The 57671-nt window shown below is 72.5% G+C and carries 51 protein-coding genes and 1 riboswitch (1 of these 52 running past the window's edge); of the genes, 50 read left to right on the top strand and 1 reads right to left on the bottom strand.

The features are described from left to right. The 13 genes from BMG523DRAFT_RS14430 to nusB all read left to right on the top strand — a co-directional run. Positions 1-832, top strand: the 3' portion of a protein-coding gene (locus BMG523DRAFT_RS14430) for a replication-associated recombination protein A (protein WP_049761107.1). Its footprint begins 590 nt before the window's first position; the window shows 832 of its 1422 coding nt (coding positions 591-1422); its start codon lies beyond the left edge, outside the window; its stop codon occupies positions 830-832. Between the two features lie 144 nt (positions 833-976). Next, positions 977-1507 (top strand): DUF948 domain-containing protein, encoded by a 531-nt coding sequence (locus tag BMG523DRAFT_RS14425; RefSeq protein ID WP_011437601.1) that lies wholly within the window; start codon positions 977-979, stop codon positions 1505-1507. Beyond that, a complete protein-coding gene (locus BMG523DRAFT_RS14420; protein WP_043591386.1) occupies positions 1508-1882 on the top strand; it encodes a hypothetical protein in 375 nt (124 codons plus the stop codon). A 123-nt stretch (positions 1883-2005) separates the two neighbouring features. Beyond that, on the top strand, positions 2006-4651 hold the full coding sequence (gene alaS, locus BMG523DRAFT_RS14415; protein WP_011437599.1) for an alanine--tRNA ligase: 2646 nt from the start codon (positions 2006-2008) through the stop codon (positions 4649-4651). Continuing rightward, positions 4648-5241, top strand: a complete 594-nt coding sequence (gene ruvX / locus BMG523DRAFT_RS14410; RefSeq protein WP_023841491.1) for a Holliday junction resolvase RuvX — start codon at positions 4648-4650, stop codon at positions 5239-5241. The genes alaS and ruvX overlap by 4 nt, the downstream gene beginning before the upstream one ends. Further along, positions 5238-6503, top strand: a complete 1266-nt coding sequence (gene mltG, locus BMG523DRAFT_RS14405; RefSeq protein ID WP_023841492.1) for an endolytic transglycosylase MltG — start codon at positions 5238-5240, stop codon at positions 6501-6503. The genes ruvX and mltG overlap by 4 nt, the downstream gene beginning before the upstream one ends. 120 nt (positions 6504-6623) lie before the next feature. After that, a complete protein-coding gene (locus tag BMG523DRAFT_RS14400) occupies positions 6624-7595 on the top strand; it encodes a shikimate dehydrogenase (RefSeq protein ID WP_108913579.1) in 972 nt (323 codons plus the stop codon). A 2-nt stretch (positions 7596-7597) separates the two neighbouring features. Beyond that, entirely contained in the window at positions 7598-8263 is a 666-nt protein-coding gene (locus BMG523DRAFT_RS14395) for an A24 family peptidase (RefSeq protein WP_023841493.1), read from the top strand. 99 nt (positions 8264-8362) lie between these two features. Further along, on the top strand, positions 8363-9547 hold the full coding sequence (gene aroC / locus BMG523DRAFT_RS14390) for a chorismate synthase (RefSeq protein WP_011437594.1): 1185 nt from the start codon (positions 8363-8365) through the stop codon (positions 9545-9547). Positions 9548-9625: 78 nt separating this feature from the next. Continuing rightward, entirely contained in the window at positions 9626-10195 is a 570-nt protein-coding gene (locus BMG523DRAFT_RS14385; protein ID WP_051623885.1) for a shikimate kinase, read from the top strand. A gap of 2 nt (positions 10196-10197) precedes the next feature. Beyond that, complete coding sequence (aroB, locus tag BMG523DRAFT_RS14380) at positions 10198-11286, top strand: 3-dehydroquinate synthase (protein WP_011437592.1); 1089 nt, start codon at positions 10198-10200, stop codon at positions 11284-11286. 232 nt (positions 11287-11518) lie between these two features. After that, positions 11519-12082, top strand: coding sequence for an elongation factor P (gene efp / locus BMG523DRAFT_RS14375; RefSeq protein ID WP_011437591.1), 564 nt, complete (start codon positions 11519-11521; stop codon positions 12080-12082). Then, positions 12079-12543 carry a transcription antitermination factor NusB gene (gene nusB, locus BMG523DRAFT_RS14370; RefSeq protein WP_082456765.1) on the top strand — a complete coding sequence of 155 codons (465 nt, stop codon included), beginning with the start codon at positions 12079-12081 and terminating at the stop codon, positions 12541-12543. Before efp ends, nusB begins: the two co-directional genes overlap by 4 nt. A gap of 179 nt (positions 12544-12722) precedes the next feature. Here the strand turns inward: nusB and BMG523DRAFT_RS14365 are convergent, their stop codons facing one another. Continuing rightward, the gene (locus BMG523DRAFT_RS14365) at positions 12723-13220 is read right to left on the bottom strand and encodes a transcriptional regulator (protein WP_011437589.1); all 498 of its coding nucleotides are present in this window, start codon (positions 13218-13220) and stop codon (positions 12723-12725) included. 427 nt (positions 13221-13647) lie between these two features. Here BMG523DRAFT_RS14365 and pyrR point away from each other — a divergent pair, with 427 nt between their 5' ends. From pyrR to BMG523DRAFT_RS14175, 37 genes are all read left to right on the top strand, one after another. Further along, positions 13648-14268, top strand: a complete 621-nt coding sequence (pyrR, locus tag BMG523DRAFT_RS14360) for a bifunctional pyr operon transcriptional regulator/uracil phosphoribosyltransferase PyrR (RefSeq protein WP_011437588.1) — start codon at positions 13648-13650, stop codon at positions 14266-14268. 49 nt (positions 14269-14317) lie between these two features. Next, complete coding sequence (locus tag BMG523DRAFT_RS14355; protein WP_023841496.1) at positions 14318-15241, top strand: aspartate carbamoyltransferase catalytic subunit; 924 nt, start codon at positions 14318-14320, stop codon at positions 15239-15241. Between the two features lie 35 nt (positions 15242-15276). Then, positions 15277-16614: a dihydroorotase gene (locus BMG523DRAFT_RS14350; protein ID WP_035941764.1), complete on the top strand. Its 1338-nt coding sequence runs from the start codon at positions 15277-15279 to the stop codon at positions 16612-16614. Further along, positions 16611-17666 (top strand): hypothetical protein, encoded by a 1056-nt coding sequence (locus tag BMG523DRAFT_RS24600; protein ID WP_011437585.1) that lies wholly within the window; start codon positions 16611-16613, stop codon positions 17664-17666. Before BMG523DRAFT_RS14350 ends, BMG523DRAFT_RS24600 begins: the two co-directional genes overlap by 4 nt. Positions 17667-17701: 35 nt before the next feature. Next, the gene (gene carA / locus BMG523DRAFT_RS14340; protein WP_082456767.1) at positions 17702-18928 is read left to right on the top strand and encodes a glutamine-hydrolyzing carbamoyl-phosphate synthase small subunit; all 1227 of its coding nucleotides are present in this window, start codon (positions 17702-17704) and stop codon (positions 18926-18928) included. Further along, positions 18915-22322: a carbamoyl-phosphate synthase large subunit gene (gene carB, locus BMG523DRAFT_RS14335; RefSeq protein WP_023841497.1), complete on the top strand. Its 3408-nt coding sequence runs from the start codon at positions 18915-18917 to the stop codon at positions 22320-22322. Before carA ends, carB begins: the two co-directional genes overlap by 14 nt. After that, positions 22319-23143 carry an orotidine-5'-phosphate decarboxylase gene (gene pyrF / locus BMG523DRAFT_RS14330; protein WP_011437582.1) on the top strand — a complete coding sequence of 275 codons (825 nt, stop codon included), beginning with the start codon at positions 22319-22321 and terminating at the stop codon, positions 23141-23143. The genes carB and pyrF overlap by 4 nt, the downstream gene beginning before the upstream one ends. A gap of 227 nt (positions 23144-23370) precedes the next feature. Next, positions 23371-23688 (top strand): integration host factor, actinobacterial type, encoded by a 318-nt coding sequence (gene mihF, locus BMG523DRAFT_RS14325; RefSeq protein ID WP_011437581.1) that lies wholly within the window; start codon positions 23371-23373, stop codon positions 23686-23688. 250 nt (positions 23689-23938) lie between these two features. Further along, positions 23939-24484 (top strand): guanylate kinase, encoded by a 546-nt coding sequence (gene gmk, locus BMG523DRAFT_RS14320; protein ID WP_035733409.1) that lies wholly within the window; start codon positions 23939-23941, stop codon positions 24482-24484. A gap of 171 nt (positions 24485-24655) precedes the next feature. Then, a complete protein-coding gene (gene rpoZ / locus BMG523DRAFT_RS14315; RefSeq protein ID WP_023841498.1) occupies positions 24656-24940 on the top strand; it encodes a DNA-directed RNA polymerase subunit omega in 285 nt (94 codons plus the stop codon). Between the two features lie 18 nt (positions 24941-24958). Then, positions 24959-26269, top strand: a complete 1311-nt coding sequence (gene coaBC / locus BMG523DRAFT_RS14310; RefSeq protein ID WP_011437578.1) for a bifunctional phosphopantothenoylcysteine decarboxylase/phosphopantothenate--cysteine ligase CoaBC — start codon at positions 24959-24961, stop codon at positions 26267-26269. A 41-nt stretch (positions 26270-26310) separates the two neighbouring features. Next, the gene (gene metK / locus BMG523DRAFT_RS14305; protein WP_011437577.1) at positions 26311-27507 is read left to right on the top strand and encodes a methionine adenosyltransferase; all 1197 of its coding nucleotides are present in this window, start codon (positions 26311-26313) and stop codon (positions 27505-27507) included. Between the two features lie 128 nt (positions 27508-27635). After that, on the top strand, positions 27636-29882 hold the full coding sequence (locus BMG523DRAFT_RS14300) for a primosomal protein N' (RefSeq protein WP_023841499.1): 2247 nt from the start codon (positions 27636-27638) through the stop codon (positions 29880-29882). A gap of 293 nt (positions 29883-30175) precedes the next feature. Continuing rightward, on the top strand, positions 30176-31189 hold the full coding sequence (gene fmt, locus BMG523DRAFT_RS14295; protein WP_011437575.1) for a methionyl-tRNA formyltransferase: 1014 nt from the start codon (positions 30176-30178) through the stop codon (positions 31187-31189). After that, positions 31186-32661 (top strand): RsmB/NOP family class I SAM-dependent RNA methyltransferase, encoded by a 1476-nt coding sequence (locus BMG523DRAFT_RS14290; protein WP_011437574.1) that lies wholly within the window; start codon positions 31186-31188, stop codon positions 32659-32661. Before fmt ends, BMG523DRAFT_RS14290 begins: the two co-directional genes overlap by 4 nt. Positions 32662-32694: 33 nt before the next feature. After that, positions 32695-33405, top strand: coding sequence for a ribulose-phosphate 3-epimerase (rpe, locus tag BMG523DRAFT_RS14285; RefSeq protein ID WP_011437573.1), 711 nt, complete (start codon positions 32695-32697; stop codon positions 33403-33405). A gap of 69 nt (positions 33406-33474) precedes the next feature. Further along, a riboswitch (FMN riboswitch) is annotated at positions 33475-33604 on the top strand. Positions 33605-33731: 127 nt separating this feature from the next. Then, positions 33732-34439, top strand: a complete 708-nt coding sequence (locus BMG523DRAFT_RS14280) for a riboflavin synthase (protein ID WP_023841500.1) — start codon at positions 33732-33734, stop codon at positions 34437-34439. After that, complete coding sequence (locus BMG523DRAFT_RS14275; RefSeq protein ID WP_043591383.1) at positions 34436-35938, top strand: bifunctional 3,4-dihydroxy-2-butanone-4-phosphate synthase/GTP cyclohydrolase II; 1503 nt, start codon at positions 34436-34438, stop codon at positions 35936-35938. Before BMG523DRAFT_RS14280 ends, BMG523DRAFT_RS14275 begins: the two co-directional genes overlap by 4 nt. Beyond that, positions 35935-36417, top strand: a complete 483-nt coding sequence (gene ribH, locus BMG523DRAFT_RS14270; protein WP_011437570.1) for a 6,7-dimethyl-8-ribityllumazine synthase — start codon at positions 35935-35937, stop codon at positions 36415-36417. The genes BMG523DRAFT_RS14275 and ribH overlap by 4 nt, the downstream gene beginning before the upstream one ends. Positions 36418-37127: 710 nt before the next feature. After that, a complete protein-coding gene (locus tag BMG523DRAFT_RS24595) occupies positions 37128-38702 on the top strand; it encodes an ATPase involved in chromosome partitioning (RefSeq protein ID WP_023841501.1) in 1575 nt (524 codons plus the stop codon). A 10-nt stretch (positions 38703-38712) separates the two neighbouring features. Continuing rightward, entirely contained in the window at positions 38713-39618 is a 906-nt protein-coding gene (locus BMG523DRAFT_RS14260; protein ID WP_043591382.1) for an SseB family protein, read from the top strand. Between the two features lie 343 nt (positions 39619-39961). After that, a complete protein-coding gene (gene infC / locus BMG523DRAFT_RS14250; protein ID WP_070982428.1) occupies positions 39962-40552 on the top strand; it encodes a translation initiation factor IF-3 in 591 nt (196 codons plus the stop codon). Positions 40553-40649: 97 nt separating this feature from the next. Beyond that, complete coding sequence (rpmI, locus tag BMG523DRAFT_RS14245) at positions 40650-40844, top strand: 50S ribosomal protein L35 (protein ID WP_011437566.1); 195 nt, start codon at positions 40650-40652, stop codon at positions 40842-40844. Positions 40845-40969: 125 nt separating this feature from the next. Further along, the gene (gene rplT / locus BMG523DRAFT_RS14240) at positions 40970-41350 is read left to right on the top strand and encodes a 50S ribosomal protein L20 (protein ID WP_011437565.1); all 381 of its coding nucleotides are present in this window, start codon (positions 40970-40972) and stop codon (positions 41348-41350) included. A gap of 92 nt (positions 41351-41442) precedes the next feature. Then, positions 41443-42264: an RNA methyltransferase gene (locus BMG523DRAFT_RS14235; protein ID WP_235187097.1), complete on the top strand. Its 822-nt coding sequence runs from the start codon at positions 41443-41445 to the stop codon at positions 42262-42264. Beyond that, on the top strand, positions 42264-43409 hold the full coding sequence (locus BMG523DRAFT_RS14230; protein ID WP_011437563.1) for a PAS domain-containing sensor histidine kinase: 1146 nt from the start codon (positions 42264-42266) through the stop codon (positions 43407-43409). Before BMG523DRAFT_RS14235 ends, BMG523DRAFT_RS14230 begins: the two co-directional genes overlap by 1 nt. 165 nt (positions 43410-43574) lie before the next feature. Beyond that, positions 43575-44678 (top strand): phenylalanine--tRNA ligase subunit alpha, encoded by a 1104-nt coding sequence (gene pheS, locus BMG523DRAFT_RS14225; RefSeq protein WP_011437562.1) that lies wholly within the window; start codon positions 43575-43577, stop codon positions 44676-44678. 3 nt (positions 44679-44681) lie between these two features. Continuing rightward, positions 44682-47228 carry a phenylalanine--tRNA ligase subunit beta gene (gene pheT, locus BMG523DRAFT_RS14220; protein ID WP_011437561.1) on the top strand — a complete coding sequence of 849 codons (2547 nt, stop codon included), beginning with the start codon at positions 44682-44684 and terminating at the stop codon, positions 47226-47228. A 64-nt stretch (positions 47229-47292) separates the two neighbouring features. Beyond that, positions 47293-48321, top strand: coding sequence for an N-acetyl-gamma-glutamyl-phosphate reductase (argC, locus tag BMG523DRAFT_RS14215; protein ID WP_011437560.1), 1029 nt, complete (start codon positions 47293-47295; stop codon positions 48319-48321). A gap of 128 nt (positions 48322-48449) precedes the next feature. Next, entirely contained in the window at positions 48450-49616 is a 1167-nt protein-coding gene (argJ, locus tag BMG523DRAFT_RS14210) for a bifunctional glutamate N-acetyltransferase/amino-acid acetyltransferase ArgJ (RefSeq protein WP_011437559.1), read from the top strand. Beyond that, the gene (gene argB / locus BMG523DRAFT_RS14205; RefSeq protein ID WP_011437558.1) at positions 49613-50701 is read left to right on the top strand and encodes an acetylglutamate kinase; all 1089 of its coding nucleotides are present in this window, start codon (positions 49613-49615) and stop codon (positions 50699-50701) included. Before argJ ends, argB begins: the two co-directional genes overlap by 4 nt. Further along, positions 50698-52032 carry an acetylornithine transaminase gene (locus BMG523DRAFT_RS14200; RefSeq protein WP_011437557.1) on the top strand — a complete coding sequence of 445 codons (1335 nt, stop codon included), beginning with the start codon at positions 50698-50700 and terminating at the stop codon, positions 52030-52032. The genes argB and BMG523DRAFT_RS14200 overlap by 4 nt, the downstream gene beginning before the upstream one ends. Then, on the top strand, positions 52029-53051 hold the full coding sequence (argF, locus tag BMG523DRAFT_RS14195) for an ornithine carbamoyltransferase (protein ID WP_011437556.1): 1023 nt from the start codon (positions 52029-52031) through the stop codon (positions 53049-53051). Before BMG523DRAFT_RS14200 ends, argF begins: the two co-directional genes overlap by 4 nt. Then, positions 53048-53716 (top strand): arginine repressor, encoded by a 669-nt coding sequence (gene argR / locus BMG523DRAFT_RS14190; protein WP_043591379.1) that lies wholly within the window; start codon positions 53048-53050, stop codon positions 53714-53716. Before argF ends, argR begins: the two co-directional genes overlap by 4 nt. Before the next feature lie 165 nt (positions 53717-53881). Further along, positions 53882-55084, top strand: a complete 1203-nt coding sequence (locus BMG523DRAFT_RS14185) for an argininosuccinate synthase (protein ID WP_011437554.1) — start codon at positions 53882-53884, stop codon at positions 55082-55084. Positions 55085-55161: 77 nt separating this feature from the next. Beyond that, on the top strand, positions 55162-56556 hold the full coding sequence (gene argH / locus BMG523DRAFT_RS14180; protein WP_011437553.1) for an argininosuccinate lyase: 1395 nt from the start codon (positions 55162-55164) through the stop codon (positions 56554-56556). A gap of 26 nt (positions 56557-56582) precedes the next feature. Further along, positions 56583-57221, top strand: coding sequence for a DNA-3-methyladenine glycosylase (locus tag BMG523DRAFT_RS14175; RefSeq protein ID WP_011437552.1), 639 nt, complete (start codon positions 56583-56585; stop codon positions 57219-57221). Positions 57222-57671 lie beyond the last annotated feature (450 nt).

The raw sequence follows: 57671 nt of genomic DNA, 5'->3' as shown, positions 1-57671 counted from the left end.
CGCCCGCCGGGCCCTCACCACCCTGGAGGCCGGGGCCGAGGCGCTGCTCGAAGCCCATGAGTGCGAGTCCGGACCGGGTGGGAAGGCCGGAGCGGGTGCCGATGCCGGGGCAGACGCCGAGGCGTTCGTCAACCCGCGGCCACGGCTCGATCTCGACCTGCTGGAGCGGGCCGTCAACCGAGCCGCAGTGCGCTACGACCGGTCCGGGGACCAGCACTACGACGTGATCAGTGCCTTCATCAAGTCGATGCGGGGCGGCGACGTCGACGCGGCCCTCCACTACCTCGCGCGGATGCTGGAGGCCGGCGAGGATCCCCGGTTCGTCGCCCGGAGGATGATCATCCTTGCCAGTGAGGATATTGGCATGGCCGATCCGGGCGCGCTCGGTGTCGCGGTCGCGGCCAGCCAGGCGCTGGAGTTCGTTGGCCTGCCCGAGGCCCGCCTGGCGCTCGCGCAGGCGGTCATCCACCTGGCGCTGGCGCCCAAGTCGAACGCGGTGATCCGGGCGATCGACGCCGCCACCTCGGATGTTCGTGCCGGGCGGGCCGGACCGGTGCCCGCGCATCTGCGCGACGCCCACTACCGCGGCGCGCGGCGGGTCGGCCACGGCGCGGGCTACCGGTACCCGCACGAGGCCCCCGGCAACGTCGTGCGTCAGCAGTACCCGCCGGACGGGCTGACCTCGACCGACTACTACCAGCCGAGCGGTAACGGCTTCGAGCGCCGCGCGGCCGATCGGGTCCATGAGCTGCGTGGCGTCGTGCGCGGTGACCCACCGCCGTCCCCGGGCTCGTCCCCACCGCCCTCCCCACCGCCCTCCTCGCCGTCCTGACTCCTCTCGTGGGGGCTACCCGTGGCCCCGGTAGCCGTCTCGGTAAGGTCACTCCAGGAGCGTCGGCTGGGTGGCGCCCGCGGCACGGCGGATCGAATCGGGTGGGGTGGGACCGGCCCAACGACGATGGAGGCAGGAGCACATATGTCCGGTGGTGCGGTCGCGGGCCTGATCGCGTCGGGCGCGTTCGCGGTGCTCGTCCTCTTCGGCTGTTACGTCCTGCTCAAGCTCGGTAAGATCTTCGATGAGGCCGCGGCCCGGGTACGTCAGACCGGTCTCGCCCTCGACGAGGGAACCGCCCGGGTCAGGCAGGCCGGCGCGACGGTCGACGAGGTCAATCTGGCGCTCTCGCATGTCAACAAGGAACTCGACCGGGTCGACGCGATCACGGCGAACGTGCAGTCGATCACGACCAACGTCTCCTCGCTGACGTCGTTGTTCGCGGCGACGCTCGGCGGCCCGATGGTGCGCGTCGCGGCGTTCAGCTACGGCGTGCGCAAGGCGGCGGCCAAGCGGACCCGCTCGGAGGTCGAGTCCCGGGTGACGGCCCAGATGAAGGCCGAGAAGGCGGCGCGGCGGCCGGCCGGGCGCGGCGGCCCGCAGCCCGCGGGCGAGAAGACCCCGTCGGTGTCCACGGCCGCCGGCGCGGCGGGCGGGCGTCGGGGAGGCCGGTAGATGTCGAGGATCTTCTATCTCGCTTTCGGGGCGGCGGCCGGCGTCGTGGTGGTGCGCCAGGTGGCTAAGGCCGCAGCCTCCCTGACACCGACGAGTCTGGCCGGCTCTCTCGTACAGTCGGTACAGGAGTTCCTCGCGGACGTGCGCGAGGCCGCGGCCGAGCGGGAGGAGGAGATCCGTGTCGCGCTCGGCCTCGACGGTGATCCGGACGAAGCGGATCGAGGCGACGAAGCGGATCGAGGCGACGCGGTCGGGGCTGCCCCGCCCCGGGACACCGCGGCGCGGGTCGCCGGCTCCGGCGCGCCGCGTTACCCCGCTGACCTCGACGACGCCGAACGCACGATGCGGCTCGTCCCCGGCGCCCGGCGGCCCTGAGGACTCCCTTGCCCGCGGGCCGGGGGCACCCGCCCTCACCGCAGCCCGGAAGGCGCGCCCGACCACAGCACGCCACCCCGGGATGTCGAACCTCTTCCCACGAGTCTGGACGACGTGAACCCGATGGACACGGCCGAGATCCGTAGCCGCTTTCTCAACCACTTCGCCCGGCGCGGGCACACCGTCGTCCCGAGCGCCTCACTGGTGGCCCAGGATCCGACGTTGCTGCTGGTCAACGCCGGCATGGTGCCTTTCAAGCCCTATTTTCTCGGGGATCTCCCGGCGCCGTGGCCGCGGGCGGCCAGCGTGCAGAAATGTGTCCGGACGGTCGACATCGAGAATGTCGGGCACACCGCGCGGCACGCCTCCTTCTTCCAGATGTGCGGCAACTTCTCGTTCGGCGACTATTTCAAGGCCGAGGCGATCCCGTTCGCCTTCGAGCTGCTCACCGAAGGGTTCGGCTTCAAGGCCGACGACCTGTGGGCGACGGTCTACCTCGACGACGACGAGGCCGAGGGGATCTGGCGCAAGCTGCTGCCCGCCGAGCGCATCCAGCGCCGCGGCAAGGAGGACAACTTCTGGTCGATGGGCGTGCCCGGGCCGTGCGGGCCGTGCAGCGAGATCTACTTCGACCGCGGCTGCGCCTATGGCCGTGAGGGCGGTCCGATCGCGGACGAGGAGCGCTACCTCGAGGTCTGGAACCTCGTCTTCATGCAGTACGAGCGGGGCGAGGGCGCCGGGTACGACTATCCGATCGAGCGTGAGTTGCCGGCCCGCAACATCGACACCGGGATGGGCCTGGAGCGGATGGCGACCATCCTCCAGGGTGTCGACAACCTCTACGAGATCGACATCTCCCGGCCGGTGCTCGACGCCGCCGGCCGGCTGACCGGGCGGCGCTACGGCGCGGACCCCGCCGATGACGTGCGGTTGCGAGTGATCGCCGATCACACCCGCACCGCCGCGATGCTGATCTCCGACGGCGTCGTCCCCTCCAACGAGGGGCGCGGCTACGTGCTGCGCCGCATGCTGCGCCGGGCGATCCGTAACGCCCGGTTGCTCGGTGCCCACGAGCCGGTGATGAGCGAGCTGTTCGCGGTCGTCGGGTCGGCGATGGGGACGATCTACCCCGAACTGCTCGACAATGCCGAGACGATCACCGGGGTCGCCGTCGCGGAGGAGCAGGCGTTCGCCGAGACGCTGCGCACCGGTACCACGATCTTCGACACCGCGGCGCGCCAGGCCCGATCCCTGGGCTCGACCACGCTGGGCGGCGAGGCGGCCTTCAAGCTGCACGACACCTACGGCTTCCCGATCGACCTGACACTGGAGATGGCCGCTGAGGCGGGCCTTTCCGTTGACGAGGCGGGTTTCCGCCGGCTGATGGACCGCCAGCGGCAGGCCGCGAAGGCGGACCGGGCCGCGCGGCGGATCGGCAACGTCGACCTGTCCGCGTTCCGGCCGATCCTGGCCCGTTCCGGCCCGACGACCTTCACCGGGTACGAGGAGCTCAGCCGGACCTCCGGCGTGGTGGGCCTCGTCGGCATCGCCGACGGCGCGGGGCTGGCGGCGGCGGGGGAGGACACCGAGGTCGGGGTCGTGCTCGACGCGACCCCCTTCTACGCCGAGAGCGGCGGCCAGGAGCCCGACCTCGGTCGGCTGCGTTTCGACGGCGGCGAGGTCGAGGTGCTCGACGTCCAGCGGCCCGTGCCCGACCTGGTCCTGCACCGGGTGCGGGTGCTCGGCGGCGAGCTGCGGCTCGGCGTGGAGGTGTTCGCGGAGGTGGATGCCGATCGTCGCCGCGCGGTGTCCCGGTCGCACACCGCCACCCATCTCGTGCACACCGCGTTCCGTCGCGCGCTGGGCGAGGGCGCGACCCAGGCCGGTTCGCTGAACTCCCCGGGCCGGCTGCGGTTCGACTTCCACGCCCTCGGCGCGGTGCCGCCGTCGGTGCTCGCCGACGTCGAGGACGAGATCAACGAGGTTGCCCTGCGTGACCTGCCGGTGCGGGCTTTCGTAACCACGCAGGAGGAGGCCCGCCGGCTCGGCGCGATGGCGCTGTTCGGCGAGAAGTACGGCGACGCCGTGCGGGTCGTCGACGTGGGCGACTACGCCCGCGAGCTGTGCGGTGGCACGCACGTCGCGAGCTCCGCGCAGCTCGGCGCGGTGAAGCTGCTGTCGGAGGCGTCGATCTCCGCGGGCACCCGCCGAGTCGAGGGGCTGGTCGGCCTCGACGCCTTCCGCTACCTGGCGCGCGAGCATCTCCTGGTGTCGCAGCTGTCCACCGCGCTGAAGGCCCGTCCGGATGAGCTGGTGGACCGGGTCACCGACATCGTCGGCCGGCTGCGCGACGCCGAGCGGGAGCTGGAACGACTGCGGGCCGCCGCGGTACTCGCCGGGGCCGGGGCGCTGGCCGAGGGTGCCGAGGAGGTGGCTGGCGTCGCCGTGGTCACCGCCGAGGTGCCCGCCGGCACCGCCCCCGACGACGTGCGGCTGCTGGCGCTGGACGTGCGTGGGCGGCTGGCGGGGCGGCCCGCCGTCGTCGCCGTGGCCAAGGCCGACGGGTCGTCGATCGTCGTGGTGACCGACGACGCCGCGCGCGGCCGGGGGCTGCGCGCCGGTGACCTGGTGCGGCAGTCCTGGGCGAGCCTGGGTGGCAAGGGTGGCGGCAAGCCGGACGTGGCCCAGGGCGGCGGGGGGAACCCACAGCTGGTGCCGGCGGTGTTCGCCAGGCTGCGGGGGCTGGTGGCCGAGCACGCCTCGCGGTGAGCGGCTCGGGCTCCCGGCCCGGGGATTCTCGGCCCGGGGATTCTCGGCCCGGGGTGCGGATCGGGGTCGATGTCGGCTCGGTGCGGGTCGGGGTCGCCGCGAGCGACCCGGGCGGCGTGCTCGCGGTTCCGGTGACTACCCTGGCCAGGGACAGACGGGGTAATGCGGACATAGATCAGCTCGTCCTCATCGTCCGGGAGCGGCAGGCTGTAGAGGTCGTGGTCGGCCTGCCCAGACAGATGTCCGGGCAGGAAGGCCGGGCGGTCCGGCTGGTGCGGCAGTACGCCGAGGTACTCGCCGAGCGGATCGCACCCGTCCCCGTGCGTTTTGTGGACGAGCGGCTCACCACGGTTGCGGCTCATCGCAGGATGGCCGAGCGTGGCGTTCGTTCGCGTGCCCGCCGGAGTCTCGTGGATCAGGAGGCAGCCGTGCAGATCCTGCAGCACGACCTGGACAGCCGCCGGGGGAGCGCCGCGCCCGGCGTGATCGGGTGTGCCGCCCCGGCCGCGGGTCCGGACGGCGTGGTCCGGGCTCCGAGAGACGGCCCCCGGGCTCCGGACGGTGTTGTCCCGCCGTCGGACGAGAGGTGACCGGCGGCGACCTCGACGAGATGCTCGACGAGGACCCCTACTCGCGTCGCCGTCGGGCCCGCCAGCGCGGTGATCGTTACTCGGATGAACACTACGCCGATGATCAGTACCCGGACGACCGTGCCGGGGTCGACTGGGACCACCGCGCCTGGGACGACGGCGGCGGCTGGGACGAGCCCGGTCCCGACGGCGGCCGGCGCGGTCGCGCGCTGCCGAAGCTCATCGCGGTGCTTGTCGTGGTCGCCGCCCTGCTGGGACTGGGGATCTACGGGGTGGGGAAGGTCGTCGGGCACATCTCGGCTGGCGAGCCCGCCGACTACTCCGGCTCCGGCGAGGGCATCGCGATGGTCCAGATCCCGGCCGGGGCGAGTACCCGGGAGATCGCCGGGGAGCTGCACGACGCGAACGTGACCGCGAGTGTCGCCGCGTTCGTCAAGGCCGCCACCGCGAATCCGAAGTCGCTGGGCATCCAGCCGGGCACCTACCGTCTGCACACCAGGATGAGCGCCGCCGCGGCGCTCGAGGCCCTGCTCGACCCTGCCTCGTCCGCGCCGTTCAAGTTCGTCATCAAAGAGGGCATGACCGTCCGTGAGGTCCTCACGGCACTGCATGAACGCCTCCCGGGCACGTCGATGGCGGACCTGGAGGCGATCGCGAAGAACCCCGCCCAGCTGGGCCTGCCGTCCTACGCGCCGCCGAACCTGCTGGAAGGCTATCTCTTCCCGTCTACCTACGACCTCGTGCCCGGGGCCACGCCCGAGCAGTTGCTGCGTTCCTTCGTCGACCGCTTCAAGCGGGAGACCGCGGCGATCGATCTGGAGGGCAGGGCCGCCGCGCTCGGGGTCCCGCCGAAGGACATCGTCACCATCGCCTCGATCATCGAGAAGGAGGTGGCCAACCGCGACGAGGGTCCGAAGGTGGCCCGGGTGATCTACAATCGGCTCAGGGACACATCGGGAAGATTTGGCCGGCTCGACATGGACTCGACCACCCGCTACGCCACGGACGGGTACGAGGGGCCGTTGACCAAGGAACAACTCGCCCAGAACAACCCGTACAACACGCGGGCCGTGAAAGGGTTGCCGCCGGGCGCAATCTCCAACCCCGGCGTCTGGGCGCTGCGGTCGGCACTGGAACCGGCCGACGGATCGTGGTTCTATTTCGTCTCCATGCCGCAGAGCAAGGTGACGGTCTTCGCCACCACGGAGCGGGAGTGGGAGCAGGCAGAGGCCCAGTACCGGCGTGAAGGAGGTCGTGAGTAGTGCGAGGGAAGCCGCGAGCATGAGGCCCGCAAGCATGAGGAGGGCCCGGTAGTGCCGGAGATCGTTCCCGCCGGCACTACCCCGGCCCGCCGTCGGCCCCCTGAGTGCCGTCGTCGGCCCATGGAACCGCCGGCGACCGTCGCGGCCACCGCGCCGCCGTCGGGCCCCACCCGCGCCGCCGTGCTCGGGGCACCGGTGGACCATTCGCTCTCCCCGCTGCTGCATGCCGCCGCCTACGCCAAGCTCGGTCTCGCGGTGACGTACACCGCCGTGCACTGCGACGAGACCGGGCTCGCCGCGATGCTCACCCGGGTCCGCACGGATCCGGGCTGGGTCGGGCTGTCCCTGACCATGCCGCTCAAGACCGTCGCGCTCGACCTGCTCGACGAGGTGGACGCGACGGCGGCGGTCATCGGCGCCGTCAACACGGTCGTCGTCGGGCCCGCCGGCCGGTTGCGTGGCTACAACACCGACGTGGACGGCATCGGCATGGCGCTGCGCCGGGTGATGCGCGGCGCGGTCCCAGGCCAGCCGCTCGTACTCGGTGCCGGTGGCACGGCCCGCGCCGCGGTCGCGGCGGTCGCCGCGGCGGGCTGCACCCGCCTCGGCGTCGTCGCCCGCCGGCCCGCCGCCGTGGCGGAGGTGGCGGAGATCGGGTCGCGGCTGGGCGTCGAGGTCACCGCGCTGCCCTGGGAGCTGCTGGCCGCGGGCCTGCCTGCCGGTCCGGATCTGGTCATCTCCACCACGCCCGCCGGCGCGACCGACGGGCTCGCCACCGGACCGTGGCCGCCAGCCTGCCAGCTCGTAGAACTGCTCTATCATCCCTGGCCCACGGCGCTGGCCGCCGCGGCCTACCGGGCCGGTGCCCGGGTCGCAGGTGGCCTGGAGATCCTCGCCGCCCAGGCCGTGGGGCAGGTCGAGCACTTCACCGGGCAGGTGGTTCCCACCAGCGTTCTGCTGGCCGCGGGTCAGGCCGCGCTGGACGAGCGGACGCGGGGGAACAGGCCCCCGGCGGTGGAGGTCGGCGTGCCGGGCGGCCACGGTCTCGCGGGGAGCGGTCCCCGCGGCCGCGGTGGACCTGCCGGCGGATAGCGGTGCCGGGAGTGGTGCCGGGCGGCGCGCTCAGCACGTTGATCGCCCTTCCTGCGCTCGCCGCCCTGCCGTTCGGTCGCCGGATCGTGGCCGGCGTGCCGGCGCTGCCCGGGCAGGCCCCGCACCGGGAGGCGCCCGGGGCGGCGGCGCTCGGTGCCGTGACGGTGCTGGTCGCCGCGGCCGTGACCGTCGCCCTGCACGATCATCCGAGCTGGTTGCCGGCCTATGTGTATCTGGCGGTCGTCGGGGTCTGGCTGGCCGTGATCGATCTTCGGGTGCACCGCCTGCCCGACCATCTGGTACTGCCGTCCTATCCGGTGCTCGCCGGGCTGTTCGGCCTCGCCGCGCTGCTCACCGGCGAGCCCGGCCGTCTGCTGCGCGCCGGGATGGCCGCGGCTGCCGTCTGGGTGATCTTCCTGGGGGTGCATTGCCTGCCGAGGGCGGGGCTCGGGCGCGGGGACGTCAAGGTGTCCGGCCTGCTGGGCGGTGCGCTGGGCTGGCTCGGCTGGCCGAGTGTGGTGTTCGGGCTGTTCGCCGGCATCGTCCTCGGGGGGCTCTGGGCGAGCGCGCTGCTCGTGGCGGGCCGGGTCGGCCGGCATGACCGCATCGCCTACGGTCCCTTTCTGCTCGCCGGGACGCTGCTCGCCGTCCTCGGTCGCGCCGGCTGATCTCGTTTGTCCTACTTGATACTGATAGTTCCGTTTGATTCCGGTTGTCCTGCCTGAGCGCGGTCGTGACAGGGGCGGTGAGCGTGAAAGACTGGGGTCATGGTGCGTTGGCTGACGGCGGGGGAGTCCCATGGTCCCGCCCTGGTGGCGACGGTCGAGGGGCTGCCCGCCGGGATCCGGATGACCAGTTCCGACATCTCCGCCGAGCTGGCCCGCCGCCGGCTCGGGCACGGTCGCGGCGCGCGGATGAGCTTCGAGCGTGACGAGGTCGAGCTGCTCGGTGGAGTCCGCCACGGCGTCACCCTCGGCGGCCCGGTCAGCGTGGTCGTCCGCAACACCGAGTGGCCCAAGTGGGAGCGGGTCATGTCGCCCGACCCGGTCGATCCGGCGGCGCTGGCGGGCCTGGGCCGCGCAGCCCCGCTGACCCGGCCCCGGCCCGGCCACGCCGATCTCGCCGGCATGCAGAAGTACGGGTTCGACGACGCCCGGCCCGTGCTGGAGCGCGCCAGCGCCCGGGAGACCGCCGCGCGGGTCGCGCTCGGCACCGCGGCCAAGGCACTGCTGCGGCAGGCCTACGGCATCGAGGTGATCTCGCATGTCGTCGCGATCGGCGCGGTCGAGGTGCCCCCGGGGGTGCCCGCCCCGACGTCGCTGGCGGCGGTGGACGCGGACCCGGTCCGCTGTGCCGACCAAGCGACCAGCGTGCGGATGGTCGCCGAGATCGACGTGGCCCACGCCGACGCGGACACCCTCGGCGGCATCGTCGAGGTGCTGGCGTACGGCTGCCCGCCCGGGCTCGGCAGCTACGTGCACGGCGACCGGCGCATCGACGCCCGGATCGCGGGCGAGCTGATGGGCATTCAGGCGATCAAGGGCGTCGAGTTCGGGGACGGTTTCACCACCGCGCGGCGGCGGGGTTCCGGGGCGCACGACGAGATCGAGCCGGCCGGTGCCGGCAGCCGGCGGGTGCGGCGGGCGACTGACCGGGCCGGCGGGGTCGAGGGCGGCATGACCACGGGCGAGCCGTTGCGCGTGCGGGTGGCGATGAAGCCGATCTCCTCGCTGACCAGGCCGTTGTCCACGGTGGACGTGTCCACCGGCGAGGCGGCGGTCGCGATCAACCAGCGGTCCGACGTGTGCGCGGTGCCCGCGGCCGGGGTGGTGACGGAGGCGATGGTCGCCCTCGTGCTCGCCGACGCGGCGCTGGAGAAGTTCGGGGGGGACTCGGTGGAGGAGACCCGGCGTAATTACGAGGGGTACCTGAAGTCCCTGGTCATCCGCTGATCGGCGGCGGGAATCGGCAGGCGGCGAAGACAGAGGATCATCGTGGGGGAGCCGGCGACGGACGCGTGGACGGGGCCGATGGCCTGGACGGGGCCGATGGTGGTGCTGGTCGGAGCGCCCGGAGCGGGGAAGACGACGGTGGGCACCCAGCTGGCGCGGCGGTGGGGGGTGGGTTTCCGCGACACCGACGCCGACATCGAGGCGGCGCTCGGCACCACCGTTGCGGACATCTTTCTCGATCATGGTGAGGAGTACTTCCGGCTGGCCGAGCGCCGGGCAGTGGCGGCCGCGCTCGCGGATCACCGGGGGGTCCTGGCCCTTGGCGGGGGAGCGGTGCTCGACGCCGAGACCCGGACCCTGCTGGCCGGGCACCGGGTCGTCTATCTTGAGGTGGGAGTTTCCGACGCGGTGCGGCGGGTGGGCCTCGCCCGGGACCGTCCACTGCTGGTCGAGGGGCCCCGCACGCGGCTCGCCGCCCTGCTCAGGGCGCGCCGGCCGCTCTACGCCGAGGTGGCGACGGTGGTCATCGACACCGCGGGGCACGAGCCGGACGAGGTGACCGACCTGCTGGCGGCGGCCCTGGGCCCGCTGCTCGCGGCGGGCAGCGAACCGGACGAGGCGGCGGACGCCGCGGGGGGCAAACGGTGAGTATGCAGGTGAAGGCCTCCGACATCGTGCGGATCCCGGTACGGCCGGGCGGCGGGCGTCCCTACGACGTCGTGCTCGGGGTGGGCCTGCTCGGCGAGCTCGCCGAGACCGTCGTCGGGCGGACCCGCGCCGCGGTGATCCATCCCGGGGCGTTGCGGGCCACCGCGGACGCCGTCGTCGCCGACCTGCGGGAGAACGCGGGCGTGGAGGCGCACGCCATCGAGGTGCCCGACGGCGAGGAGGCCAAGCAGCTGCGGATCGCCGGCTTCTGCTGGGACGTGCTCGGCCGGATCGGCTTCACCCGGGACGACATGGTGATCGGCCTCGGCGGCGGCACCGTGACAGACCTGGCCGGGTTCGTCGCCGCGAGCTGGCTGCGCGGGGTGGACGTCGTCCAGGTGCCGACCACCGTGCTCGGCATGGTCGACGCGGCGGTCGGCGGGAAGACCGGCATCGACATCGACGCGGGCAAGAACCTGGTCGGGGCCTTCCACCAGCCGCTCGGCGTGCTGTGCGATCTGGCGGCGCTGGAGTCTCTGCCGGCCGTCGAGGTACGCGCCGGGCTCGCCGAGGTCGTCAAGACCGGTTTCATCGCCGACGCGGCGATCCTCGATCTGCTCGACGCCGATCCGACCGGCGCCGCGCATCTGCCCGAGCTGATCGAGCGGTCCATCCGGGTCAAGGCCGAGGTGGTCTCCGGCGATCCGCGGGAGGACGGCCGGCGGGAGATCCTCAACTATGGTCACACCCTCGGTCATGCCATCGAGAAGGTCGAGCACTTCAGCTGGCGGCACGGCGCGGCGATCTCGGTGGGCATGGTGTTCGCGGCGGAGCTGTCCCGGCTCGTCGTCGGCCTCGACGACGCCACCGCCGACCGGCACCGTGAGCTGCTGACCCGCATCGGCCTGCCGGTGACCTACCGGGACGACCGGTGGGCGGCGCTGCTCGACGCGATGCGGGTCGACAAGAAGGCGCGGGGACGGCGGATGCGTTTCGTCGGCCTCGAGGCGCAGGGCCGCACCGTCATCCTGGACAATCCGGACGCTGGCCTGCTGATCGCGGCGTTCACCACTGTCGCCGAGGGTCGGTAGACTCGTCGCGGCGGTTTGTAGGATCGCCGCCACGTCCGCGCCCGGTGTCCGCGCCCGGTGCGTTCGCCCGGTGGCGGGGTCCGGAAGCGGCCTGAGGATGGAAGCGGCCTGGGGATGGCCTGGGGAGCCTGGGGATGGCCTGGGGAGAGAGCACCGCGGTCCTCGCACGAGGGTCCGGGGAACGACCACACCCGCCGTCGGCGTACGGCGATGGAAACGGAGAACGCGCGCAGTGGCGACCACCAACGACCTGAAGAACGGCATGACGCTCGACATCGACGGGGTGTTGTGGAACGTCGTCGGCTTCCAGCACGTCAAGCCGGGTAAGGGTGGGGCGTTCGTCCGCACGACCCTGAAGAACGTGCTCACCGGGAAGGTCGTCGACCGCACCTTCAACGCCGGGGTCAAGGTTGACGTCGCGACCGTCGACCGCCGCGAGATGACCTACCTCTACCGGGACGGTGCCGATTTCGTCTTCATGGACAGCGAGTCCTACGATCAGATCCCGATCCCGCCGGATGTCGTCGGTGGGACGGCCGACTACATGCTGGAAAACACCGTGGCCACCGTCGCGCTACATGACGGCGCCCCGCTCTATGTCGAACTGCCGGCCAGCGTCGAGCTGACCATTTCGCAGACCGACCCGGGGGTGCAGGGCGATCGCTCGACCGGCGGGACGAAGCCGGCCACCCTGGAGACGGGCGCCACCATCAACGTGCCGCTGTTCATCACCAGCGGGGAAAAGGTCAAGGTCGACACGCGTGACGGCCGGTACCTGGGCCGGGTGACGAGCTGAGCGCCAGGTCCAAGGCCCGTAAACGGGCGCTGGACATCCTCTACGAAGCGGACGTGCGCGCGAGCGCCGTGCCGGAGATCCTCGCCGCCCGGCTGGCCCAGTCCGATCCACCGGTGTCGGAATACGCCGTCGAGCTGGTCGAGGGGGTCGTCGAGCGCCGCGGGGAGATCGACGAGCGGATCGCCCGGTACGCCGAGGGTTGGACGTTGGAGCGGATGCCGCCGGTCGACCGCAACATTCTGCGGATTGCCGTGCTGGAACTGCTCTGGCGTCCCGACGTCCCGGATCGGGTCGCCATCGACGAAGCCGTGGAACTGGCGAAGAACCTCTCCACCCACCGGTCGCCGGCGTTTGTCAACGGGCTGCTCGCGAGTCTGGTCGAGGGAAAGGGCCTGGCCACCCCGGCCGAGTCGACCGGACGGGGATCGGCGGTGGATTCAATTCCCGGCCAGCCGTCGTAGCGGCGGTCCACCGGGGTTGCCCGGTTGCCGGGAGGGAACCGGGATCGGCGTTCCCGGTACGTCGCCCAGGCGACGTACCGGGTCCTTCCCCGGATACGTGTGCCGCGGGTGGCGCGGATGCGAGCCGGCGGATTGTGGTACCGGTATCGCGGTACCGGTACCGCGATACCGGAGCGAGGCTAGACGTCGGTCGCCGCGGCGTCCGCGCCCTGCTCCGGAGACAGCACGCCCCAAGAGACGAGCTGCTCGGTGAGCTTGCTCGGCGAGGTGTCGTAGATCACCGCGAGCGAGCGCAGGTCCTCGTACCGGATCGAGAGCACCCGGCCGTTGTAGTCGCCGCGCTGGCTCTGAATGGTCGCCGCGTACCGGGCGAGCGGACCACCCTGCTCCTTGGGAACCTGGGAGAGACGCTCGAGGTCGAGAACGATCCGAGGAGACTGCTCCAGCGGAGCGACGGTGGAACCCTCGGGAAGAAGCTCCCCCACCGGAACGCCGTAGAACTCCGCGAGCTCGGAGAGGCGCTGCACGGTGACGGCGCGGTCCCCACGTTCGTAGGAACCCACGACGACGGCTTTCCACCGACCGTGCGACTTCTCCTCGACGCCATGAAGCGAGAGCCCCTGCTGGGTGCGTATCGCGCGCAGCCGAGCACCGAGCGCCTTCGCATAGTCGGACATCGGAGTGCCCACTCCTGTCGTGGTCGATCAGTTGGAACCGGGGCTCGTGCCGCCGGCGGTTACCGATAGTAGTGCCCGCCGGGTTGACGCTCGACACCCGGGGGGTCGTGTCGCCTCTTTCTTTGTACCACTTTCTGTAGCCCTCTGGTTGCGCCCTACGCCTGAGCGGTGGGAACTTCCGGATGCCGCCACCGCTGTGGCGACGGCATCGAACCCAGTGACAAGTAGTGACAACATGATGCTGCGTGGTTGGCGCGGCAATAACGTCCCGCGCTGTCCGGACCGGTGGGCGACCCGTCGTCGCGCCGGGCGCCAGGGGCGTCGGCGTCCGGCGGCGAGATCCTCACACGTCCTGAGGGCCCTGGTAACGTCGCTGGGACCACTCCTTTAAGGACCGTCCCGTGAGGCGGGGAAGGAGGGATGCCGCGTGGCCCCGGCTGCCGCGAGCGACCCCGCATCGCGCCGTCCCGGCACCGCCCGGGCAGTACTGTCCGCAGACGACATCACCCGGATCGTCAGCCGGATGGCGCATCAGATTCTCGAGAAGACCTCCGGTGGCGCCGGGGTCGTCCTGCTCGGAGTACCCACCCGAGGGGTACCCCTTGCGCACCGGCTGGCACAGCGGGTGCAGGCCGTCGAGGGGGTGCGTCTCCCGGTTGGCTCCCTTGACCCGACCATGTACCGCGACGATCTGCGACTGCGCGGCGTGCGTCCCCTCGAGGTGACCGACATTCCCGAGGGTGGTGTCGACGGCCGCGTGGTGATCCTCGTCGACGACGTCCTCTACTCCGGGCGCACGGTGCGGGCGGCGCTGGACGCCTTGGCCGCCTACGGCCGGCCGCGTGCCGTCCAGCTCGCGGTCCTGGTCGACCGGGGCCATCGCGAGCTGCCGATCCGCGCCGACTACGTCGGGAAGAACATGCCGACCTCGCGCCGGGAGTCGGTGGCAGTCCGGCTGCGGGAGATCGACGGCGCCGACGGCGTGCTGATCCTCTCGGCCGCCGGGGGGGACGGCGCCGACGACGCGCCCCCCGGGAACCAGCCATGATCGGGGGAAGTGCCGTGTGGGGAGCACAAGCCGGGTTCGGGGGACGGGCGTGAACCGCCATCTCCTGTCGACTGAGGATCTCGACCGGGACGACGCGCTGCTGGTGCTGGACACCGCCGAACGGATGGCGCGGGTCGCCGAGGCGTCGGTGCGCAAACTGCCGACCCTGCGGGGCCGCACCGTCGTCAACCTGTTCTTCGAGGACTCCACCCGCACCCGTACGTCCTTCGAGGTAGCCGCCAAGAGACTGTCGGCCGATGTGATCAATTTTTCGGCGCGCGGGTCAAGCGTGTCGAAGGGCGAAAGTCTGAAGGACACGGCGCAGACCCTTGAGGCGATGGGTGCCGACGCCGTGGTCTGCCGGCATGCCGCGAGTGGCGCGCCGCACCGACTGGCCTCCTGGGTACGCGGCAGCGTGGTGAACGCGGGAGACGGCACTCACGAGCACCCGACCCAGGCCCTGCTCGACGCCTTCACCATGCGCCGCCGGCTCGGCCGGATCGACGGCCTCGCCGTCACCATCGTCGGCGACGTGCTGCATTCCCGGGTGGCGCGATCGAACGTGTGGCTGCTCGCCACGCTGGGCGCGACGGTGACCGTCGTGGCCCCGCCGACGTTGGTGCCCCTCGGAATCTCCTCGTGGCCGGTCGAGGTGTCGTACAACCTCGACGCCGTGCTGCCCAAGAGCGACGTGGTGATGATGCTGCGGGTCCAGCGGGAGCGGATGTCCGCGGCCTTCTTCCCGACCGAACGGGAGTACAGCCGGCGCTACGGGCTGGATGCCGACCGGGCGGAGATGTTGCCCGACCACGCCCTGGTGATGCATCCCGGCCCGATGGTACGCGGGATGGAGATCGCCTCTCGGGTCGCCGACTCCGCCCGGTCGACAGTCGTGGAACAGGTTGCGAACGGGGTGAGCGTGCGGATGGCCGTGCTGTACCTGCTGCTGGGTGGTTCCGGGGAGGTCTCATGACGACGCCCGCGGCGGAAACGTCGGAGGAAACGCCGGTGGGGAGGTCGGCGGGGACCTCCTGGGTCCTGCGGCGGGTCCGCCCGCTCGGCGGGGACCCCGTCGACGTCGTCCTCGCGGACGGGGTGGTGGCCGCCTGGCGACCGGCCGGCTCCACGCACGCCGGGGCCGGGGGACTGCCCGCCGGCACCACCGTGCTGGACACGGACGGGCTGATCCTGCTCCCCGGCCTGGTCGACCTGCACACCCACCTGCGGGAACCCGGCCGGGAGGACGCCGAGACGGTCGCCTCCGGCACCCGCGCCGCGGCCCTCGGTGGCTACACCACCGTGTTCGCGATGGCGAACACCAATCCGGTCGCCGACACCGCGGGGGTCGTCGAGCAGGTGTGGCGGCTCGGCCTGGACGCGGGTCACTGCGATGTCCGGCCGGTCGGCGCGGTCACCGTCGGACTTGCCGGCGAGCGGCTCGCCGAACTCGGCGCCATGGCCTCCTCCGCGGCGGGCGTGCGGGTCTTCTCCGACGACGGGCACTGCGTGTCGGACGCGCTGCTCATGCGCCGGGCGCTGGAGTACGTCAAGGCGTTCGATGGGGTGATCGCCCAGCATGCGCAGGAACCGCGGCTGACCGAGAACGCCCAGATGAACGAGGGCACGGTGGCTGCCAGGCTGGGGCTGCCGGGGTGGCCCGCGGTCGCCGAGGAGGCGATCATCGCCCGGGACGCGCTGCTGGCCGGGCACGTCGGCTCCCGACTGCACGTCTGTCACGTCTCCACCGCCGGATCGGTAGAGATCATCCGGTGGGCCAAGGCGAAGGGCTGGAACGTCACCGCCGAGGTGACCCCGCACCACCTGCTGCTCACCGACGACCTGGTCTGCTCGTTCGACCCGGTCTACAAGGTCAACCCGCCGCTGCGCACCGCCGAGGACGTCGCCGCGCTGCGCGCCGGGCTCGCCGACGGCACGATCGACTGCGTCGCCACCGACCACGCTCCGCACGCGCTGGAGGACAAGGAGACGGAGTGGGCCGCCGCGCGTCCCGGCATGCTCGGTCTCGAGACGGCGCTGTCGGTGGTCATCGAGACGATGGTCATCCCGGGCCGGCTGGACTGGGCCGGGGTCGCCGAGCGGATGGCACTGGCCCCGGCAAGGATCGGTGGCCTGCCGCGAACCGCGGCCGAGGTGTGGAGTTCCATAGCAGTGGGCGCGCCCGCGACCGTCACCCTGCTTGACCCGGCGCCGTGGCGGATGGTCGAGCCGGACGCGCTCGCCAGCCGCAGCCGCAACACGCCCTATGCGGGCCGGTCGCTGCCGGGAACGATCCGCGCCACGTTCCTGCGGGGACGGCCCACCGTGCTCGACGGGAAGATCGTATGACTGTTTCGCGCGCCGCCCTGTCGGCCGCCGGGCCCGCCGTCGCCCTGGACCGGGCGCCGGATCGCCTGGGGCTGCACCTGCTTCTCCTGCTTGGCCTGTTGCTGGTGTTCGTCGCGGCGGTCGGTTCGATGCGACGGGCGTGGCGCAACCGGGCCGAGCGTCAGGAGGAGGACCTTCCCGAGCTGCCCGTCCCGCCGGCGGAACCAGGCACGGTGTTCGCCGCTCCGCTGCGCGGGATGTACCTCGGCACCGTCGACGCCGGGCACTGGCTGGAATGGATCGCCGCCCGCGGGCTGGGCGGGCGGGCCGGCGGCTACGTCAGCGTGTACGAGACCGGGGTGCGGGTGGACCGCCCCGGCGAGGCGTTCTGGATCCCGCGCGAGGCCGTCCGCGGTGCCCGCCTGGAGCGGGCGCACGCCGGCAAGGTCTCCGCCCCCGGGCGTCTGATCGTCATCGCGTGGTCGTTCGGCGGGCACGAGTTGGAGACCGGTTTCCGCGGTGAGGACCGTGCCCGCCAGCCCAAGGTGGTGCGCGCCGTCCACGACCTGATCGGCCCCCCGCCCGCGCATCTGGCACCGGGCGACGTCACCTCGCCGCACGCGGTACCGCGGATCCGCCCGCGGATCCGGCCCCGGGCCGTCGCGCCCGGCCCCGGGCCGGTGGGCCGGTCCGGGCAGCGGCCGGGTTCCGGACAACCGACCGAGGAGATGCCGGCGATCCGGACCGGCCCTCGGCTGCGTTCCCGGGGGGAGCGGGCCCAGGCCCGCGGCGAGCGGGCGGTGCCCGCCGACCGGCGGCTCTACGCGGAGCGGTGGCGCTCGGACCAGCGACTCCCCGATCGGCGACACCAGGATGAGGGTCACCCCGACCCGCGCCGCTCCGACCCGCGCCACCCCGAGCGGCGTCATCCCGATCAGTGGCCGGCGGATCCGGAATCGGACCCCGGGTGGGTGGACCCGGAACAGCTTGATCAGTCTGACCCCGGCTGGTCGTCGGTCGACCCGTTGACCTCACCGCTCGGTGAGGTCAACAGGCTGAAGGAGGATCGGTGAGCACTCCCACCACGACGCCGACGCGAGCGGTCCTGATGCTGGAGGACGGTCGCAGCTTCGTCGGCGAGGCGTACGGGGCGATCGGCGAGACCTTCGGCGAGGCCGTGTTCTCCACCGGGATGACCGGCTACCAGGAGACGCTGAGCGATCCGTCGTTCCACGGCCAAGTCGTCATCATGACCGCCCCGCACATCGGCAACACCGGCGTCAACGACGAGGACTACGAGTCCGAGCGGATCCAGGTCGCCGGGTTCGTCGTGCGTGACCCCGCCCGGCGGGCCTCCAACTGGCGCGCCCGGGGCACGCTCGACGACGAGCTGGCCGCGGCCGGTGTGGTGGGGATCAGCGGGATCGACACCCGGGCGCTGACCCGTCACCTGCGTGAGCTCGGCTCGATGCGGTGCGGGATCAGCAGCGTGCTCGACGCCGACGCCGACGCCGACGCCGACGGTGGCCCGGTCGGCCCGGGCCCGGGTTCCGGCGCGGACGGCGAGCGGGCGGCGGCGCTCGACGCCCTGCTCGACCGGGTCCGCGCCTCCCCGGAGATGCTCGGCGCGGATCTCGCGCCCCGGGTCTCCACCCCTACCCCCTATGTGGTGGAGGCGGTGGCGGGCGCCGCGCTGTTCAAGGTCGCCGCGCTCGATCTCGGCATCAAGCGCGCGACGCCGGCCGCCATGGCCGCGCTGGGCTGCGAGGTGCATGTGCTGCCGGCCCGCACCACCGGCGAACAGCTGCTGGCGCTGGAACCGGACGGGGTGTTCCTGTCGAACGGTCCCGGCGATCCGGCGGCGGCGGACTATGCGGTTGACGCGCTGCGGACGGTGCTGCGGGCCGGTGTCCCGGTGTTCGGGATCTGTTTCGGGCACCAGCTGCTGGCCCGCGCTCTTGGCTTCGAGACGTACAAGCTCACCTACGGCCACCGCGGCGTGAACCAGCCGGTCGGGGATATGGCGACCGGGCGGATCGCGGTCACCAGCCAGAACCACGGCTTCGCCGTGCGGGCGCCGCTCACCGGGGTGACCGACACCCCGTTCGGCCGGGTGGTGGTCAGCCACCGCGGCCTCAACGACAACGTCGTCGAGGGATTGGAGTGTCTGGACGTGCCGGCCTTCAGCGTGCAGTTCCATCCGGAGGCCGCGCCGGGGCCGCATGATGCCTCCCCGTTGTTCGAGCGGTTCCGCGCTTTGATGGCGGACACCCGGGAGGGTGGCCGGGAGCGGAGTGAGCGATCTGTGCGGGAGGCCGGTCATGCCGAAGCATGAGGATCTGAGCAGCGTCCTGGTCCTCGGCTCCGGGCCGATCGTGATCGGCCAGGCGTGCGAGTTCGACTACTCGGGTACCCAGGCCTGCCGGGTGCTGCGCGCGGAGGGCCTGCGGGTCATCCTGGTCAACAGCAACCCGGCGACAATCATGACCGATCCGGAGATCGCGGACGCGACCTACGTCGAGCCGATCACCTCGGACATCGTCGCGAAGATCATCGAACGGGAGCGGCCCGACGCGATCCTGGCCACCATGGGTGGCCAGACCGCGCTGAACACCGCCGTCGCCCTGCACGACGCCGGTGTCCTGGACCGCTTCGAGGTCCGTCTGATCGGCGCGAATATCGACGCGATCCGCGCCGGGGAGGACCGTCAGGCGTTCAAGGACATCGTCGCCGCGGTCGGCGGCGAGACCGCGCGCAGCGCCATCTGCCACACCGTCGCCGAGTGCCTGACCGCCGGGGAGGAGTTCTCCTACCCGGTGGTCGTGCGACCCAGCTTCACCCTCGGCGGCGCCGGCAGCGGCTTCGCCCATGATTCCGGCGAGTTGCGCCGGATGGCGGCGGACGGACTGGCCGCGAGCCCGTCGACCGAGGTGCTGGTGGAGGAGTCGGTCCTCGGCTGGAAGGAGTACGAGCTCGAGCTGATGCGCGACCGCGCGGACAACGTGGTCGTGGTCTGCTCGATCGAGAACGTCGACCCGATGGGGGTGCACACCGGCGACTCGATCACGGTGGCGCCGGCGATGACCCTGACCGACCGCGAGTACCAGCGCATGCGGGACATGGCGATCGCGGTGATGCGGGCCGTCGGCGTCGACGCCGGCGGCTGCAACATCCAGTTCGCCGTCGACCCTGCGACGGGCCGGCAGGTGGTCATCGAGATGAACCCCCGGGTGTCGCGGTCCTCGGCGCTGGCGTCGAAGGCGACCGGCTTCCCGATCGCGAAGATCTCGGCGAAGCTCGCGCTCGGATACACCCTTGACGAGATCCCCAACGACATCACCCGCACCACGCCCGCGGCCTTCGAGCCGGCGCTGGACTACGTCGTGGTGAAGGTGCCGCGGTTCGCGTTCGAGAAGTTCCCCGGTGCCGACCCGACGCTCACGACGACGATGAAGTCCGTCGGCGAGGCGATGGGGGTTGGCCGCAGCTTCGCCGAGGCGCTGCAGAAGGCGCTGCGCTCGATGGAGGCCCCGGGCTCGGTGTTCTCCTTCGTCCCGCCCGAGGCGGACGCCGCCGACCTGCTGGAAGCCGCGCGGGTTCCCCACGACGGCCGGTTGCGTACCGTCCAGCAGGCGCTGCTTGCCGGCGCGGATCCCGACGAGGTCACCCGGGTCACCGGGATCGACCCGTGGTTCGTCGACCAGCTCGTCTTCCTCAACGAGACCGCGGCGATGATCAGCCGCAATCCGGCGGGCATCCGGCGGGCCAAGCGAGCCGGGTTCTCCGACGTCCAGCTCGCCGAGATCCTCGGCACCTCCGAGGACGTGGTCCGGGCGTTCCGCCACCGCACCGGCATCCGGCCGGTGTTCAAGACCGTCGACACCTGCGCGGCGGAGTTCGCCTCCGAGACCCCGTACCACTACTCCGCCTACGACGCCGAGACCGAGGTCGCGCCGAGCAAACGGCCGCGGGTGATCGTGCTCGGCAGCGGGCCCAACCGCATCGGCCAGGGCATCGAGTTCGACTACGCCTGTTGTCATGCGGTGATGGCGCTTTCCGACGCCGGCTATGAGACCGTCATGGTCAACTGCAACCCGGAGACGGTGTCCACCGATTACGACACCGCCGACCGGCTCTACGTCGAGCCGTTGACGGTCGAGGACGTGCTTGAGGTCGTCCACGCCGAGCAGCAGGCCGGGCCGCTCGCCGGGGTAATCGTCCAGCTCGGCGGGCAGACCCCCCTCGGCATCGCCGCGGCGCTCGCCGAGGCGGGCGTGCCCGTCGTGGGCACCCCGCCCAAGGCGATCCATCTGGCCGAGGACCGTGGGCTGTTCGGGCGTGTGCTGGCCCGGGCGGGCCTGCCCTCGCCGCCGCACGGGGTGGCGACCTCCTTCGCCGAGGCGCGCACGGTGGCCGAGCGGATCGGGTACCCGGTGCTGGTGCGGCCGTCCTACGTGCTCGGCGGGCGTGGCATGGAGATCGTCTACGACGACACGATGCTGCGCGACTACATCGATCGGGCCACCGCCATCTCCCCGGAACATCCGGTGCTCGTCGACCGGTTCCTCGACGACGCGGTGGAGATCGACGTTGACGCCCTCTACGACGGGGAGACGCTCTACCTCGCCGGGGTGATGGAGCACATCGAGGAGGCCGGGGTCCACTCGGGCGACTCGGCCTGCGCCCTGCCGCCGATCACGCTGGGCCGTTCGGAGCTCGACCGTATCCGGACGTCCACCGAGGCGATCGCGAAGGGCGTCGGGGTGCGGGGTCTGCTCAACGTCCAGTACGCCCTGCAGTCCGATGTGCTCTACGTCCTGGAGGCCAATCCCCGGGCGTCGCGGACCGTGCCGTTCGTCTCCAAGGCCACCACGGTGCCGCTGGCCAAGGCCGCCGCCCGGGTGATGCTCGGCGCGACCATCGACGAGCTGCGGGCCGAGGGCCTGCTGCCGCGCTCCGGCGACGGTGGCACCCTGCCGCTGGACTCGCACATCTCGGTCAAGGAGGCCGTGCTGCCCTTCGGGCGCTTCCGTGACGCCGGTGGCCGCGGCGTCGACACCGTCCTCGGGCCGGAGATGAAGTCGACCGGTGAGGTGATGGGCATCGACGACGGCTTCGGCACGGCGTACGCCAAGTCCCAGGCCGCCGCGTACGCCTCGCTGCCCACCTACGGCCGGGTGTTCGTCTCCGTGGCCAACCGGGACAAACGGGCGATGGTTTTTCCGATCAAGCGGCTCGCGGATCTCGGTTTCGTCGTCTACGCCACCGAGGGGACCGCGGACGTGTTGCGGCGCAACGGGGTCAAGGCGGTCGTCCTCGGCAAGCACTGGGCCCCCACCGAGGGGCTACTCGACTGTGTCGAGATGATCACATCCGGGCAGATCGACCTCGTCATCAACACCCCGTGGGGCGTCGGCCCGCGCCTGGACGGCTATGAGATCCGCACAGCCTGCGTGAGTGCCGGGGTTCCGTGCATCACCACGATCCAGGGTGCGGCGGCCTGCGTGCAGGGCGTGGAAGCGCTGGTACGGGGGGAGCTGGGGGTCCGATCGTTGCAGGAATACCACGCGGCGCTGCGGCAGGCGTGGGGCGGGGGACAACCGGGCGGCTCGCCGCCCGAATCCTCCGGCTCTGCGGCGTCTGAGTCCGCGGCGTCTGAGTCCGCGGCGTCTGAGTCCGCGGCGCCTGAGTCCGCCGTGTTCGGACCGGCGGCCAGGAGGAGCGGATGAGCGCCGGCCGGAGGAGCTCCGGCGGGAGGAGCGCGGCCGCGCCCCGCTTCACCCCGCCGCGGGGCCGGGCGCCGCTGGCGGTCGCGCTGGATGCCCCGGACGCCGCGACCGCGCTGCGCTGGGCCGCCGCGGTCGCCCCCACCGTGGCCGTGCTGAAGATCGGTCTGGAGCTGTTCTACCGGGAGGGCCCGGCAATCGTGACGGCGCTGCGCGCGGCCGGCGTGCTCGCCGGGGCCGGCGGCGCGGCGGTCGCCGCGGGCGGCACCGGGAGTGCCCCGGAGTTGTTCCTCGATCTCAAACTGCACGACATTCCCGCCACGGTCGCCGGGGGAATGCGCTCAATCACCCCGTTGGGCCCTCGTTTCGTGACCGTGCATGCGGCTGGGGGGGCGGCGATGATACGTGCGGCGATCGAGGCGGCCCCGGATGTCGAGGTAGCCGTCGTGACCGTACTCACCTCGCTGGATGTGGCGGCGCTCAGCGCGATCGGGCTCGCCGGACCCCCTTCCGACGCCGTCCGCAGGCTCGCCGTGCTTGCGGTCGAAGCCGGTGCGCGCACCCTGGTGTGCAGTCCGCGGGAGGTTCGAATGGTCCGTATGGAGCTTGGTAGCAATGTGACTCTCATCACTCCAGGCGTGCGACCGGCGGGGTCGGAAACCGGCGATCAGGCCCGAACCGCGACGCCGGAAGCTGCCCTTGTGGGGGGTTCTGACCTGGTCGTGGTGGGTCGCCCGATCACCGGTGCGCCCGACCCCGGGGTCGCCGCGAGGGCCATCGCCGCAGGTCTCAGCGCTGCCGGCAGGGCTGCTGACCTGCTGTGACGCCGATGGGACCAGGGTGTGTTCGTCCTGGTGCGGTACGAAGCGGTACGGTGGGGCCGCCGTAGACCGAAAGGGTGCGGCACGAGTGGGCCACCCCTTTCGTCCGTCAAAGCCTTCTCTTGTGCTGACAATATGTTCGCATCAGAGTGTTATGGCCAAGGCTGGACTGAGGAGTCCCTTCCTCGCTAGTTTGCGCGGCGCGATCACCGAATTGAGGAGGCGTACCCGTGCCCCTGCCGCCCCTAACGCCCGAGCAGAGGGCCGCCGCCCTCGAGAAAGCAGCGTTGGCTCGTAAGCAGCGTGCGGAACTCAAGGAGCGGTTGAAGAAGGCGGAGACCACGCTGGCCGCCGTCCTGGAACAGGCCGAGGCTGATGAGGTCGTCGGCAAGATGAAGGTTTCGGCTGTTCTTGAGTCGCTTCCCGGAGTGGGGCGCGTACGCGCCCAGAAGATCCGGGAACGGCTCGGGATCAGTCCGACCCGCCGACTGCGAGGACTCGGCGCCAAGCAGCGTGCCGCACTCCTCGAGGAGTTCGGCATGGCCTGATCCGGTGGAGTGGGAAAACCACTCCGCCAGCCCGGATCATGGTTACGGCGGGTAGCGGCGTTGACGGGAGGGTGGCGTCACTCACATTCTTCCGGCGATGTTGCCCTTCCTTCCGGTCGGATCGGGGGGCGGCATTTCTTTAACCTCCCCCGATCCGGCCGTCCCCGGGAAACCAGTCCCGTCCTCGTGTCCTCTGGGGACTGATGACCGGGTGCGCGCCGACTGACTGAGAGGTCCTATCGTGGTGCCCATGGGTCTTACAGTGCTGTCCGGGCCGTCCGGAGTCGGGAAGGACACCGTCGTCGCGGCAGTCCGGGAACGTCACCCCGAGGTCTGGGTCTCGGTCAGCGCCACCACGCGGCCACCGCGTCCGGGTGAGACTGACGGTGTCGAGTACCACTTCGTCGACGCCGAGGAGTTCGCCCGGATGGTCAAGGCCGGGGAGTTCGTCGAGCACGCGATGTTTGCCGGACACGCCTACGGCACCCCCCGCCGTCCGCTTCTCGAAAGGCTCGCCGCGGGTGTGCCCTGCCTGCTGGAGATCGAGCTGCTGGGCGCCCGGCAGGTGCGCTCGGCGATGCCACAGGCCCGTTTCGTCTTCCTCGCCCCGCCCACCTTCGACGAGCTCGTCCGTCGGCTGACCGGTCGGGGGACCGAGTCACCCGAGGTCATCGCCCGCAGGCTGGACCGGGCGCGCATCGAACTCGCGGCCGAGACGGAGTTCGACGACGTGATCGTGAACGACGACGTGCGGTCCGCGGCAGCCCGCTTGGTAGCATTGATGATCGGCTCGTAGGTCCGGCCCACCGGTCGCCCGCGCAGCCGGCATCTCCGTACAGCCCACATGCCGTACAGCCCACATGCCGTACAGCCTCCTCCGCGCAGCCCGCCCTGCCCCCGCGTAGCCTGCGCTCCGCACTGTCCGGACGGCGCAGCCGCCTTGGACGTCCCATTCCGGAAGGACATCGTGGCCGGTACCGCCGCCCATCCCGAAGGCATCACCAACCCCCCCATCGACGAGCTCCTCGAGGCGACCGACTCGAAGTACAGCCTGGTCATCTACGCGGCGAAGCGAGCTCGTCAGATCAACGCCTACTACTCGCAGCTCGGCGAGGGTCTGCTGGAGTACGTCGGCCCGCTGGTCGAGACGACCAACGCGCAGGAGAAGCCGCTGTCGATCGCGTTGCGTGAGATCAACGCCGGCCTGCTCACCCACGAGACCGTCGCCGACAGCCTCCCGCCGGTCTCCTGATGTAGGACGATGACCGAGATGCCCGATGCGGAGCGCTCCGGCACCGGGTTGTCCGACCCTCGGCGTCCCCGGGTCGTGCTCGGTGTGGCGGGCGGCATCGCCGCCTACAAGGCGGTGGAGGTGCTCCGCCGGTTCACCGAGTCCGGCCACGAGGTCCGGGTGGTGCCCACGCCGTCGGCGCTGCGGTTCGTCGGCGCGACGACTTGGGCTGCGCTGTCGGGAAACCCGGTCACCACGGACGTGTGGGACGATGCGGACGAGGTCGCCCATGTCCGGATCGGCCGCGAGGCCGACCTCGTCCTCGTCGCGCCAGCCACCGCGGACCTGATGGCCCGCGCGGCCGCCGGGCGCGCCGACGACCTGCTCACCGGCACCCTGCTGACGGCGACCTGCCCGGTCGTCTACGCGCCGGCGATGCACACCGAGATGTGGCAGCACCCGGCCACCCGGGCGAACGTGGCGACCCTGCGGGCGCGGGGAGCGGTGGTGGTTGAGCCGGCGGTGGGCCGGCTGACCGGCGCCGACTCGGGTCCGGGTCGCCTGCCAGAGCCAGCGGAGATCGCCGCGCTCGGCATGGCGGTGCTGGCCCGGGGTGCGGCCGGGGTGCGGCCCGATCTTGCCGGCCGGCATGTCCTGGTCACGGCCGGCGGCACCCGGGAGTACCTCGACCCCGTCCGGTTCCTCGGCAACGCCTCGAGCGGCCGTCAGGGGTACGCCGTGGCCAGGGCTGCCGTGGTGCGGGGAGCCTCCGTCACGGTGGTGGCGGCGAACGTCGCGCTGCCCGAGGTCGCCGGCGCCCGCACGATCCCGGTCACCTCCGCGGCGCAGCTGCGCGATCGGGTCCACGAGGTCGCGCCCTCGGCGGACGTGGTCGTCATGGCGGCCGCGGTCGCTGACTTCCGCCCCGGGGCGCCGCAGGCCTACAAGATCAAGAAGGAGTCCGCGGCCCCGGGCTCCATCCCGCTCGTGGCGAATCCCGACGTGTTGGCCGAGCTGCTGGCGAACCGCCGGCCCCGTCAGGTCCTCGTCGGTTTCGCGGCCGAGACCGGCGGTCCCGGCGGTGGGGTACTCGACCACGCCCGGGCCAAACTGGCGCGCAAGCCGGTCGACCTGCTCGTGGTCAACGAGGTCGGCGCCGGCCTCGGATTCGAGGTGGAACACAACGCCGCCGTGGTACTGGACCCCCGCGGTGGCGAGACGGCGATCGAGCACACGAGCAAGGACCTCCTCGCGCATCGGATCCTCGACCTCGTGGTCGGCCTCACGGCCGATCGGACCGATGGAACGCCCGCGGAGGCGCTACGTGTACCCCTCGCGGCACCTCGGTAAGCTTCGTCGGAATCAGCCGGATCACCCAGGGGGTTAGTCCAGTGGCGACGCGCCTGTTCACGTCCGAGTCCGTCACCGAGGGGCATCCGGACAAGATCGCCGATCAGATCAGCGACTCGATTCTCGATGCCATGATCAAGGATGACCCGAAGAGCCGGGTCGCCGTGGAGACGCTCATCACGACGGGTCAGGTCCACGTCGCCGGCGAGGTCACCACGAAGACCTACGTCGACATCGCCTCCGTCGTCCGCGAGCGCATCCTGGAGATCGGTTACGACTCCTCCAAGAAGGGCTTCGACGGCGCGTCCTGCGGCGTCAGCGTGTCGATCGGCGCGCAGTCCCCGGACATCGCCCAGGGCGTCGACACGGCGCACGAGACTCGCGTCGAGGGTTCCGCCGACGACGAGTTCGACCGGCAGGGCGCCGGCGACCAGGGCCTGATGTTCGGGTTCGCCTGCGACGAGACCCCCGAGCTCATGCCGCTGCCGATCGCGCTGGCGCACCGCCTCGCCAGGCGGCTGTCCGCGGTCCGCAAGGAGGGCCAGATCGGCTACCTGCGCCCGGACGGCAAGACCCAGGTGACCATCGAGTACGTCGACGGGAAGCCGGCCCGGCTCGACACGGTCGTCGTCTCCTCGCAGCACGCCGCCGACATCGACCTGGACACCCTGCTCGCGCCGGACATCGCCGAGTACGTCGTCGAGCCGGAGCTGGCCCTGCTCGAGATCGCCACCGAGGGTCGCCGGCTGCTGGTCAACCCGACCGGCCGGTTCGAGATCGGCGGCCCGATGGGTGACGCCGGCCTGACCGGCCGTAAGATCATCGTCGACACCTACGGCGGTTACGCCCGCCACGGCGGTGGTGCCTTCTCCGGCAAGGACCCATCCAAGGTCGACCGCTCCGCCGCGTACGCGATGCGCTGGGTCGCCAAGAACGTCGTCGCCGCGGGTCTCGCCAGCCGCTGCGAGGTCCAGGTGGCGTACGCGATCGGCAAGGCGCAGCCGGTCGGCCTGTTCGTGGAGACCTTCGGCACCGGAACCGTCCCGGACATCCAGATCCAGGACGCGGTGACGAGCGTGTTCGACCTCCGTCCCGCCGCGATCATCCGGGATCTGGACCTGCTGCGGCCGGTCTACGCCCAGACGGCCGCCTACGGCCACTTCGGTCGCCCCGAGCTCGATTTCACCTGGGAGTCCACCGCACGCGCCGAGGCTCTCCAGCGCGCCGTCAAGGGCTGACCCGACGCTCCTCCCTCGGCCCCCGTGGGATCTCCCCGGCCCCTCCCGGGGCCCCTGTCCCGCCGGTCGCTGTTCCGGCGAGGGAACGGGGATGGAGGATGTCGTAGGCGGCTGGTACGAATGCCGTCATGACCGAGCACCCCGGCACCCTCCCCGGCCTCAGCCCGTCAGAGGTCGGCCGGGCAGAGGTCGGCCGGGCAGAGGTCGGCCGGGCAGCGGCCGGCCGGGCAGCGGCCGGGCCGGGGGGTGCCCGGTCGGGGGTTTCGCGCTCCGCGGGTTCCGGTTCGCCGCGGCCGCTCGCCGCGCGGCTGCCGGTGGCGCGGGTTGCCGTCGACACTGCGCTCGCCCATCTCGACCGTCCCTTCGACTACCTCGTGCCGGCGGACCTGGCTGACCTGGCGGTGCCGGGATCCCGGGTCCGGGTCCGGTTCGCGGGCCGGCTGGTCGACGGGTTCGTGCTGGAGCGTCGCGAGAGTTCCGACCATTCCGGTCAGCTCGCGCCGCTGGCCCGGTCGATCTCGCCGGAGCCTGTGCTGTCCGAGCCCGTCGCGAAACTCGCCCGCGCGGTTGCCGATCGTTACGCCGGCACGCTGGCCGACGTCCTCCGGCTCGCCGTGCCTCCCCGCCACGGCCGGGCGGAGGCCGCCTCACCGAGGCCCGAGGTCGTTTCGCCGGGGCCTGCGGCTGTCTCACCGGGGCTTGAGGCCGTGCCGCCGGAACCCGGCGAGTGGGGCCGCTATCCCACGGGGCCGTCGCTGCTCACCGCCCTGGCGGCGGGCAGGTCACCAAGGGCGGTCTGGTGGGCCCCGCCCGGCCCCGCCTGGCCGGAGATGATCGCCGCCGCGGCCGCCGCCACGGCGGTGTCCGGTCGCGGCGTACTCGTCGTCGTACCCGATCATCGTGATGTCGACCGGGTCGAGGCGGCGATGGTCGCCGCGGTCGGTCGGGAGACCACCGTCGCACTGCGGGCCGATCTCGGCCCGGCCCGGCGATATCGCGCGTTCCTCGCGGTCAGCCGCGGACAGGCGCGGGCGGTGGTGGGTACCCGCGCGGCGATGTTCGCGCCCGTGGCCGAGCTTGGCCTGGTGGTGGTGTGGGATGACGGTGACGACCTGCATGCCGAGCCGTTGGCCCCGTACCCGCACGCCCGAGACGTCGCCGTCCTGCGCTCCCGGCTCCAGGGGTGCGCGCTCGTGATCGGCGGGTTCTGCCCGTCGACGGATGCCGAGGCGCTGGTGCGCACGGGGTGGGCGCACCCGGTGGTGCCGCCCCGGGAGCAGGTGCGCGCGCTGGCTCCCCGGGTCGAGGCCACCGGCTCCGACCTCGAACACGCCCGTGACCCCGCCGCCCGGGCGGCGAGGCTGCCCTCCCTCGCGGTGCGGACCGCCCGGGATGCGCTGGCGGCCGGTCTGCCGGTACTGGTCCAGGTGCCGAGGAGGGGATACCAGCCGTCACTGGCCTGCGCGGACTGCCGACGGCCCGCCCGGTGCCCGCACTGTCAGGGGCCGCTGGGCCGGGCGGCGGGCGGCGGTGCGCTCTCCTGCCGGTGGTGCGGCCGTCCGGTCGCCGCGGCGGTCTGGCACTGCCCGTCCTGTTCGGGCCCGCGGCTGCGCGCCTCGGTAACGGGAGATCGTCGCACGGCGGAGGAACTGGGGCGGGCCTTTCCGGGCGTTCCGGTCCGCACCTCCGGCCGGGGCGGGGTGCTCGCCACCGTGCCCGCAGAACCGGCCCTTGTCATCTCGACCCCGGGGGCGGAGCCCGTGGCGGACGGCGGCTACGGGGCGGTGCTGCTCCTCGACGGCTGGGCTCTGCTGGGCCGTCCCGACCTGCGCGCGGGGGAGGAGACTCTGCGCCGGTGGACCGCCGCCGCCGCGCTCGCCCGGCCCGCCGCTCGCGGGGGGCGGGTCATCGTCGCGGCCGATGCCGGACTAGGGCCGGTCCAGGCGCTCGTCCGTTGGGATCCCGGCACGTTCGTTGCCCGGGAAGCCGACGAGCGGGCGGAGCTGGGGTTCCCGCCGGCGACCCGGATGGCGTCCGTAGCGGGCACCGCCGCGGCGGTCGCGGAGCTGCTGGCCGCCGTCGAGCTTCCCGACGGCGCCGATGTGCTCGGGCCGGTACCGCTGCCCCCCGCACCGTCCGCGCGGGCCGTTCCCGACGGCGCGAACCAGGGCGATTCGTCTGCCGTGGGTGCCGGGCGGCGCGGCCCCGACGGCGCCACCTCCGGCCCCGAGGAGATCGAACGGGTCCTGATCCGGGTCCGGCGCGAGCGCGGTGCGGCCCTCGCGGCCTCGCTGCGATCCGCTCGCGGCGTCCTCGCGACCCGGCGAACCACCGGCCGGTTACGGATCCAGCTCGATCCCCTGATCCTCGGGTAGCGCCGGCATGGTCTGGTTCGCACCGCATGGCGTGGCCCCGCATACCACGGCCCGGGTACGCGTCATGGATCATGATCTTCGGCCGCGGGCCCGGTCCGGACCGCGGCCGTCCGCCACCTCCGAGCGTCGGCGGGGTACGGTCGTCGGCGGCGACAGGCCTGTGGACGTCAGCCCATACTCCCCGGCCGGAGAACGGCGGGATGCTCCCGGCCCGGTCGGACACCTCGGATCGATGACCCCCGGAGACGGTCACGGCGTCGGCAATGACGTCGCGACGGATCGGTGCTTCGCGTATGCGTCTTGTTTTCGCCGGTACCCCGGCGGTGGCTCTGCCCAGCCTGCGGGCGTTGATCGACAGCCCGCGCCATGACGTGGTCGCGGTTGTCACCCGGCCCGATCGGCCCTCCGGGCGGGGGCGGAAGGTGAAGCCGCCCCCCGTCCACGTCCTGGCCGACGAGGCCGGCATCCCGGTGCTCAGCCCGGACCGGCCCCGGGACCCGGAGTTCCTGGCCACGCTCGCTGGCCTCGCGCCCGACTGCTGCCCGGTGGTGGCCTACGGCGCGTTGCTACCGCCCGCGGCGCTCGCCATTCCCCGCCACGGTTGGGTGAACCTGCACTTCTCCCTGCTGCCGGCCTACCGCGGGGCGGCTCCGGTGCAGCGCACCCTGCTCGCCGGGGACGACCTGACCGGCGCGAGCGTCTTCCAGATCGAACCGGCGATGGACTCCGGTCCGGTCTACGGTGTCCTCACCGAGCGGGTTCGGCCGACGGACACCTCCGGTGACCTGCTGGACCGGCTCGCCGAGGCCGGCGCCGGGCTGCTGGTCGCGGTGATGGACGGCATCGCCGACGGGACGGTGCGGCCCGTGGCCCAGCCCGCCGAGGGGATCTCCTTCGCGCCGAAGCTGACCGCCGAGGAGGCCCGGATCGACTGGACGAAGCCGGCGATCGCGGTGGATCGGCTGGCGAGGGCCGCCACTCCCGCGCCGGGAGCCTGGACGACGTTTCGCGACCGGCGGCTCAAGATCGGTCCGGTGCGCCTCGGTGCGGTGTCCGGTCGGCCGGCCGGGCCGGTAGCGCTGCCCGCCGGGCTGCCGGCGGGGGGGCTGCCGGCGGGGCAGATCATGGTGCTCCCCGGCGGGGACGTGGCGGTCGGCACGGGCACGAGCCCGGTGCTCCTCGGTGAGGTGCGTCCCGAGGGGCGAGGCCCGATGGCGGCCGCGGCCTGGGCCCGCGGGGTCCGGATCGCCAAGGGGGAGACCCTCGGCGCGATCGGCGCGATGCCGGTCAGTGGAGGAACGTCGTGAGATCGGCCGGTTCGCCGGGCACCCGTGGGCCCCGGCCAGCGTCAAGCGTCGACCGGCCGCGGTTGCTGGCCTGGGAGGTGCTGCGGGCGGTGGACGAGCGCGGCTCCTACGCCAACCTGCTGCTGCCGTCCCTGTTGGCGGGCAGCGGGCTGTCCGCCCGGGACCGCGGGTTCGTCACGGAGCTCGCCTACGGCTCCCTGCGTGCGCAGGGCACCCTCGACGGGGTGCTCGACACGGCGACGAGTCGACCCGTCCACACCATCGACCCGCCGGTGCGCGACGCGCTGCGCCTGGGCGCCTACCAGCTGCTGCGGACCAGGGTCCCGGCCCACGCGGCCGTGGCCAGCACCGTCGAGCTGGTCCGCACGACGAGTGGCGAGCGCCCGGTCCGCTTCGCGAACGCCGTGCTGCGTCGGGTGGCCGCCCGGGTGGCCGAGACCGGCGGCGATCTCGCCACGATGCTGTCCGCACCGCGGTTCGACGTCGACCCTGTCGGTCACCTGGCGGTCGTGACGACGCATCCCCGCTGGATCGTCGAGGTCGTCGCGGAGGCCCTGGCCGGCGACCTCACGGCGACCCGCGCCGCGCTGGAGGCAGACGACGTCCGACCCGCGGTACACCTGGTCGCCCGTCCGGGCCGGGTCGACCGTGACCGGCTGCTCGCCGAGGCCGCGCAGGCAGGTCTGACCGCCCGAGTCGGCCCCTACTCGCCGTATGCGGTACGCCTCGACGGCGGGGACCCGGCGGGGTTGCCCGCCGTGGCCGCGGGCGCGGCCGCCGTGCAGGACGAGGGCAGCCAGCTCGTCACCCTGGCCCTGGCCCGCGCGGCGACGGTGGGCCGTGACCTCGGGCTGACCGTCGACCTGTGCGCGGGCCCCGGCGGGAAGGCGGCCCTGCTCGCCGCGCTGCTCGGCGGCTCCGCCCCATCGGACGGGCCGGGTCTGCCGGACAGGCCGGGTCCACCGGACAGGCCGGCCCTGATCGCGGTCGAGCCCCGGGCGACCCGGGCGGCCATGGTGGCCCGGTCCCTGGGCGACGCGGCGCGGGCCTGGACGGTGCGCGCCGACGGCCGGGCGGTGCCGCTGCGGCCCGATGGAGCCGACCGGGTGCTGGTCGACGTCCCCTGCACCGGCCTCGGAGCACTGCGGCGCCGGCCGGAGGCCCGGTGGCGGCGGACCTCGGCCGATGTGGCCGCGCTCGTCCCGCTCCAGCGTGCGCTGCTCGTCGCCGCGCTCGACCTGGTCCGCCCGGGCGGGGTGGTGGCGTACGCGACCTGTTCCCCGCACCCGGCCGAGACCGTCGAGGTGGTGCGTGGCGTGGCCGGACAACGCGCCGACACCTCCATCCTCGATGCCCGCCTGACCCTGCCGGAGGTCGACCGGCTCGGTGACGGCCCGTTCGTCCAGCTCTGGCCGCATCTCCATGGCACGGATGCGATGTTCGTCGCCCTGCTGCGCCGGGTCGACAGCTGAGGCGTCGGACCCGGGAGCCGATACCCTCGCGAAATGGCCACCGCGCAGATCTACCCCAGCCTGCTCGCCGCCGACTTCGGCCGGATCGCCGACGCGGCCCTGGCGGTCGAGGGGCAGGCCGACTGGCTGCACGTCGACGTGATGGACTACCACTTCGTCCCGAACCTGGCGTTCGCGCCGGACACGGTGACGGCCCTGCGCGCGGTGACGGATACTCCGCTTGACTGCCATCTCATGATCGACGATCCCGACCGCTGGGCGGCCGGGTACGCCGAGCGCGGCGCGGCGAACGTCACCATTCACGCCGAGGCCGTGTCCGACCTGCCCCGCACCACCAGGGCGATCCGGGCGGCCGGGGCCCGCACCGGCCTCGCTGTGAAGCCGAACACCCCGGTCGAGCACTATCTCGACGACCTGCACCGGTTCGACCTGCTGCTGCTGATGACCATCGAGCCGGGTTTCGGCGGTCAGACGTTCATGACCGAGGTGTTGCCGAAGATCGAGGCCGCCCGGCGCCTGCTCGACGCCCGTGGGCTGGACCTGTGGCTGCAGATCGACGGCGGGGTCAACGCCGGGACGATCGAGCGGGCCGCGGTGGCGGGTGTGGACGTGTTCGTCGCCGGCACGGCCGTCTTCGGGGCGGCCGATCCGGGCCAGGCCGTCGAGCGGCTGCGTGAGCAGGCGCTGCGGGCGGCGCCCCGGCTGTCCCCGCCCGCGCCACGCTCGGCGGTCGGGCCGGCGTGACCGCGTCCGGTGGCTTCACCGGCGTCCGGCGGCTTCATATGCCAGACTTGAGGCAGTACAACCAGCAGCACGCGCGCTCCGGGGTCGGTGAAATTCCGAACCGGCGGTGACAGTCCGCGACCCGTCCGCAGGTACTGGGACGGCTGACCCGGTGGAATTCCGGGACCGACGGTGAAAGTCCGGATGGGAGGACGCGCGCGGGCCGAGTGCCCGCGGTGGTCGTTGACCGCTCGCGGGCGCGTGTCGGCGTGAGCGTGCCGGCGTGGTCCCGCGTGGTTTTTCCTCGCCCAGGGTGCGGGTGCCCGGGAGCGAGGGGCACGGGTCGGATGTTTACCGGCATCGTTGAAGAACTTGGCGTGGTGACCGCGGTGGATGCGCGGTCGGAGTCGGCGGCACTCACCATCGCCTGTCAGACGGTTCTGGGTGATGTGAGTCACGGCGCGTCCATCGCCGTCAACGGTGTCTGTCTCACGGTGACTTCCTTCGCCCGCCCGGGGCTCGACGGGGGCGCCGAGACCGGTACGGCCGGCGGCCCACCCGGCCCACCCGGCACAACGGACGGCCCGTCGGCGTTCACTGCTGACGTGATGCGAGAGACGCTGGTGCGTTCCTCTCTTGGGAAGCTCGCCGTCGGTGACCGGGTGAATCTCGAACGTCCCGTCCGGCTGGCGGACCGGCTGGGAGGCCACCTGGTCCAGGGGCACGTCGACGGCGTCGGCACGGTCCTCGACCGGCAGCCCGGTGAGGGCTGGGAGTTCGTGCGCGTCGCGCTCCCCGAGGGGCTCGACCGCTACCTCGTGGCGAAGGGCTCGGTGACGGTGGACGGGGTGAGCCTGACCGTCGTCGACATCTCGCCGGCCGGTGGCGACTCACCGGCCACCTTCACGGTCAGCCTGATCCCCACCACGCTCGAACTGACCACGCTGGGTCGCCGTGCGCCGGGTTCCCTGGTCAACATCGAGGTCGACGTGCTGGCCAAGTACGTCGAGAAGCTGCATGCCGGCCCCATCGAACCGAACGGACGACACCGATGACGACATCCGCGGCCGGCGCCTCCTCGACGGCCACCCTTCCCGCCGGTGCCCTTCCCGCCGGCTACGCCGACGTGCGGTTCGCCGCCATCGAGGACGCGCTCGCCGAGATCGCCGCCGGCCGCCCGCTCGTCGTCGTCGACGACGCCGACCGGGAGAACGAGGGTGATCTGATCTTCGCGGCGGAGGCCGCGACACCCGAGCTGGTCGCGTTCATGACGCGGTACACCTCCGGTGTGATCTGCGTGCCGATGGACGCCGCCGACACCGACCGGCTCGAACTGGACCAGATGGTCCCGCACAACACGGAGCGGATGGGCACCGCGTTCACCATCACCGTGGACGCCCGCGACGGCGTCTCCACCGGGATCTCCGCCGCCGACCGGGCCCGCACCATCCGGTTGCTGGCCGACCCGCGGACCACGCCCGGCGACCTGAGCCGGCCGGGCCACATCTTCCCGCTGCGGGCCAAGGACGGCGGGGTGCTGCGCCGCCCCGGCCACACCGAGGCCGCGGTCGACCTGGCCCGGCTCGCCGGGCTGCGGCCGGCCGGTGCGATCTGCGAGATCGTGAACGACGACGGGACGATGGCCCGGCTTCCCCGGCTCGCCGAGTTCGCCCGCGAGCACGGGCTGCTGCTGATCTCCATCGCCGATCTCATCGCTTACCGTCGGCGGACCGAGAAGCAGGTGGTGCGGGTCGCGGAGGCGTCGCTTCCGACGCGTTACGGGGCGTTCCGGGCGGTCGGGTTCCGCAACATCCTCGACGGCGTCGAACACATCGCGCTGATCCGCGGCGAGCTCGGTGACGGCGCGGACGTGCTGGTCCGGGTGCACAGCGAATGCCTCACCGGGGACGTCTTCGGCTCCCGGCGCTGCGACTGCGGAACCCAGCTCGACGCGGCACTGCGCATAATCGCGACCGAGGGACGCGGAGTGGTGCTCTACATGCGGGGCCACGAGGGCCGGGGCATCGGCCTGATGCACAAGCTGCGGGCCTACCAGCTGCAGGACGCCGGCCACGACACCGTCGACGCCAACCTCGCGCTGGGTCTGCCGGCCGACGCCCGTGACTACGGCACCGGGGCCCAGATCCTGGTCGACCTCGGCGTGCGCGGCATCCGGCTGCTGTCCAACAATCCGACGAAGCGGGCCGGGCTGGAGGGCTACGGCCTGCGCATCGTCGAACTCATCGGGATGCCGGTCACCCAGACGCCGGAGAACCTGCGCTACCTGACCACCAAGCGGGACCGGATGGGACACGTCATTCCCGGTCTGCCCAGCATTCCCGGTCCGCCCGGCCTTCCGGGTCCGCCCGGCCTTCCGGGTCCACCCGGCCTGTCCGATCTGCCTAGGGCCGTGGGCGAGGACGAGCCGGCCGGCTCGCGCTGGATCCCGGGGGCGCCGAGGGCGCCGAGGGTACCCGTCACCTCCGGCTGCACGGCCGTCGCGGGCCCGGGTACGTCCGCCGGGGTCGACTGTGCCGAGGGGGAGGGTCTGTGAGCGGCCTCGGGGCTCCCGCGGAGGTGCTTCCGCCCGTCGCGGGCATGCGGTTGGCGGTGGTCGCCACCCGGTGGCACGCCGAGATCACCGATGCGCTGCTCGCTGGCGCGCTGCGCGCCGCGAAGGACGCGGGCCTCGCGGCGGCACCCGCCGTCGTGCGGGTCTCCGGTGCGGTCGAGCTTCCCGTGATCGCCGCCGCGTTGGCTGCGCGGCATGACGCCGTCGTCGCCCTCGGTGTCGTCATCCGGGGCGGCACCCCCCACTTCGACTACGTCTGTCAGTTCGTCACCGCGGGGCTCGCCCGCGTCACCCTCGACGCCCGCGTCCCCGTCGGCTTCGGCGTGCTCACCTGCGACACCGTCGAGCAGGCCCGGGACCGCGCCGGGCTGCCCGGGTCCAGCGAGGACAAGGGCCGGGAGGCGACCCTGGCCGCGCTGGACACCGCCGCGGTGCTGCGCGATCTGGAACTCGCCGGCTGAGCTCCCACGCCGTCACCGACCGAAACGTTCCGCATCAGGAGTTCACACACACGGTGCGAGGCCGATCCGTCCGCGTGACATGCTCTCGGTATGGTGTTGCCGTCACATGGCGATTCGAAGTGGATCGGGTGTGCCGGTCGTGTGTTCGCTGCTCGTGGCTCTGATTCCGGCTGTCCCGATCAGTCCGGTGCTCTTGTCGGGACGGCCGGTTACACGAGACTGTGGTCTCACGTCGTATCGGTGCCCTTGCGCTCTGGCGTCATACTTCGCGGTGGGATCGGCGGAGGTCCCGTCGGCCGGCACACATGGGGGCGGGGGTGGCGCGGATGGTAAGTCACGGTGGGAGTTGGAACGGTGACGAGGCGTCGGCGTCGACCGGCCCGGTCGGGGGGAATCCGGAGGCCGGGGAACGGGTCGCGGCCGGCCCCGGCCGGCGGGATCCCGACGCGACCGAACCGGGTGGTGGCGGGGACGCGCGCCCCATCTCGCTGCTTGGCCTACGACTGACCGAGCCTCAGGCGCCCCATAACGCGCTGGTTACCCGTCGTCCCGCCCGATCACGTCCGGGCGGGACCCGTTCGGAGCCCGCTACCGGTCGGACAGGGGGCCCCTCCGGGGGGCGCGGGAGCACGGCAGCCCCGCCGCCCACCCCCGTGCCACCGGCCCCGCCGCCCGCGCCACTGCTCCCGCCGGGCCGGAGCGCGCCCCCCGTGGGCCTTCCATTGACCGCGCCGCCCGGCCCGAGCTCCGCCTGGCCCGGTGCCTCGCTCACCGTGTCCGGCGGAGCGGGGTGGACGCCCGACCTCGCCGCCGCGACGTCGGCGGCCGGGCCGCCGGACCCGGACCCGACCGGTCCGGATCCGTACCCGGTGGACCCGTACCCGACGCCACCGGATCCACCGCCCGGTGCGCCGCCGCCCCCGGCGGTTTCCCCACCGCTCCCGGCCGTCCCGCCGCCCGGGGAGACCTGGGAGAACATCGCGGTGCTGGTCCCCGCGGCCGGGCAGCCGGTGAACCTCCCGGATGGAACGCCGGTCGTCCCCGTTTCCCGGGCCGCCACCGCGCCGCCCCCCGACGGCTCGCCCGGTGCCGGGCCCGTATCCGGGCGGCTTCCCCCGTCCGCGGCGGCTGACCCGGGTTGGCCGGTGCCGGAGGCGTGGCCCGACGCCGACTCCTTGGGCGGACCCACGGTCGGCCGACAGGCGGTCGAAACGCCTGGTCTGGAGCCAGCCTGGTCCATCCCGGTCCCCGCGAACCTGCCGGCGCGGCGGTCCGGCTTGGCCCCTTCCCTGCCCGTCCGGGCGGCGGTGGCCGCGGTGACGCCGTCCGGTGGTCGGGCGGTGGTCCCGGCCGTCGCGGGAACGGGCGGTTCGTCGGTCGCGCGGGCGCGGGCCGGTGGGCGGCGGGTGCTGGTTGGGGGATTCGGTGGCGGAGGCGGCCGGACGACGGTCGCCGCGGGTCTGGGACTGGCGATCGCGGAGCACCACGGTCATCGGGTGATGGCCGTGGACGCATCCCCGGACCAGTCCGGGCTGCTTGCGCACCGGGTCGGCCTCATGTCACCGGGCGTGGGGTTGCGGGAGCTGGCCACGGCGCGGCCACCGGTGTCCTCGTTGGAGGACGTGCGCCGGTTTGTCGCCTCCGACGGCTCCGGTGGCCTGGAGGTGCTGGCCGGACTGCGTGATCTTACCGGGCCGGGGTTGCTTCCCGAGGAGCTGGCGTGGGCACTCGACCTGCTCGGACACTGGTATCCGGTCGTCGTCGCGGACGCCCCACCGGGGTGGAGCCAGCCGGTGCCGGCCACCCTGCTGGCGCGGGCGGACCTCGTCGTGTTGACGATCCGGGCCGGCGAGACGGAGATCGCCGGTGCGGACGACGCGTTGAGCGCGTTGACCGCGGCCGGTCGGCCAGATCTCGCTGCCACCGTCATCGTGGCCGTCGTCGAGACGTATCCCTCCCGGTTGAGCCGCGGGGCGCGGCTGCGTCTCGAACATCTCGAGGACCGGGCCTACATGACGGTGCCGGTGCCGTTCGACGCGGCGCTCGCCGACAGCCGTCCGATCAGCTGGTACCGCCTGCGTCGCCGGACCAGGTTTGCCTTCCAGCGTCTCGCCGGGGCGGTCGCCACCGCCCCGCTTCCCGGGTCGCAACCGGCCACCGTGCTGGCCCGGCCCGCCATCGCAGCCCCCGGTCGGGGCCCTCAACCATGGCCCGGGCCCGTCCGGGCCATGGTGAACGCCACGGACCCGATCCGGTACCGGCCCGCCGCGCCGCCTGGGCCCTAGGCTGGCGAGAATGGCACGCGATCTGCTGACTCCGTCTGGTCAGGGCGATGACGGCCGCGCCGACGAGTCGCTCACCCGAGCGCTCGCCGCCAACCCGGTCGACCCCGCCGTTCTGACCGCCGCGCTGCGCCAGGCCCGGGTCTTCGTCGGAGTCGAGGCTCGGCTCACCGCCGCCGACGCCGTCACCGGTGCGGACAAGACCAGCGAGATGGCGCTGACGACCCTGCGCACCCCGTCCGGCGCGACCGCGCTACCGATCTTCTCCAGCGTCAGCGCGCTCACCGCCTGGCGCTCCTCGGCCCGGCCGGTTCCGGTCGCCGCGGTGGACGCCTGCACGGAGGCGGTCCGGCTGGGGCTCGGAGCGGTGGTGATCGACGTGGCCGGTCCGCGCTCGGCCAGTCTGGACGTCGGCCCGGGCGGTCCCGCGCCGGTGCCCGGCGGATCCGGCTCCGACGCGCCGTCCGGAACCCTCGACACGCCGCGCGTGACCGAAGCCGCGGACCTCGACAAGCTGAGGGTGACCGCCCTGCGCCGTCCGTCCGATCCGGATGGTCCGTTATCCCGGCGGCGGGTTCGGGAGGCGTTGCGGACCGTGACTGAGCGGGTCGAGGTGTGGCCGGCGGAACTGCTCCTCCCGGGTGCCGGCGCCCCACGCCCGGTGCTCGCCGTCGCGGTACGTCAGGGCGGAGATGCGGACGCGCGGTCCGGGGAGTTGCTTGCCCGGCGGTTGTCCCGGCTGCTCGCCACCGATCCGGCCCCGGCCCCGGCCCCGGCCCCGGCGCAGGCGCGGGAGCAGGAGCGGGCCTCGGGCCCGGCCGTGCTGCTCGTGAGCGCGCGGGAGGCCGAGGCGGTGCGCCGCCATCTGGGGCGGGGCCTGCGCCCGACGCGCCGATGGCCGGTGCGGTTCGCGAGGTGAGCGCAGCCGGCCCTTTCGGAGCGCCCGGACGATGATGTGATCGTCGTGTCGCCCGGTCTGGTGCTACGCTGGGCCGCAGACCGCCTGCCGGCTGGTTTTGTTCCGTCCGCTGGCGTTGCCGTTTCCAGGCAGCCAGGGCACGGCGCGGAGCCTGATCGGCAGGACCAAGCGGGGGTTCGCCCTCCACCCGATGTCAGCACTGATGTCGCCACCCCGGGACGTCAGCAGGTCCTCAGGCCGGAGTTCCGGCTGGGGGCCGCGGTGGCCGGGTCGCCGGTCGGCCGAGCCGTTTCCGCGGTCGTCGGCCGGGAGCCTGGTGTACCAGGCTCGGTGCTCCGCTGCGGTGAGGTCATGCCCGCGCGTCGAGCAACGGAGGAAACACATCAGCACAGAGTCCCGTATCAACGACCGGATTCGCGTCCCCGAGGTTCGCCTCGTCGGCGCGGAGGGTGAGCAGATCGGCATCGTCTCGATCGGTGAGGCCATGCGTATGGCGCAGGAGGTCGATCTCGACCTCGTCGAGGTCGCGCCGACCGCTCGTCCCCCGGTCTGCAAGCTGATGGACTACGGAAAGTTCAAGTACGAGTCCGACCAGAAGCGTCGGGAGGCTCGGAAGAACCAGGTCCAGACCGTCATCAAGGAAATGAAGCTGCGGCCGAAGATCGATCCGCACGACTACGAGACCAAGAAGGGTCACGTCGTGCGTTTCCTGCGGGCCGGCGACAAGGTCAAGATTACGATCATGTTCCGCGGTCGGGAGCAGTCCCGGCCCGAGCTCGGCATCCGCCTGCTCCAACGGCTGTCCGCCGACGTGGCCGACCTTGGTTATGTCGAGGCTCAGCCCAAGCAGGACGGCCGGAACATGACCATGGTCATGGCCCCGCACAAGGGCTCGAAGCCGCAGCGGGTGCCGGAACCGGCCGGCCACGTCTGACTCGAGGGCGGGCAGTCCGCGCGGTGGCGCCGCCACCGGTTCCGGATCTCGCCACGCCGGTTGTTCGATCACCCACGTAACCCGTCAGGATGTCAACATGCCCAAACAGAAGTCCCACAGCGGTGCGAGCAAGCGGTTCCGGGTCACCGGCTCCGGCAAGGTGCTGCGCCAGCGGGCCAACCGCCGCCACTACCTGGAGCACAAGACCAGCCGCCTCACCCGCAGACTGGATGGCGTGGTGCCGTTGACGAAGGCGGACAACCGACGCGTCAAGCGCCTGCTCGCCCGCTGACCGTGGCCCGCTGACGACTCCGGCCCCGACTGCGGCGGGCCCGCCGGTCGCGGTCGGCCCGCCGTTGGCGGCCGACTCCGGCCCGGGCCGCCGGACGCACCCGAACGAAGGAGACAGGTGCCCTCATGGCACGCGTGAAGCGGGCGGTCAACGCCCAGAAGAAGCGCCGTACGGTCCTCGAGCAGGCCAGCGGCTACCGGGGCCAGCGCTCGCGGCTCTACCGCAAGGCCAAGGAGCAGATGCTCCACTCGATGACCTACTCCTACCGGGACCGCCGCGCGCGCAAGGGCGACTTCCGGCAGCTGTGGATCACTCGGATCAACGCGGCGGCGCGGGCGAACGGTCTGACCTACAACCGCTTCGTGCAGGGTCTGAAGCTGTCCGGCGTCGAAGTCGACCGCAAGATCCTGGCCGACCTCGCGGTCAACGACGCGGTCGCGTTCACCGCCCTGGTCGAGGTGGCACGGGCCGCGCTGGCGGCGGCGCCGGAGCCCACCGCCGCCTGAGCCCGTCGCGACGTCGGCCCGTGCCCGCCTCCCGCGTGTCCTCCACGACCGACGCCCCTTCGCCGGACGCCCCTTCGCCGGGGCCGGCGCCGATCGCCGGAGCGCGCTCCGGGCGGGTCGGCGCCGCGCGTCGCCTCAAGCGGCCCGCGGCCCGGCGCGAGCAGGGCAGGTTCCTGGTCGAGGGGGTGCAGGCGGTGGGCGCGGCATTGGCCGTCGGCGAGCTGCTTGAGGTGTTCGTCGGAGTCTCTGCGACTCCCCGGCACGAGGAGTTGCTGAGGGCGGTCCGGGTGCCGGTCCGGGTCGTGACGGACGAGGCCGTGGCGTCGCTGTCGGAGACGGTGACCCCCCAGGGCCTCGTCGCGGTCGCGGCCCTGCCCGCTCATCGGCTCGCCGACCTGCACGCCCCCCGGCTGGTCGCGGTGTGCATCGGCGCGGGCGATCCGGGTAACGCCGGCACGGTGATCCGCAGCGCGGACGCGGCCGGAGCGGACGCCGTCGTCTTCACCGGGAGCGGTGTCGACCCCTTCGGGGGCAAGTGCGTGCGCTCCTCGGCCGGCAGCCACTTTCACCTCCCGGTGATCGTGGAACCAGCCTTGGCCGGGGTGCTGGACCGGCTGCGGGCCCGGGGTTGCCGCATCGTGGCGACGTCCGGAGCCGCGGATCGCGACATTGACACCGCCGTCGCGGCCGGTGAGCTCGACGGGCCGACGGCGTGGCTGTTCGGTAACGAGGCACATGGGCTGGCTTCGGCTACTCTGGCCGCCGCGGACGCGGTTCTGCGGGTACCGGTGTACGGTCAGGCCGAGTCCCTGAATCTTGCGGTTGCGTCCGCCCTGTGCCTTTACGCGTCGGCGCGGGCGCAGAGAACGGGCAGGTCCGGTACTGACGGCACCGGAGGAGGTGGTCGACGGTGATGAACATTGTCACGTCGCCATCCGGGCAGGTGCCGCCCTCCGGCCCCGGCTGCGCGCCCGATGCCACCGATTCAGCCGTGTCGGCCGCGCAGGACGGCCCACTGCCTGCCGCCGCCTTCGACCTGCTACCGGATTCGGTGATCGTGACCGACGCCGCCGGCGTCGTCGAGGTGTTCAACCGGGCGGCGGCGAAGCTCACCGGGGTGGATGGACCGTCCGCGATCGGCCGGCATCTGACCGAGGTCCTCCCGTTGCTGGACGAGCGGGGCAACGACTGGTGGGAGTGCTCTACAGCCAGCCGGAACCTGCCGCGGGTCACCGGGCAGCCGGAGCGGCGCCTGACCTACGCGGGTCCAGTCCACGACCGTGACTTCCACGTCACGGTGCGGTTCAACCGGGTCGCCGGTCGGCTGGTGCGGGTGTCGCTGTCCCTGCGCGACACCCTCAGCCGCGAGCGGCTGGAACGCAACCGGGCGGACCTGGTCGCGACCGTGGCGCACGAGCTGCGCTCGCCGCTGACCAGTGTGAAGGGATTCACCGCGACGCTGCTCGCCAAGTGGGACCGGTTCACCGACGAGCAGAAGAAGCTCATGCTGAACACGGTCAACACCGACGCCGACCGGGTCACGCGCCTGCTCACCGAGGTGCTGGACGTCTCTCGGATCGACTCCGGACGCATCCAGGTCCGCAAGCAGATCGTCGACCTGCCCGCCCGGGTGCGTTCGGTGGTGGACGGCAAGGTGGCCTCGGGCGCGGCGGGCGCCGACCGGTTCTTCATCCGCGAGGAGGGCGAACTGCCCGAGATGTGGGTCGATCCGGACAAGATTGAACAGGTACTGCACAACCTCGTCGACAACGCCCTGCGGCATGGTGCGGGTACTGTGACGGTACTGCTGCGTGGCAGGGACAGCGGCACGGAGGTAAGCGTGGCCGACGAGGGTGAAGGCGTGTCCGAATCGAACGCCGCGCGCGTGTTCACGAAGTTCTGGCGGGGCGCCAGCCGCGGGAACGGCACCGGCCTCGGGCTCTACATCGCCAAGGCGCTGATCGAGGCGCACGGCGGCACCATCTCGGTCGGCCGGGCCCCGGGTGGCGGCGCCGAGTTCCGATTTTTCGTGCCCGCCGGTGGCCCGGTGTTCGGCTGACGCCGAGCACCGCGAACCGACCGGTGGGCGCCCCGGGCGGCCAGGCGCGCGCCGCCGCCCCAGGACCGGACACCCCAGGACCGGACGAACCCCGCCGCAGGCCGGACGACCCCGGCTTCCCGCCGGGATGACCCTGCTTTTCACCCGATGACGAGGATGAGCATCGTGCCCGCCCCTGGAGAGACTGTCGACCCGTCCCGGGTCCACGCCCTCGACCCCGATCAGCTCGACGCGGCCGTCAACGCGGCGCGGGAGTCGATCCGCGCCGCCGCCGATCTCGACGCGCTGGCAGCCGTCCGTACCGCCCACATCCAGGGTGCCTCCGCACCGCTGGTGCTGGCCCGCCGGGAGCTCGGTGCCCTGCCCCGTGCGGAGCGTGCCGACGCCGGTCGCCGGCACAACGCCGCCCGCACGGCCGTACAGGCCGCCTACGACGCCCGGCTGGCCGAACTCACCGCCGAACGCGACGCCCGGGTGCTGCGGGAGGAACGGGTCGACGTGACCCTGCCCGTCGACCGCCGCCGCCGTGGTGCCCGCCACCCGCTGACCGCCCTGTCCGACCGGCTTGCCGACGTGTTCGTGGCGATGGGCTACGAGGTCGCCGAGGGACCCGAGGTCGAACACGACTGGTTCAACTTCGAGGCCCTGAACATGGCGCCCGATCACCCGGCCCGCAGCGAGCACGACACGCTCTACGTCGCGCCGACCGGGGCGGGCCGGGTGCTGCGTACCCACACCTCCCCGGTGCAGATCCGCTCCCTGCTGAACCGCCCGCTGCCCGTGTACGTCGTGTGCCCGGGGCGGACATACCGCAACGACACCATCGATGCGACGCACTCGCCGGTCTTCGGCCAGCTCGAAGGTCTGGCCGTGGACAGGGGCATCACCATGGCGGACCTGCGCGGCACCCTGGAGGTCTTCGCCCAGGCGTTGTTCGGGGCGGGCCTGTCGACGCGGCTGCGCCCGTCGTTCTTCCCGTTCACCGAGCCGTCCGCGGAACTGGACGTGCAGTGCTTCGCCTGCCGCGGGGAGGCGGCCCGCCAGCCCTGTCGGGTCTGTTCGGACGAGGGCTGGATCGAGGCCGGCGGCTGCGGCATGGTCGACCCGCACGTCCTGCGGGCCGCGGGGGTCGACCCGACCCGGTACAGCGGTTTCGCGTTCGGGATGGGGCTGGAACGGGCCGCGATGGTCCGCCATGGCATCCGGGAGATCCGCGATTTCGTCGACGGTGACGTCCGGTTCAGCCTGCCGTTCGGAATCGAGGACTGACCCATGCTGATCGTGATGTCCTGGCTGCGGGAGTATGTGGCGGGGCTGCCGCCCACGCGGGCCGTCGCCGACGCGTTGATCCGGGCCGGTTTCGAGGTCGAGGGACTGCGTAGCGTCGGGGGCGAGTTCTCCGGCGTGGTCGTCGGGGAGATCGTCGACTTCGAGATCGTCGAGACGAAGAAGAAGGCCGTCCGCTGGTGCCAGGTCCGGGTCGCCGAGAGCGCCGGAGCCGAGGATGCCGGAGCCGAGAGCGCCGGATCCAGGGGCGAGGGCGTGCGCGGCGTCATCTGCGGGGCGCACAACTTCGCCGTCGGCGACCGGGTGGCGGTCGCGCTGCCCGGCGCCGTGCTGCCCGGCGGGTTCGAGATCACCGCGCGGAGGACCTACGGCCATGTCAGCGAGGGGATGATCTGCTCGGCCCGGGAACTGGGCCTCGGCGAGGAGTCCGACGGCATCCTGGTGCTCGCGCCGCGGGCGCCGATCGGCGCCGACGTCGCCGAGCTGCTCGATCTCGCCGACGAGGTGCTTGACATCGCGGTCACCCCGGACCGGGGCTACGGTCTGTCGGTGCGGGGGATCGCCCGGGAGGCGGCGACCGCCTTCGCGCTGCCGTTCACGGACCCGGGCGCGCCGGCGGACCCGGCAGCCGTCCCGGGGCCCGCCAGGGAGGCCTATCCGGTCGTCGTCGAGGACACCGCGGCGTGTGACCGCTACGTCGCCCGGGTGGTGACCGGGGTCGACTCGCGGGCCACCACCCCGCTGGGGTGGCAGCGGCGGCTGTCGCTGTCCGGGATGCGGTCAATCTCGGTGCCGGTCGACGTCACCAACGCCGTGCTGCTGGGCCTCGGCCAGCCGTTGCACGCCTTCGACCGGGCGAAGCTGGCCGGCGCGATCATTGTGCGCCGGGCCGTCGCCGGAGAGACGCTGCGCACCCTCGACGGGGTCGACCGCACTCTCGACCCCGAGGATCTGGTCATCGCCGACGACACCGGTCCGATCGCGCTCGCCGGGGTGATGGGCGGGGCCAGCACGGAGGTGTCCGCGACGACCACCGACATCGTCCTCGAGGCTGCGCACTTCGACCCGATCACGGTGGCCCGCACCGCCCGCCGGCACCGGCTGTCCTCGGAGGCGTCGCGGCGTTTCGAACGCGGCGTCGACCCGGCACTCGCGCCGGTCGCCGCGGCGCTGGCCGTCGACCTGCTCGCCGAGCTCGCCGCCGCCCGTCCCGAGCCCGGCGTGACCGACCTGGACCACCGCCCCGCCCCGGCGCCGGTGACCCTGCCGCTGACGGAACCGGAACGCCTCGCCGGCCGGCCCTACCCCGCCGAGGTGGTGCGGCGCCGGCTCGTCGACGTCGGCTGCGCGGTGGCTGACGGGTCGGCGACCGAGGACCTGCCCGGTGTTCTGATCGCGACGCCGCCGTCCTGGCGTCCCGACCTGACCCGGCCCGCCGATCTCGTCGAGGAGATCATGCGGCTGGAGGGGTACGACACCATCCCGGTGACCCTGCCGTCGCTGCCCGCGGGGCGCGGGCTCACCGCCGCGCAGCGGATGCACCGCGCGGTGGGCCGGGCGCTGGCCCATGCGGGGTTCGCCGAGGTGCTTACCCTGCCGTTCGTACCCGAGGACGCCGCCGACGCGCTCAGCCTGGCCGCGGCCGACCCGCGGCGTGCGGCGGTCCGGATCGCGAACCCGATCGCCGAGGACGCCGGCTACCTGCGGACGACCCTGCTACCCGGACTGATCGCGGCGGCCGTGCGCAACATCGGCCGGGGGCAGCGCGATCTCGCCCTGTTCGAGAGCGGTCTGGTGTTCCGGGAACGCGAACGGATCCCGACGGACGTCGTCACCCCGCCGGTGGATCGTCGGCCCTCCGCCGCGGAGATCGCCGCTCTGGACTCGACCCTGCCCGGCCAGCCCCGCCACGTCGCCGCGCTCCTCACCGGGCGCCGTGAGCCAGGTGGCTGGTCCACGCCGGCCCGGGACGCGGACTGGGCGGACGCGGTGGACGCCGCGCACGTGGTCGCCGAGGCGGTGGGCGTGACCCTCACGGTCAGAGCCGGCAATGTCATGCCCTGGCACCCGGGCCGCCTCGCGGAGCTCTCGATCGACGGCCGGGTCGTGGGCCACGCGGGTGAGCTGCACCCCCGGGTGCTCAGCGACGTCGGGCTTCCGCCTCGGGCCGGCGCGATGGAACTGGACCTCGATGCCCTGATCGAGGTCGCGTCGGCGGCGCCGCCGATGATCGCGCCGACGATCTCCACCTATCCGCCCGCCGACCGGGATGTGGCGCTCGTCGTGCCGATCGAGGTGCCGGTCGCCGATGTGACGGCGGCACTGCGGGCCGGAGCCGGTGACCTGCTGGAGTCCCTGACCCTCTTCGACGTCTTCGAGGGCGCCCAGGTCGGGGTCGGTCAGCGCTCGCTGGCCTTCGGCCTGCGGCTGCGCGCCGGGGACCGGACGCTGACGGCCGCCGAGGCGAACGCGGTGCGGGACGCGGCGGTCGCCCGGGCGGCGGAGCTTACCGGCGCGTCCCTGCGCGCCTGAGGCCGAGACGGGTTACGCCAGCATCATTGCATGATCATGAGTTGGCGTGTATAAAATTGCAATCATGGGTGTGACGGTAGCAGTTGCGGGGGCGAGTGGGTACGGCGGCGGAGAGCTGCTGCGCCTGCTCCTCGCCCATCCCGAAATCAAGATCGGTGCGCTGGCCGCGAACGCGTCCGCCGGCCTGCCGGTGACGGAGGTGCATCCCCACCTGCCCGACCTGGAGGGCCGGGTGTTCACGGACGCGGCCGCGCTGGCCGGGACCGACGCGGACATCGTTTTCCTGGCGCTGCCGCACGGTCAGTCGGCCGCGGTGGCGGCCACCCTGCCCGACACCGTGCGGGTCGCCGATCTGGGTGCCGATCATCGGCTCGTCGACCCGGAGGCGTGGCGGCGCGCCTACGGGGGGGAGCACGCCGGGACCTGGACCTACGGCCTGCCCGAGCTCCCCTGGGCACGGGCGGAGATCGCCGCGAGCCGGCGAGTGGCGATTCCGGGCTGCTATCCCACGGCGACCTCTCTCGGGCTCGTGCCGCTGCTGGTCGGCGGCCTCGTGGAGCCCGCCGACCTGGTCGTTGTCGCGGCGAGCGGCACGTCCGGCGCGGGGCGCTCGGCCACGGTGAACCTGCTCGGCAGCGAGGTGATGGGTGACCTGACCGCCTACAAGGTGGGCACCCACCAGCACAGACCCGAGATCACGCAGACCCTCTCCCGGGCCGCCGGTATGACCGTGACGGTGTCCTTCACCCCGGTGCTCGCCCCGCTTCCCCGCGGCATCCTCGCGACCAGCACCGGCCGGGCCACCCCGGGCACCGACGCGGACGCCGTGTACGAGACGCTGCGGGCCGCCTACGCGGGGGAGCCGTTCGTCCGGGTGCTGCCGCCGGGGCGCTGGCCGCACACCGCGGCGACGCTCGGCGGGAACGCCGTTCATGTGCAAGGGACCTTCGACCCGGAGACCGGCCGGGCGATCGTCGTCACCGCGATCGACAACCTCGGCAAGGGCGCGGCCGGCCAGGCGCTGCAGTGCGCCAACCTGATGCTCGGCCTGCCCGAGACCGCCGGGCTGACCGCTCAGGGCATCGCCCCCTGACCGTTTTCGGCCCGGTAGATCGGTAGGTCGGTAGATCGGTAGGTCGGTAAGGACGCGGGAGCATCGATCAGCAACATCGATCAGCAACATCGATCAGCAACGCGGCCAGGAGACAGGAGAGGGTTGAGTTGAGCGTTACCGCCCCACGGGGCTTCCGCGCCGCCGGAGTGGCGGCCGGGTTGAAGCCGTCCGGCCGTCCGGACGTGGCGCTCGTCGTCAACGACGGGCCGTCCGACGCCGCCGCCGGGATCTTCACCGCCAACCGGGTTCAGGCGGCTCCGGTGCTCTGGACCCGCCAGGTCCTCGCCGACGGCCGGCTGCGCGCCGTCATCCTCAACTCCGGCGGGGCGAACGCCTGCACCGGTCCGGCCGGATTCGCCGATACCCATGCCACGGCCGAGCACGTCGCCGGGGCGCTCGGCCTCGGTGCCGGCGACGTCGCGGTCTGCTCGACCGGTCTCATCGGCGTCCGCCTGCCCATGGACAACCTGCTCGCCGGCGCCACCAAGGCGGTGGCGGACCTCGCTGACACCGACACCGCCGGCGCCGCGGCTGCGGAGGCGATCCGCACCACCGACACCGTCGCGAAGGCCGCGGTCCGCACCTCGTCAACGACCCCGGGTGTCACCATCGGCGGGATGGGTAAGGGCGCGGCGATGCTGGCGCCGTCGCTCGCGACGATGCTCGTGGTGGTCACCACCGACGCCGTCGCGGACGCCGCCACCCTCGATCGGGTGATCCGGGCGTCCTCGCGGGTCAGCTTCGAGCGGGTCGATTCCGACGGCTGCCTGTCCACCAACGACACCGTGCTGCTGCTGGCCTCGGGCGCCGCCGGGGTGAGCCTGCCCGAGGCGGAGCTGACGGGGCTGGTCACCGAGGTGTGCATCGACCTCGCCCAGCAGATGCTCGGCGATGCCGAGGGTTCGACGAAGACCATCGCCATCACCGTGACCGGAGCCGCGACCGAGGACGACGGGCTGGAGGTCGGCCGGGCCGTCGCCCGCAACAACCTGCTCAAGTGCGCTCTGTACGGCAAGGACCCGAACTGGGGACGGGTGCTCGCCGCGATCGGCACCACGAAGGCCGTCTTCGAGCCCGACGCGCTGGACGTGTCCATCAACGAGGTGCGGGTCTGCCGGGCCGGGGCCCCCGGCGAGGACCGCGACCTCGTCGACCTGTCCGGCCGTGAGGTGCGCATCGGCGTCGATCTGCACGCCGGCGATGCCGAGGTCACCGTCTGGACGAACGACCTGACCGACGGGTACGTCTACGAGAACTCGGCGTACTCGACATGAACGCCCCGACCCGGACGCCGCCGCCTTCGAACGGTGGGCACGGCAGCACCGGCAGCACCGGCAGCACCGGCGACGCCGCCCCGGGCGGGGGCACCGGGCGGGGCCCGGCCGCCACCGCCCGCGGCCATGCGGCGCTCGCGAAGACCCAGGTCCTCATCGAGGCGCTCCCGTGGCTGTCGCGGTTCCAGGGCGCGACCATCGTCGTCAAGTACGGCGGCAACGCGATGACGGAGCCGGCGCTGCGCGAGGCCTTCGCCGCCGACGTCGTGTTCCTGCGCCACTCGGGGCTGCGGGTGGTCGTCGTGCACGGCGGCGGTCCGCAGATCACCGCGCATCTGGAGCGCCTCGGTGTCCCCTCAACGTTCGTCGGCGGCCTGCGGGTCACCACCCCACAGACCATGGACGTCGTGCGGATGGTCCTGCTCGGCCAGGTCAATCGGGACGTCGTGGGGCTCGTCAACGACCACGGCCCGTTCGCCGTCGGGCTGTCCGGTGAGGACGCCAACCTCTTCACCGCGCGGCGCCGCCCGGCGATCGTCGATGGCCGGGAGGTCGACGTCGGCCTGGTCGGCGACATCGTCGAGGTCCGACCGGAGACGATCAACGCCCTGCTCGGCTCCGGGAAGGTGCCGGTGGTCGCGTCGGTCGCCCGCGGCGTCGACGGCGGGGTCTACAACGTCAACGCCGACACCGCCGCCGCCGAACTCGCCGTCGCGCTCGGGGCTACGAAGCTCGTCGTCCTGACCGACGTCGAGGGCCTCTACGCGGACTGGCCGGCGAGCGACGAGGTGATCAGTGAGCTGAGCATCACCGAGCTCGAACAGCTCCTCCCCTCGCTCACCGCCGGCATGATTCCCAAGATGGAGGCCTGCCGGCGGGCGGTGCGTGGCGGTGTTCCGCAGGCGCACGTGCTCGACGGACGGGTGCCGCACGCGGTGCTCCTGGAGATCTTCACCGACGATGGCATCGGCACCTTGATCATGGCCGAGTCGGGCACCTCGCCTGAGCCGGGTACGCCCCCCGCACCCGCCGCGCGCCCGGCCGGGATCGTTCCGGCCGGCGAACCGACCGGAGGAACGCCATGAACGCCGAGATCGCTGAGAACCCAGTGAACCCAGTGAACCCAGTGAACGCCGAGATCGCTAAGGACGCCGATCTGATCGCCCGGCGGGACGCCGTCGTGATGGCGACCTACGGCCGACCCGCGATCTCCCTGGCCCGGGGGGCCGGCAGCCGGGTGTGGGACCATGACGGCCGCGAATATCTCGACCTGGTCGGCGGGGTAGCCGTCAGCGTGCTCGGTCACTGCCACCCGGCGGTCCGGGACGCCGTCGTCGGCCAGCTCGGCGCTCTCGGCCACGTGTCGAACCTCTATGCCAACGAGCCTCAGGTGCTGCTGGCCGAACGGCTCGTCGAGCTGCTGCGGGTCGGCGCGCCGAGCCCCGGGCTTCCGCCCGAGGGGGCGAAGGTCTTTTTCTGCAACTCGGGGGCGGAGGCCAACGAGGCAGCAATCAAGATCGCCCGCCGGACCGGCCGTCCGGAGATTATCGCCACCGAGGGCTCGTTCCACGGTCGGACCCTGGGCGCGCTGTCCATTACCGGTCAGCCGGCCAAGCGGGCACCGTTCGAGCCACTGCTGCCCGGCGTCCGGTTCGTGCCCTATGGAGACGGCGCGGCCCTGCGCGCCGCCGTCAGCGAGGCGACCGCGGCGGTGTTCCTGGAACCGACCCTCGGTGAAGGCGGTGTCGTGCCGCCGCCGACCGGCTACCTCGCCGCCGCGCGGGCTGTCTGTGACTCCGCCGGCGCGCTGCTGGTCCTGGACGAGGTACAGAGCGGCATCGGCCGGACCGGCTCGTGGTTCGCTCACCAGGCCGAGGGCGTGCTGCCCGACGTGATCACCCTGGCCAAGGGACTCGGCGGTGGCCTGCCCGTCGGCGCCTGCGTCGGCATCGGCGCGGCGGGGACGCTGTTGCGCCCGGGGGATCATGGCAGCACCTTCGGCGGCGGCCCGATCGTCTGCGCGGCGGCGCTCGCGGTGCTCGACACGATCGCCGCCGAGGGCCTGCTTGAACACGCGTCGCGGCTCGGGGAGCGGCTGGCCGCGGCGATCCGGGCGGCGGGCGTGCCCGGCGTGGCGGGGGTCCGGGGACAGGGGCTGTGGCGGGCGATCGAGCTCGACGGCCCGTTCGCGCCGGCGGTGGAGAAGGCCGCCCGCGAGGCCGGTTACCTGGTGAACGCCGTCGCCCCCGACGCCATCCGGCTCGCCCCACCGCTGATCCTCACCGCCGCCGAGGTGGACGCCTTCGTCGCGGCCCTGCCCGGCATCGTCGGCGACGCGCTCGCCGCCCGGGTTCCGTCGGCGCAGTCCGCGTCGGCGCAGTCCGCGTCAGCCCCGGGCTCTAGGGTCAGCGCATGACGGTCCGACACTTCCTTCTCGACACCGACCTGACCCCCGCGGAGCAGACCGCTCTGCTCGACCTCGCCGACGGGTTCAAGGCACGCCGCCGCGTCACCCGGCTGACGGAGCGTCCGCTCGCCGGGCGCTCGGTGGCGCTGCTGTTCGAGAAGCCGTCGACGCGCACCCGACTGTCGTTCGACGTGGGCGTCGCTGAGCTCGGCGGCCACCCGGTGGTGATCGACGCGGCGAGCGCGCAGCTTGGCCGGGGGGAGACCATCGAGGACACCGCCGCCGTGCTGAGCCGGTACGTCGACGCGATCGTCGTGCGTACCTTCGCGCAGGAGCGGCTGGAGCGGCTGGCGGCGGCGGCCACCGTTCCGGTGATCAATGCGCTGTCCGACCACGCCCATCCCTGCCAGGCCCTGGCCGACCTGCAGACGATCCGGGAGCGGCGGGGCCGCCTGGCCGGGCTGACCCTGACCTACCTGGGCGACGGCAACAACGTCGCGCACTCGCTGCTGCTCGCCGGCGCGTCGGCCGGCATGCGGGTGCACGTGGCCTCGCCGCCCGGCTATGAGCCGTTCGAGCAGGTGGTGCGGCACGCCAATGAGATCGGCATGGTGACCGGGGGGGAGGCGCTGGTGATGCACGACGCGCTGGAGGCCGCCGCCGGGGCAGACGTGCTTTACACCGACGTGTGGGCGTCGATGGGTCAGGAGAGTGAGTCGGACAGCCGCGCGTTGGTGTTCCAGCCGTACCGCCTCGACGAGAAGGCCGTCGAGGCCGCTTCGCCCGACGTGATCGTCATGCACTGCCTGCCCGCGCATCGGGAGCTCGAGATCACCACGTCGGTGATCGACGGACCCCGTTCGGTCGTGTTCGACCAGGCCGAGAACCGGCTGCACGCCCAGAAGGCCCTGCTGTCGATCCTGCTGTCCGAGGGCGTCGGTCCGACCGGCACCGCCGGAAGCGCGTCCGGGGTGGGGGGCGCATCGTCGGTGGGGGGCGCATCGTCGGTGGGGGGCACCGGGCGATGACCTCGGAAGCAGGCGCGGAGGCCGCGCGTGCCGCGCCGTTGACCAAGCACGCCCGCCAGGCTCGGCTGGCGGCGTTGATCGGTCAGCGCGGCGTGCGTTCACAGACCGAGCTCGCGCGTCTGCTGGCCGCCGAGGGCGTCCAGGTTACCCAGGCAACCCTGTCCCGTGATCTGGAGGACATCGGGGCGACCAAGGTGCGCGGTCCGGACGGCGGCTTGGTCTACGCGGTCGAGGCGAACCTCGCGCCGGCGGAGATCGTCCGGTTGTCGCTCACCCGGCTCTGCGAGGAACTGCTGGTCTCCGCGGAGGCCAACGGCGACCTGGTCGTGCTGCGCACACCGTCGGGCGCCGCGCAGCTGTTCGCCTCGGTGCTCGACCGGGAGGCGCTTCCGGGGGTCATGGGCACGATCGCGGGGGATGACACGGTGCTCGTCGTCTGCCGGTCGGCTCCCGCAGCCGAGGCCCTGGTCCGTCCGGAGAGCTCGGTCCGTCCGGAGAGCTCGGTCCGTCCGGAGAGTTCGGTCGGTCCGGGAGATCCCGCTGGTCAGGGAGGGCATGCTGGTCCGAGGGGTCCGGCACTCGCCGCTCATCTCCTGTGGCTCGCCGACGGCCGGGCGCGGGGAGCGTCGACGGGATCGTCCGCCGTGCCAGACCAGGATGCGTAGCGGTGCGCCGGCGACGCCGTGAACCGGCCTTCCCGGCATCCTTGATGAACATAGCGCTAATTTTTGCTAAAAATAGCACTCATCGGTTTTTCTTTAACCAGCCTGGCGTGATTTTCAATAATTCAACATGATTCTGATATAAAACGACATAAGGAGATAAGTACTGTGACCGAACGCGTCGTGCTTGCCTACTCGGGCGGCCTCGACACGTCCGTGGCCATCGGTTGGATCGGCGCCGAGACCGGCGCCGACGTCGTCGCGCTGGCGGTTGACGTCGGCCAGGGCGGCGAGGACCTCGAGGCCATCCGGCAGCGCGCCCTCACCTGTGGCGCGGTCGAGTCGATCGTCGTCGACGCCCGTGAGGAGTTCGCCGAGTCCTTCGTCGCTCCGGCGATTAAGAGCAATGCGCTCTACATGGACCGGTATCCGTTGATCTCGTCCCTGTCGCGACCCGTCATCGTCAGGCATCTGGTCGCCGCGGCCCGCGAGCACGGGGCGGACGCCATCGCGCACGGCTGCACCGGCAAGGGCAACGACCAGGTGCGCTTCGAGGTCGGGGTGGCGGCGCTCGCCCCCGGGCTGAGCGTGCTCGCCCCGGTGCGCGACTCGGGGATGACCCGGGACAAGGCGATCGCCTTCGCGGAGGAACGCGGCCTGCCGATCGACGTGTCGAAGAAATCGCCGTATTCCATCGACCAGAACCTGTGGGGCCGCACCGCCGAGTGCGGCGTCCTCGAGGACCCGTGGGCCCAGCCGCCGGAGGATGTCTTCGTCTACTCCGCGGACCCCACCGTCGCGCGGATCCCCGACGAGGTGACCATCTCGTTCATCGACGGTGTCCCGGTGGGGTTGGACGGGCGCTCCCTCCCGCTCGCCGATCTCGTCGCCGAGCTCAACGTCCGGGCGGGCGCCCACGGCGTGGGCCGGATCGACCTGATCGAGGACCGGCTCGTCGGCATCAAGAGCCGGGAGATCTACGAGTGCCCGGCGGCGATCACGCTGCTAACGGCCCACCGGGACCTCGAGGACCTCACGCTTGAGCGGGACGTCGCCCGGTTCAAGCGGGGCATCGACCAGCGGTGGGGTGAGATCGTCTACGACGGTCTGTGGTACTCGCCGCTGAAGAGCGCGTTGGACGCCTTCGTCGACTCCGCCAGCGCCGGAGTGTCCGGGGAGGTGCGGATCCGGCTCGTGGGTGGCGTCGCCCAGGTCGTCGGCCGGCGCAGCCCGGCCAGTCTGTACGACCACGCACTGGCCACCTACGACGCCGGCGACCAGTTCGACCAGCGCGACGCCCGCGGGTTCATCGAGCTCTGGGGTCTGCCGACGAAGGTCTGGGCGGCGCGCGAGCAGCGGCTGAACCCGTGACCGCGACGCACCCGCCCGGCGGGAACGACACGACGCGCAGAGGGCCCGGTGACGGGGCGCCCGGTGACGGGGCGCCGATGCGGCTGTGGGGCGGGCGCTTCGCCGGCGGCCCGGCGGAGGCGCTCGCCCGGCTGTCGATAAGCGTCCAGTTCGACTGGCGGCTGGCGCCCTACGATCTGCTCGCGTCGAAGTCGCACGCCCGGGTCCTGCACCGGGCCGGGTTGCTCGACGCCGACGAGCTCGCGGCGATGCTCGCCGCCCTGGACGAGCTCTCCGACGCGGTCGCCCAGGGCCGGTTCCGCCCGACCGTCGAGGACGAGGACGTCCACACCGCCCTCGAACGTGGTCTGCTCGAACGGCTCGGAACGCTGGGCGGAAAGCTGCGGGCCGGCCGGAGCCGCAACGACCAGGTCGCCACCGACCTGCGGCTCTACCTGCGGGACTCGGCCCGCGAGGTGGCCGCGCGGCTGACCGAGTTGTCCCACGCGCTGGTCGTGCTTGCCGAGCAGCACGTCGACACCCCGGCCCCCGGGATGACCCACCTGCAGCACGCCCAGCCGATCTCCTTCGGTCATCAGCTGCTGGCACACGTGCAGGCGTTCGTCCGGGACATCGACCGGTTGCGCGACTGGGACGTCCGGGCGTCGGTGAGCGCCCTGGGGGCCGGGGCACTGGCCGGTTCCTCGCTGCCGCTCGACCCGCAGGGGGTGGCCGCGGAGCTGGGGTTCGACCGGGCGTTCGCCAACTCCCTCGACGCGGTCTCCGACCGGGACTTCGCCGCCGAGTTCCTGTTCGTGGCGGCCCTGATCGGGGTGCACCTGTCGCGGCTCGGCGAGGAGATCGTGCTCTGGACGACGAGGGAGTTCGGCTGGGTCGAACTGGACGACGCCTTCGCGACCGGTAGCTCGATCATGCCGCAGAAGAAGAACCCGGACGTCGCGGAGCTGGCCCGGGGGAAGTCCGGCCGGCTCATCGGGGATCTGACCGGTTTCCTGGCCACCCTCAAGGGACTGCCGCTCGCCTACGACCGCGATCTGCAGGAGGACAAGGAGCCGGTCTTCGACGCGGTCGACACCCTGCTGCTGGTGTTGCCCGCGCTGACCGGCACGGTTGCGACCATGCGGGTCCGTCGCGAGCGGCTCGTCGCCGCGGCGCCCGACGGCTTCGCGCTGGCCACGGATGTCGCCGAGTACCTGGTGCGCCGAGGGGTGCCGTTTCGTCAGGCGCACGAGGCGGTCGGCCAGTTCGTGTCGTGGTGCGTGGCCCACGACGTCGATCTCGACGAGGTGTCGGACGACGATCTCGGTATGATCAACCCCCTGCTCACCCCGGACGTGCGCGAGGTGCTGTCGGTGCGGGGAGCGCTGGAGGCCCGCTCGGCCCCCGGCGGGACCGCTCCCGACCGGGTCCGCGAGCAGATCGCCGCGTTGCGTCCGGTGCTGGACCGGGACCAGGCCTGGGCGGTGGGCTGACGGCACTACCCGAATCCTCGCCCGGCATGGCACCGACGGACGGTGCCGCGCCGGACGGGGTGGACTTCTATGACCGGCCCGTTCTGGCCGTCGCACCGGCTCTTCTTGGTGCGACGGTCTGGCACGGGCCGGTCGCCGTTCGGATCACCGAGGTCGAGGCGTACGGGGGGCTGGACGATCCCGCCTCGCACGCCTACCGCGGCCCGACGCCGCGCGCGGCCGTCATGTTCGGACCGCCGGGACGGGCCTACGTCTACCTCAGTTACGGCGTCCACTGGTGTCTGAACGTAGTGTGCGGACCGGTCGGTTCGGCGTCGGCCGTGCTCCTGCGCTCCGGAGAGGTCGTGGCGGGTCGTGACCTCGTGGCGGGCCGTTTCCCGCGCCTGGTCGAGGCGGACCTGGCGCGTGGCCCCGGCCGGTTGGGACGGGCGCTCGCCGTGACCGGCGCATTGAGCGGAACCACGATCACCGGCCCGGGGCCGGTCACGGTGGCACTGGCCGGGGGCCGGGGGATCCGTCCTCCCGGCCCGCCCGGTATCTCCGGCGGCCGGGTCCGCCGCGGCCCCCGGGCGGGGATTCGGGTGGCGACCGAATGGCCCTGGCGATTCTGGCTCGCTGGCGAGGCGACGGTCAGCGGCCCGCGGCCGCCGCGTCGACCCAGGTGAGTCGACCCGGTGATGCTCTGGCCCGTGTTCCGGGTGTCAGTCTTCCGGCCCAGACCATCAAGCGTCCCATATCAGAAGATCACAACGAACTGGTCTTGAGAAGGTGTGACGTACATCACATATCTTGGTAAGGGATTGATTTGACGTCCCCCGTCATCCACCCGTAATGTTCTCTCTGTCAGCGAGACACCGGATCCGCCGAGTACCACGGATGCGGTCGGTGACTGCCCCCCCGAGGGGCGCGTGTGGCAGATGTACGGCAGCCCCCGTCTGGGGAGTAACTGACGAGCATCCTCCAGAATTTTGTAAGAAGCCAGCAAGCCGCCTGAGGGCGACGTCTTGCGACGTCTACTCAGTAGCGCCTGCTCCTTGAGAACTCAACAGCGTGCCGATTGTCAGTGCCAATTGTTTTACCCCGTTCATGGCCTGGCTGGGTGGTGTCCCACGTGG

The sequence above is a fragment of the Frankia sp. BMG5.23 genome, from assembly GCF_000685765.2.
In the GTDB taxonomy this organism is placed as follows: Bacteria; Actinomycetota; Actinomycetes; order Frankiales; family Frankiaceae; genus Frankia; species Frankia casuarinae.
This window is presented reverse-complemented; position numbering and strand designations above follow the sequence as displayed.

What these genes read in the sequence shown, in the direction of transcription:
- BMG523DRAFT_RS14425 (WP_011437601.1), top strand. Translation starts at nt 977, where the DNA reads ATGTCCGGTGGTGCGGTCGCGGGCCTGATCGCGTCGGGCGCGTTCGCG.
- BMG523DRAFT_RS14420 (WP_043591386.1), top strand. Translation starts at nt 1,508, where the DNA reads ATGTCGAGGATCTTCTATCTCGCTTTCGGGGCGGCGGCCGGCGTCGTG.
- alaS (WP_011437599.1), top strand. Translation starts at nt 2,006, where the DNA reads ATGGACACGGCCGAGATCCGTAGCCGCTTTCTCAACCACTTCGCCCGG.
- BMG523DRAFT_RS14400 (WP_108913579.1), top strand. Translation starts at nt 6,624, where the DNA reads ATGGAACCGCCGGCGACCGTCGCGGCCACCGCGCCGCCGTCGGGCCCC.
- aroC (WP_011437594.1), top strand. Translation starts at nt 8,363, where the DNA reads ATGGTGCGTTGGCTGACGGCGGGGGAGTCCCATGGTCCCGCCCTGGTG.
- BMG523DRAFT_RS14385 (WP_051623885.1), top strand. Translation starts at nt 9,626, where the DNA reads ATGGCCTGGACGGGGCCGATGGTGGTGCTGGTCGGAGCGCCCGGAGCG.
- aroB (WP_011437592.1), top strand. Translation starts at nt 10,198, where the DNA reads ATGCAGGTGAAGGCCTCCGACATCGTGCGGATCCCGGTACGGCCGGGC.
- BMG523DRAFT_RS14365 (WP_011437589.1), bottom strand. Translation starts at nt 13,220, where the DNA reads ATGTCCGACTATGCGAAGGCGCTCGGTGCTCGGCTGCGCGCGATACGC.
- BMG523DRAFT_RS24600 (WP_011437585.1), top strand. Translation starts at nt 16,611, where the DNA reads ATGACTGTTTCGCGCGCCGCCCTGTCGGCCGCCGGGCCCGCCGTCGCC.
- carA (WP_082456767.1), top strand. Translation starts at nt 17,702, where the DNA reads ATGCTGGAGGACGGTCGCAGCTTCGTCGGCGAGGCGTACGGGGCGATC.
- carB (WP_023841497.1), top strand. Translation starts at nt 18,915, where the DNA reads ATGCCGAAGCATGAGGATCTGAGCAGCGTCCTGGTCCTCGGCTCCGGG.
- pyrF (WP_011437582.1), top strand. Translation starts at nt 22,319, where the DNA reads ATGAGCGCCGGCCGGAGGAGCTCCGGCGGGAGGAGCGCGGCCGCGCCC.
- gmk (WP_035733409.1), top strand. Translation starts at nt 23,939, where the DNA reads ATGGGTCTTACAGTGCTGTCCGGGCCGTCCGGAGTCGGGAAGGACACC.
- coaBC (WP_011437578.1), top strand. Translation starts at nt 24,959, where the DNA reads ATGCCCGATGCGGAGCGCTCCGGCACCGGGTTGTCCGACCCTCGGCGT.
- BMG523DRAFT_RS14300 (WP_023841499.1), top strand. Translation starts at nt 27,636, where the DNA reads ATGACCGAGCACCCCGGCACCCTCCCCGGCCTCAGCCCGTCAGAGGTC.
- fmt (WP_011437575.1), top strand. Translation starts at nt 30,176, where the DNA reads ATGCGTCTTGTTTTCGCCGGTACCCCGGCGGTGGCTCTGCCCAGCCTG.
- rpe (WP_011437573.1), top strand. Translation starts at nt 32,695, where the DNA reads ATGGCCACCGCGCAGATCTACCCCAGCCTGCTCGCCGCCGACTTCGGC.
- BMG523DRAFT_RS14280 (WP_023841500.1), top strand. Translation starts at nt 33,732, where the DNA reads ATGTTTACCGGCATCGTTGAAGAACTTGGCGTGGTGACCGCGGTGGAT.
- BMG523DRAFT_RS14275 (WP_043591383.1), top strand. Translation starts at nt 34,436, where the DNA reads ATGACGACATCCGCGGCCGGCGCCTCCTCGACGGCCACCCTTCCCGCC.
- BMG523DRAFT_RS14260 (WP_043591382.1), top strand. Translation starts at nt 38,713, where the DNA reads ATGGCACGCGATCTGCTGACTCCGTCTGGTCAGGGCGATGACGGCCGC.
- rpmI (WP_011437566.1), top strand. Translation starts at nt 40,650, where the DNA reads ATGCCCAAACAGAAGTCCCACAGCGGTGCGAGCAAGCGGTTCCGGGTC.
- rplT (WP_011437565.1), top strand. Translation starts at nt 40,970, where the DNA reads ATGGCACGCGTGAAGCGGGCGGTCAACGCCCAGAAGAAGCGCCGTACG.
- BMG523DRAFT_RS14230 (WP_011437563.1), top strand. Translation starts at nt 42,264, where the DNA reads ATGAACATTGTCACGTCGCCATCCGGGCAGGTGCCGCCCTCCGGCCCC.
- pheT (WP_011437561.1), top strand. Translation starts at nt 44,682, where the DNA reads ATGCTGATCGTGATGTCCTGGCTGCGGGAGTATGTGGCGGGGCTGCCG.
- argC (WP_011437560.1), top strand. Translation starts at nt 47,293, where the DNA reads ATGGGTGTGACGGTAGCAGTTGCGGGGGCGAGTGGGTACGGCGGCGGA.
- argB (WP_011437558.1), top strand. Translation starts at nt 49,613, where the DNA reads ATGAACGCCCCGACCCGGACGCCGCCGCCTTCGAACGGTGGGCACGGC.
- BMG523DRAFT_RS14200 (WP_011437557.1), top strand. Translation starts at nt 50,698, where the DNA reads ATGAACGCCGAGATCGCTGAGAACCCAGTGAACCCAGTGAACCCAGTG.
- argF (WP_011437556.1), top strand. Translation starts at nt 52,029, where the DNA reads ATGACGGTCCGACACTTCCTTCTCGACACCGACCTGACCCCCGCGGAG.
- argR (WP_043591379.1), top strand. Translation starts at nt 53,048, where the DNA reads ATGACCTCGGAAGCAGGCGCGGAGGCCGCGCGTGCCGCGCCGTTGACC.
- argH (WP_011437553.1), top strand. Translation starts at nt 55,162, where the DNA reads ATGCGGCTGTGGGGCGGGCGCTTCGCCGGCGGCCCGGCGGAGGCGCTC.
- BMG523DRAFT_RS14175 (WP_011437552.1), top strand. Translation starts at nt 56,583, where the DNA reads ATGGCACCGACGGACGGTGCCGCGCCGGACGGGGTGGACTTCTATGAC.